The sequence below is a fragment of the Xanthocytophaga agilis genome (genome assembly GCF_030068605.1).
Classification (GTDB): Bacteria; Bacteroidota; Bacteroidia; order Cytophagales; family 172606-1; genus Xanthocytophaga; species Xanthocytophaga agilis.
In genome coordinates, this window is the sequence record NZ_JASJOU010000015.1 from 1 (window position 1) to 57,671 (window position 57,671).

At 38.4% G+C, this 57,671-nt stretch carries 36 protein-coding genes and 3 pseudogenes (1 of these 39 running past the window's edge); 11 read left to right on the forward strand and 28 right to left on the reverse strand.

Features of this window, described 5'->3' with window-relative positions:
* Positions 1-791: 791 nt before the first annotated feature.
* The gene (locus QNI22_RS31030) at positions 792-5,222 is read right to left on the reverse strand and encodes an nSTAND1 domain-containing NTPase (protein WP_314516971.1); all 4,431 of its coding nucleotides are present in this window, start codon (positions 5,220-5,222) and stop codon (positions 792-794) included.
* A 399-nt stretch (positions 5,223-5,621) separates the two neighbouring features.
* On the opposite strand from QNI22_RS31030, the gene QNI22_RS31035 reads away from it, so the two are divergent.
* A complete protein-coding gene (locus QNI22_RS31035) occupies positions 5,622-9,008 on the forward strand; it encodes a caspase family protein (RefSeq protein WP_314516973.1) in 3,387 nt (1,128 codons plus the stop codon).
* A 141-nt stretch (positions 9,009-9,149) separates the two neighbouring features.
* On the opposite strand, the gene QNI22_RS40360 is transcribed toward QNI22_RS31035, so the two are convergent.
* A complete protein-coding gene (locus QNI22_RS40360; protein ID WP_419836254.1) occupies positions 9,150-9,668 on the reverse strand; it encodes a WD40 repeat domain-containing protein in 519 nt (172 codons plus the stop codon).
* 25 nt (positions 9,669-9,693) lie between these two features.
* On the reverse strand, positions 9,694-9,951 hold the full coding sequence (locus tag QNI22_RS40365) for a WD40 repeat domain-containing protein (RefSeq protein WP_419836255.1): 258 nt from the start codon (positions 9,949-9,951) through the stop codon (positions 9,694-9,696).
* 213 nt (positions 9,952-10,164) lie between these two features.
* On the opposite strand from QNI22_RS40365, the gene QNI22_RS31040 reads away from it, so the two are divergent.
* Positions 10,165-10,746 carry an NUMOD4 domain-containing protein gene (locus tag QNI22_RS31040; protein ID WP_314516976.1) on the forward strand — a complete coding sequence of 194 codons (582 nt, stop codon included), beginning with the start codon at positions 10,165-10,167 and terminating at the stop codon, positions 10,744-10,746.
* Here QNI22_RS31040 and QNI22_RS31045 read toward each other — a convergent pair.
* Both QNI22_RS31045 and QNI22_RS31050 read right to left on the reverse strand, forming a co-directional pair.
* Positions 10,736-10,963, reverse strand: coding sequence for a hypothetical protein (locus QNI22_RS31045; RefSeq protein ID WP_314516978.1), 228 nt, complete (start codon positions 10,961-10,963; stop codon positions 10,736-10,738). The genes QNI22_RS31040 and QNI22_RS31045 overlap by 11 nt on opposite strands.
* An 89-nt stretch (positions 10,964-11,052) precedes the next feature.
* Positions 11,053-11,262, reverse strand: a complete 210-nt coding sequence (locus QNI22_RS31050) for a hypothetical protein (RefSeq protein WP_314516981.1) — start codon at positions 11,260-11,262, stop codon at positions 11,053-11,055.
* Positions 11,263-11,921: 659 nt separating this feature from the next.
* Here QNI22_RS31050 and QNI22_RS31055 point away from each other — a divergent pair.
* The 5 genes from QNI22_RS31055 (at position 11,922) to QNI22_RS31075 (ending at position 22,626) form a co-directional block, all read left to right on the forward strand.
* Complete coding sequence (locus QNI22_RS31055) at positions 11,922-13,328, forward strand: hypothetical protein (protein WP_314516982.1); 1,407 nt, start codon at positions 11,922-11,924, stop codon at positions 13,326-13,328.
* A gap of 2 nt (positions 13,329-13,330) precedes the next feature.
* Positions 13,331-15,769 (forward strand): hypothetical protein, encoded by a 2,439-nt coding sequence (locus QNI22_RS31060; RefSeq protein ID WP_314516985.1) that lies wholly within the window; start codon positions 13,331-13,333, stop codon positions 15,767-15,769.
* 531 nt (positions 15,770-16,300) lie between these two features.
* Positions 16,301-16,870: a gasdermin gene (locus QNI22_RS31065; RefSeq protein WP_314516986.1), complete on the forward strand. Its 570-nt coding sequence runs from the start codon at positions 16,301-16,303 to the stop codon at positions 16,868-16,870.
* Positions 16,871-17,133: 263 nt separating this feature from the next.
* Complete coding sequence (locus QNI22_RS31070) at positions 17,134-18,360, forward strand: caspase family protein (RefSeq protein WP_314516989.1); 1,227 nt, start codon at positions 17,134-17,136, stop codon at positions 18,358-18,360.
* 9 nt (positions 18,361-18,369) lie between these two features.
* Positions 18,370-22,626: an nSTAND1 domain-containing NTPase gene (locus QNI22_RS31075; protein ID WP_314516991.1), complete on the forward strand. Its 4,257-nt coding sequence runs from the start codon at positions 18,370-18,372 to the stop codon at positions 22,624-22,626.
* A gap of 895 nt (positions 22,627-23,521) precedes the next feature.
* On the opposite strand, the gene QNI22_RS31080 is transcribed toward QNI22_RS31075, so the two are convergent.
* Entirely contained in the window at positions 23,522-23,662 is a 141-nt protein-coding gene (locus tag QNI22_RS31080) for a hypothetical protein (RefSeq protein ID WP_314516993.1), read from the reverse strand.
* A gap of 460 nt (positions 23,663-24,122) precedes the next feature.
* Here QNI22_RS31080 and QNI22_RS31085 point away from each other — a divergent pair, with 460 nt between their 5' ends.
* The 4 genes and pseudogenes from QNI22_RS31085 (at position 24,123) to QNI22_RS31100 (ending at position 25,935) form a co-directional block, all read left to right on the forward strand.
* Positions 24,123-24,785, forward strand: coding sequence for a recombinase family protein (locus QNI22_RS31085; RefSeq protein ID WP_314516996.1), 663 nt, complete (start codon positions 24,123-24,125; stop codon positions 24,783-24,785).
* Positions 24,786-25,025: 240 nt separating this feature from the next.
* Positions 25,026-25,302: pseudogene (locus tag QNI22_RS40370) on the forward strand (transposase); the annotation flags it as partial.
* Positions 25,303-25,325: 23 nt separating this feature from the next.
* Positions 25,326-25,565: a hypothetical protein gene (locus QNI22_RS31095; RefSeq protein WP_314517001.1), complete on the forward strand. Its 240-nt coding sequence runs from the start codon at positions 25,326-25,328 to the stop codon at positions 25,563-25,565.
* A 226-nt stretch (positions 25,566-25,791) separates the two neighbouring features.
* Positions 25,792-25,935 (forward strand): hypothetical protein, encoded by a 144-nt coding sequence (locus QNI22_RS31100; protein WP_314517003.1) that lies wholly within the window; start codon positions 25,792-25,794, stop codon positions 25,933-25,935.
* A 126-nt stretch (positions 25,936-26,061) separates the two neighbouring features.
* On the opposite strand, the gene QNI22_RS31105 is transcribed toward QNI22_RS31100, so the two are convergent.
* From QNI22_RS31105 to QNI22_RS31215, 22 genes and pseudogenes are all read right to left on the reverse strand, one after another.
* Positions 26,062-27,207: an IS481 family transposase gene (locus tag QNI22_RS31105; RefSeq protein WP_314517004.1), complete on the reverse strand. Its 1,146-nt coding sequence runs from the start codon at positions 27,205-27,207 to the stop codon at positions 26,062-26,064.
* 218 nt (positions 27,208-27,425) lie between these two features.
* On the reverse strand, positions 27,426-28,100 hold the full coding sequence (locus QNI22_RS31110) for a hypothetical protein (protein ID WP_314517006.1): 675 nt from the start codon (positions 28,098-28,100) through the stop codon (positions 27,426-27,428).
* 11 nt (positions 28,101-28,111) lie between these two features.
* Positions 28,112-29,080, reverse strand: coding sequence for an RHS repeat-associated core domain-containing protein (locus tag QNI22_RS31115; RefSeq protein WP_314517008.1), 969 nt, complete (start codon positions 29,078-29,080; stop codon positions 28,112-28,114).
* A gap of 229 nt (positions 29,081-29,309) precedes the next feature.
* Positions 29,310-29,957, reverse strand: coding sequence for a hypothetical protein (locus tag QNI22_RS31120; protein ID WP_314517010.1), 648 nt, complete (start codon positions 29,955-29,957; stop codon positions 29,310-29,312).
* A gap of 100 nt (positions 29,958-30,057) precedes the next feature.
* Positions 30,058-31,023: an RHS repeat domain-containing protein gene (locus QNI22_RS31125; RefSeq protein ID WP_314517011.1), complete on the reverse strand. Its 966-nt coding sequence runs from the start codon at positions 31,021-31,023 to the stop codon at positions 30,058-30,060.
* 345 nt (positions 31,024-31,368) lie between these two features.
* Positions 31,369-31,833: a hypothetical protein gene (locus QNI22_RS31130; RefSeq protein ID WP_314517013.1), complete on the reverse strand. Its 465-nt coding sequence runs from the start codon at positions 31,831-31,833 to the stop codon at positions 31,369-31,371.
* Positions 31,830-32,750, reverse strand: a pseudogene (locus tag QNI22_RS31135) (RHS repeat-associated core domain-containing protein); the annotation flags it as partial. The pseudogene QNI22_RS31135 and the gene QNI22_RS31130, both read right to left, overlap by 4 nt.
* 197 nt (positions 32,751-32,947) lie before the next feature.
* On the reverse strand, positions 32,948-34,450 hold the full coding sequence (locus QNI22_RS31140) for a cell wall hydrolase (RefSeq protein WP_314517319.1): 1,503 nt from the start codon (positions 34,448-34,450) through the stop codon (positions 32,948-32,950).
* Positions 34,451-34,582: 132 nt separating this feature from the next.
* Positions 34,583-35,511: pseudogene (locus QNI22_RS40375) on the reverse strand (IS982 family transposase).
* Between the two features lie 224 nt (positions 35,512-35,735).
* Positions 35,736-36,257: a hypothetical protein gene (locus QNI22_RS31155; RefSeq protein ID WP_314517021.1), complete on the reverse strand. Its 522-nt coding sequence runs from the start codon at positions 36,255-36,257 to the stop codon at positions 35,736-35,738.
* An 11-nt stretch (positions 36,258-36,268) separates the two neighbouring features.
* On the reverse strand, positions 36,269-37,387 hold the full coding sequence (locus QNI22_RS31160) for an RHS repeat domain-containing protein (RefSeq protein WP_314517321.1): 1,119 nt from the start codon (positions 37,385-37,387) through the stop codon (positions 36,269-36,271).
* A 312-nt stretch (positions 37,388-37,699) separates the two neighbouring features.
* Positions 37,700-38,092 (reverse strand): energy transducer TonB, encoded by a 393-nt coding sequence (locus QNI22_RS31165; RefSeq protein ID WP_314517023.1) that lies wholly within the window; start codon positions 38,090-38,092, stop codon positions 37,700-37,702.
* Positions 38,082-39,074, reverse strand: coding sequence for an RHS repeat domain-containing protein (locus QNI22_RS31170; protein WP_314517026.1), 993 nt, complete (start codon positions 39,072-39,074; stop codon positions 38,082-38,084). The genes QNI22_RS31165 and QNI22_RS31170 overlap by 11 nt, the downstream gene beginning before the upstream one ends.
* 225 nt (positions 39,075-39,299) lie before the next feature.
* A complete protein-coding gene (locus QNI22_RS31175; protein ID WP_314517028.1) occupies positions 39,300-39,920 on the reverse strand; it encodes a hypothetical protein in 621 nt (206 codons plus the stop codon).
* A gap of 11 nt (positions 39,921-39,931) precedes the next feature.
* Complete coding sequence (locus QNI22_RS31180; protein ID WP_314517030.1) at positions 39,932-45,412, reverse strand: DUF6443 domain-containing protein; 5,481 nt, start codon at positions 45,410-45,412, stop codon at positions 39,932-39,934.
* 77 nt (positions 45,413-45,489) lie between these two features.
* A complete protein-coding gene (locus QNI22_RS31185; protein WP_314517032.1) occupies positions 45,490-47,244 on the reverse strand; it encodes a hypothetical protein in 1,755 nt (584 codons plus the stop codon).
* Between the two features lie 83 nt (positions 47,245-47,327).
* Positions 47,328-48,527: a DUF4097 family beta strand repeat-containing protein gene (locus tag QNI22_RS31190; RefSeq protein WP_314517033.1), complete on the reverse strand. Its 1,200-nt coding sequence runs from the start codon at positions 48,525-48,527 to the stop codon at positions 47,328-47,330.
* 147 nt (positions 48,528-48,674) lie between these two features.
* Positions 48,675-52,256 carry a hypothetical protein gene (locus QNI22_RS31195; protein WP_314517035.1) on the reverse strand — a complete coding sequence of 1,194 codons (3,582 nt, stop codon included), beginning with the start codon at positions 52,254-52,256 and terminating at the stop codon, positions 48,675-48,677.
* 842 nt (positions 52,257-53,098) lie between these two features.
* A complete protein-coding gene (locus tag QNI22_RS31200) occupies positions 53,099-53,731 on the reverse strand; it encodes a hypothetical protein (protein ID WP_314517037.1) in 633 nt (210 codons plus the stop codon).
* Positions 53,732-53,944: 213 nt separating this feature from the next.
* A complete protein-coding gene (locus tag QNI22_RS31205; RefSeq protein ID WP_314517040.1) occupies positions 53,945-54,655 on the reverse strand; it encodes a hypothetical protein in 711 nt (236 codons plus the stop codon).
* Positions 54,656-54,877: 222 nt separating this feature from the next.
* Positions 54,878-55,480 carry a hypothetical protein gene (locus QNI22_RS31210; protein ID WP_314517042.1) on the reverse strand — a complete coding sequence of 201 codons (603 nt, stop codon included), beginning with the start codon at positions 55,478-55,480 and terminating at the stop codon, positions 54,878-54,880.
* A gap of 9 nt (positions 55,481-55,489) precedes the next feature.
* Positions 55,490-57,671, reverse strand: the 3' end of a protein-coding gene (locus QNI22_RS31215) for a DUF6443 domain-containing protein (RefSeq protein ID WP_314517043.1). It continues 3,488 nt past the right edge of the window; only the last 2,182 of its 5,670 coding nucleotides appear in the window; the start codon falls outside the window, past its right edge — the gene reads right to left on this strand; it ends in the stop codon at positions 55,490-55,492.

Sequence of the window (57,671 nt, forward strand, 5' to 3'; positions counted from 1 at the left end):
TTTGCTCGAAAAGTTTATAAACAAATAGTAAAAGATGGCTTAAAAGAGAAAAGGAAGAATGAAAAGCGATTTGACTCCCGACTCCCTTTCGAGATCCTTTTTACTTCTTAGCCTGACGGCTATGTCATCTCTGAACCTGTAGCGTTGTACGTCGGCTTGCCCGGACGTGAAAAAATGAATATTACCCCATTGACAACTAATTGTATCAGATTTGTTGACCATTGTCTATTACTTTAGAGATGAACTCAAAGGAGCATATACACTCTGTCCATCATCTACTTAAATCCTTACCGGAATTACATCTTCTTTGCTGCCAATTTCTGTGCTACTAATTTCCATCAACTGGATCTGGCTCATGAACTCTACTACGACATCGCGGAGATGCACCCTTTGATCGACAGACCCAACAGAATGCCCAGGCATTTATAGGAATAATTGTAGAAAGTCGCATCTGTGATGCCCATGGTCTCATATAGACGTTAGACGTTCCGACAGACTTCTCTGACTGAGATTCCTGCTAGTCGCCCAGATGCTTGGCTTGAGTCAAGGTTAGAACCGATGTTACAGCATCTCTGCGATGTCGTAGTAGGTTGCAATCTACGCCTCGGGAAACTTACTTTTTCATGGCTATTTTTTTAGTTAATTGAAACTAGGTAAAATCACCGATCTTTTCTACTTCACTATGGTCCACTTCACTACGGTCCACTTTTACAGGGGCAGTCAAGTGTTCATTAGAAGTAAATCTGTATGAGGTAACTGGATTTGGAAGCCCCCGACGTGAGAAGTGTGATTTACTCCCTGCCGACACGAATACTGATATTATGAAATGCTTTTATGGCACCATTGGGGGTATATAGACTAAAGGCTTCGTAAGTATTATTTTCTTGGAATAGGATTTTGTCTTCATAAAAGAAGGTCGGCGATACAACTCTATCAAAGCTATATGTAAAAATGAGTTTCCCACTCCTTTCATGTAGTCCAATATTATATGTTGGTTTGCTTTGAAACATACCCGTATAAGGAGGTGCATAGAGGTACATGTTCAGTTCTCCTGAAAACAAGAAATTTCCGCCTGGAAGACTCGTGTTTTTTAGCAAAGTACCCGATGTCCAATGAGTACCTAATGTATCGAAGGCAATGTACTCACCTGCTGTGTTTATTTTGAAAACGCTAGATGATGAATATATCAATTGATCACCGAAGAAATTAACTGCCAGCCTTTTATCTGAAAGAGTCCATTGTTTTATGAAGTCTGTATTATATGACTCTACAGTACCATTTCTGAGGAGCACAATAAATCTATCTCCATGAGTTGAAACGATGTCGGAGATCTCTGACTGAAAATTTAACGAACACATTTTTTTTAGATCATGAGAAAATATTTGAATAGTAGAGTCATAGTAAAGAATAAATTTGCTTGTGTTTTTCAAAAATAAAATATGCTGTTGGATGCTTTTAGGTAAAAGATCCTGATGGGTAAGCACATTACATTTTGAATTTAACAGATAGATGCCTTTAAGTGTGGCTACAATAACTGAATCTTTGCCGGGAATTGCGGACACATTTAAAATTGAAGAATCCAGTGTAATCGAATTGATAAGCCCATTGGTTTCAAAGGTCTGGAAAAGATCGTAATCGTCGTTCCACGATGCAAAGCAGTTCCCCTTATTGATTGGAACAATCTGACTTTGACACTCTGAGCTGAAAAGGTGATTTCTATTTTTGAGATTAAACGTATAAAAAGATTTTTCCCGCGATGTCAATAGAAGCATCCCTGTTAATTCATCGATTGTAGCACCAGAGAAATTGTAGTCCTTTTCTAGCAGCAATTGGATGGCAAGATTGTCATCGAACAAATATCCCTTTCCGTCAACGTCCTCGATTAAAAATAAGGTTCTCCGTTCTGATTCTTTAACCGAAACCAAATTTTGACGCATTTCCTTTCTTCTAAGAAGGTCCAAGTTTTCGTCTAAAACTTCTATGCTATTCTTTTTTATCAAAATCATCATTTTTGTAGAATCGATGAATGCTCCGTCGAGGATGTCTGAACTCAATCCTATCTGCTTAGGACCTTTTTGCGTCAACGAAAAAAGAAACACACTATCTTTGAATGGTTTATAAAAAAAGGCTTTGCCATCTCTGGCATAGTGAAAAACCGGAAAATCATTTGCTATCGGCCCTTTGGTAAGATCAACCGGCCCATCTGGTGAGTTTTCTTCGGGCCGGAGTCGATGTTGCGAAGCGACACCTAACTTGTTATTGTAAATCACCAGAAACTCAGTGTCATAAAAATATAACTCATCTGTTTCATTATTATGATATACATTAAAACTTGAGATTGTGTCAATCGATAAGGTATCATGCTTTATGATTTGTCCGTGGATGTCGAGGCAGCTGATAATTATTGAGTTGTATTCCGCCGCGGAAGCATTTTCTGTTGTCACTATTAGAAATTGTGAAGAACTTGTCGAGTAATCAACGTAGTGTACACTGCGACTTCTGAGGATACTATTGAAACCCGCATCATTTTCCGAAAGGACGAGATTTTTATTTGCATCAAATATTTTCAATGGGCCCCGAAAGATGTAGTAGTAGAACCAGGATGTGTTTCCCACAAAGCCAGCATGCTGGATGATTCCCTCGGTTTTAAATTCTGTTTTAGTTAGATTTGCATCCCAGTAGACGAGCATTGAATCGGCAGTCGTAAGTAGGGCTCCAGTAGCGTTATCACGATAGATTCCTCTCGCTGTGCTACCCGACAGATAAAGAATATCCTGAGCAAAGGGTGAAATGAAGCAAGGGCTCAAGTTAAGTAACTTTACGATGTTATTCATCACCCCGGCTTGATTGGGATCTAATGAGTACGCTTCTTTTAGGATTAGAAGTTTTTCACTTGGTGAATTACCATCAATAGAAGAGTTCAAAAGCGCAGCCTGTGCAGTCAAGTTAGTCTTGTAGTTAATGAAGGCTACTGCTCCAAAACTGAGAAGTAGGACCATCGTTATTATACTTACGGCCAGTCGTTGAGTTCTAATTTGCTGAAAACTGCGAGCAAGGAATAATGACTCCTTTTTTGTAAGAAAGGTATCTTCGAAGCTTTTTGGAGATGGAACGCCTGCAAAAAATACATTTGTTAAAATTTTGTGGAACAGATCTGGTTTTCGTATAGTATTTAAATCATCTATTATGACTGAAAGATGCTGGCCCTTTTTCCATAGGGTATTTGTCTTTCTTTTTGAAGAAAAGTCCCAACTGCGTACATCTTCTGCTAAGCGCTTATAAGTTTCAACCTTTTCTTTGCTCTCTGCTATCCATTGAACTAAATGGCTCCACGAAGTGACTACATAGTCATGTGCTGGCTCGTAATAGATTCTTTCTTGAGTTTGCCTTAACACATTCGCATTCGTACTAATCAATCTTGAATCTAGAAGTTTCTCTAGTAATTCCTTCGCTCTTTTCCGCTTACTGTCACTTACAAAATCAAGATCAGAATCATATGCTTTTTTCTTTGAGACAACAGAATCAGTGATGGAAACCATTCTGATGAGTATGTTCTTCAATACTTCCTTGCTTTGCGAATCCAGTTTGGTGTCAAATCTTGCCATTATTTTTCCCAACGTTCCTGTGACCCCACCAAGATCAAGATATATTTGTTCTGGCAAAAGCCGTTCACCCGTATTTGCAACAGATTGAATGTACCATTCTTCTAATGCGTAGGACAGTAAGGGCAAACTGCTTTGTGATTGAAATGCTTCATCCACAATCCTGCTTATAAATTTATTGTCTGCGATATCGTTATTTTCGATAGATTTAATCTGGATGGCATATTGGGATGCTGGTTGAACAATTGCAGCTTCAATTTCATCTCGTTGGAATGGAGGAACAATGTATCGATCATATTTCTTAAAAACTTCGTTAAGGAGGTCTTCTATTTGTACCTCTAAGTCAATTCTAACACCAATCAGAAACTTAGCGGATGGGAATTCATTGATTATATGTTGAATGAGTTGAGTCCAAACCAACTGCTCTGAAGCATCACATACCTGGGTAATTTCTTCGAATTGATCGATGAAAAGAATTATTTTTCCAGCCCCTGTGATAGCCGAAAGTATTTCCTCCCTAATGTCTGGATTATCTTTTATCCTACCAGGGTGTGTGGAGACAAAACAGGAAAAGTCATTCATTACACGTGGTTTCAATCCGGCGTTAATCAATGAAGATTTTCCAATTCCGGAAGCACCGGTTACTACGATAACACGATTTGATGAGTTTTTGAGTTTAGTTACCAATATGTCGATAACTCGATCTCTTCCAAAAAACAGGTGGGCATCCGAGGACGAATATGCTGATAGTCCCCTGTAGGGATTGTCACCACTAAGATCAGGCAAAGATGCTAATGCACCAGGGCGCACAAAAATAAACTGCCCTTTTTTGTGTTGCTTTAGTTGAAAGTAGGATGGGGATTGAACATGCTCGACCCCATGCTTTTCGAGATACCGATTTAATTGTGTTTCTAAACAATGATACAGTCCAATAGTTGTTATGATTCCATCTGGAAAAATCACCTTGTCGTAAGGTGATTTTTCCAGAATACTGATCAATATTTCAGCAAATGGAGAGTTGTGCTCTTCGACATTGTCTCGATATCCTAATCGCAAGATTCGATCAATAGCTTTTTCGTTAGCAGAACAGGATGTTATGACTTGCCAGGAGACATCGTTTACATAGCGATCAAACTTCTGGCGATACAACTTCCTTACTATTTCTTCTCCAATGCCGCGGTACCTCTCAGCAGCCCATCTAACGGTCCCGGCAAAACAACAATCAAGGATGAGCAAAAAATGCCGACATGTCAGATGAGAAAACTGTTCCATAAGCCAGTCCATGTCGATAAAACTGTCGACAGTCCCTGCTGCGTCAACGGGCAATAGAAATCCCTTAGGCTGTTCCCCCTCGTGTGCTACTCCGTGCCCGGCAAAGTAGAACAGTACCCGTTCGTTTGTTGAAACGTCACGCCTCATTTCTTCAATCAGGGCCTCGAACTCAGTCTTGTTAACATCTATTCTTGTGACAATGTCTTCACGTAGGAACTCGTGTTTGGTCAAGGCTGCCGCGAGCTTTTTTATATCGTTTGCAGGTGTGTAAAGACGTGACTCAGTATAATTTTCGACGCCGACCAAATAGGCTTTGCTTTTTGAAAAATAATCTGCTAATTGAGACATGGTAACGCGATTCAGAATGCGTGTCGATTAATTACAAGTTAAAAAGAATGCTCCAGAAATACAGCTTCGAATTCTGTAATTATTCATTGCCGGTCTTCTACGATCCTGAGCCTAGTCCCATAGTGCTCACAATGCTAGTTGCCGGTAATAATAGCTACTAGTCAATGCTCAAGCTATCAAATGAAATTTATCGGTATTTGTATTGGGCTATTTGTTGATCGGAATAAAATGATAAAGCTGATTGTGGTGAATCTGATCAATATTGCTTAACTGAATTTTGGATATAGTTTCCCGCATAATTAACTTAAAGCAACTTCTGAACCTTTTCACTTATTGATCATAACCTTATTAAGAGCCCAGCATTGCTATTGAAGGCAACAATGGGTGGTGCCACAAAAAATGCCAACTCTCCACGCACTCCTTGTAGGTATCAATGGATACCCAGTCAAGCCACTTCAAGGCTGTATCAATGATGTTAATGCGGTAAAGAAATACCTGATCGACTCAACCACCGCTGTCGGCATTCCTTTAAAGCTGAAGATACTGACTGACAACGAAGAAGTCAAACCGACGCGTGATAATCTTATTAGTTCTTTTGCTTGCTTTAAAGACGCTGAAGATGATGACGTATGTCTGTTTTATTATAGTGGTCATGGATCGTTTTCGCCTGCGCCGCCAGAATTCTGGACAGAGACCGACGGCTTAAATGAATCACTGGTTTGCATTGATAGCCGGCAGTCTGGCGGACGTGATTTGATGGATAAAGAGCTTAGCGTGTTGATCTGGCAAGCTATGATTGGGAAACCGAATGTAACTTTTGTCGTTATTACCGACTGTTGCCATTCTGGAACTATCACAAAAAACATCTTTGATAGTGATGTTGTCGAAAGAATGGCTTCCCCCAATACTATTCCTCAGACTTTCAATGAATACTATGGATACGACCTTATCATTGAGGGGCAACATGCATTTGAAAAGTCAGTAGGCCAGAGTGGCAGGGAGCAATACAACGTTGCGCGTGGACGACATATTCATCTGGGAGCATCGAGAGACCACCAGACGTCAAAAGAACTAAAAATCGAGGGTGAGCAAAGAGGGGTATTTACTTACTCATTGATCAAAGAGCTGACACGATGTGAAGGCCGCATCAGTTATCGCGAATTGATTGATCTTGCAAGGATCTCTGTGAAGCACCTCGTTTCAGACCAAGACCCGACCTTAAATATAGATGGAGGGCTCTCGCAGCTAGATGAGAATAAGATATTCCTGACAGATAGTTTTCTCAAATCCGATGGCAAACGATTGGTATACCATTCAACGCAAGATAATCAATGGTATCTGAAAGGGGGGAAGTTTCATGGTATAAGAAAAGGCGACAAAATATTAATAGACGGAATTGGAGAAACAAAGGTCATTGCTGATCCAACACCTGACGAATCCTTGATTGAGGCGATCGAAGGGATGGTTACCGTGCAGCCGTATTCAGCAATAGTCAAGAGAGCTCAAGCCAGACCGATAAAGATTGGCTTACATTTCTCTATTCCCCAGAAAATAAAAGAATTATTACTGGATACTGAACGTATGATGCAACCGGACCAGTTTGCATTTACAGAGTTTGATGGACAATATATAGTGGGTTATAAAAATGGAACCATCGCTCTGTTCGCAAAGGGATCTGAAAAGCCTATATTTAAACCTTTATTATTGGATATAGATGCTCAGAGAATACAATTTATTGGACAAATTGAACGATTCTGCAAGTGGATCCACCTTCTCGAATTACAAAACACAACTACGGTTATCACAAATAACGATTATTTAATTAGTTTGTATTTATCCCCAACCAATAGCAGGAGCGCCGTTGACTTCATAGAACAACAAGATCTTGCTGCTATCACAGATTTGCATTATAAATTCATCAACCAGACATGGACGCAACCGTCGATTATGGTGAAGATAAAAAATATGTCTAATGTGACACTCTTCTTTTCACCCGTCTATTTGAGCATGAACTTCGGAATACAAGGTACGCTGCTCAATCAATTGGAGCTTAAGCCTGGAAAGGAAGCCTGGTTGACATGGAATAAAGGGATGAGACAGGTAGAGGTAATACCACTAATTATTGAGAAAAAGGAATATCTTGATTTAGGGTACAATTCTATTATAGAATACATTAAAATATTGATTAGTACATCTCCAATTAAGACAAGCGACATCGATCAGCCAGGAATTGAACTACCAAACCTTTTGACCAAGAATCTAAAGAGTAAAAGCACTGCTAAACGTGGAATTTCGTGCGAAGTTGTCGAGCTGGCTGACTCACAAGTAGAGTGGAAGACGGAAACTATCGGCCTTCGAATAACTAGACCTTTGGATATAGTTGAGATTGGACCGCACAAGGAAACCCAGATTGCGGGGATCGTTATCGAGGGTCACGAATTGGTAGCAAAAGTCAATCTGTCAAGTTCAAGTTTGACCTCCAAGGTGGCAGACTCGATCCTCCCTCCTCATCAGGCTAACCATAATTCAGCACTAGTGCCGATTGATTTGGCTGGCGGAACAACACGCACTGAGGTAGTGATGGATGTTATAGAACTGCAAGATGTGAAAAACATCGATTCCGTTTCTCCACAAAACCCATTAAAAATCAGGCTTTCAGAAGTCGAAAACTCCGACGAAAGCATCCTGCCCATTGGATACAATGCAGAGACCGGACTGTATTTTCCGCTAGGATACTTCCATGATGGTAAGGTAATCATTGAAACACTTTCATCTGAAACGCCTACTGACGCGACGATTACGAAAAAGAGTTTTCTTGGTTCGATCAAGATCTATTTTCAGAAGGTGATCGGTAAAAAGATCGGACTAAGGTTTAACTATCCGAGGTTAGCCATACCGACTGTGGTTGATGGTAACGTAGAATATAACAACGATGTTCCCACAATCGCAGCAAAGGTCAAAGAAGCAACATCAATTGCTGTATTTGTTCATGGAATAATCGGTGATACGGAAGGAATGGCCCAAAGCGCTGCAATGGTGTTTAGTGAATTTGGTTCGATCAACAAACAATTCGGACTTGTACTCACCTTTGACTATGAAAATCTTGACACATCCATAGAAGACAATGGCTCAATGCTTGGTGAGAAGCTTGCAGATGTGGGGTTGGCACCCGGACATGGTAAGGAGTTGATAATCATTGCGCACTCGATGGGAGGTTTGGTATCACGCTGGTTCATTGAACAAAAGAAGGGTAACAAAGTCGTGTCTAAATTATTCATGCTTGGCACACCTAACAATGGCAGCGCCTGGTCTGATGTTCGCGACATGGCAGAATCACTGATCACAATGGCGATCAATGGAGTCGCTTTTCTAAAGCCTTGGACATTGGCAATCTCTCTCTTTGGTAAGGCGGTTCGAGGAACACAGAACTCGTTAAAGCAAATGCATAGTGATTCTCCGTTCTATAAAGCATTGAATAATGGAACGGACCCAAAAATACCTTATATCGTAGTCGCAGGCAATACACAACTGATTAGTCCAAAAATTGATGATACCGCCACAAAACTAATGAAGCTATTTACAATAGTCCGTAAGCGGGGTGCATATCTGGCACTTGACACATTGATATTCAAGAATCCCAATGACATCGCAGTTACCGTCAGAAGCATCGAGCAGTTAGACTCTTCTACCTGGAAGAAGAAGCCTGAAATCTATTATGTTGCTTGTGATCACCTAAATTACTTCAATAATGAAGAAGCAATGAGAATCGTTCTCAGTAGTAAGTAAAGTAGTTTAGTTACTCTATATACTGTAGATTTTGGTATTTCTTATACATCCATGTAGAACGTGAAAACTCGCTTTCTTTTCCAACTCCATATTTTAATGGACTAGACCGAGTAATCTTCTACCTTTGTTTTAAATCCGTTGTTAGGGGGCAATTCGTGTTGAAGAAACTTCATCTAGGATTGCTTTAGGCGTATACAATACATGAATTGTTCCGTTTGCCGTACTGATGAGTATTCTTTTGCCGTCAGGGGAAAATACTACGCTATTGAATGCACCAGGGTACGTATAGTTAGCTAACAGTTCTCCTTGTGAGTTGCATAGTGTAACTATTTCAGCCCACGACGTGAGTAGTACATACTTCCCATCAAGAGAAAAAGCCACATTTCTAGTCGAGCCGGACTGGGCGAAAGTCAATAAAGAATCTCCCTTTAAATTACACAATTTACTCATTCCACTTCTGGTGGACTTAATCAACTGTTGCCCATCGGGAGAAAACACAGCGATATTGATTGCTTCTGCATGATTATAACTGCTTATGGAATCACCTTTTGAATTCCAGATGCGAACGGTACCGTTTATTGAAGTTGTAATAACCTGCCTCCCGTCAGATGTGAAGGTTGCGCCATGAATTTTAAAACCTGCATATTCGAGGCTGTCTATGGCGTCTCCTTTTAAATTCCATAATCTAACCGTCTTTCAAAATCCTTAGTATCAGATCGCCCGAGGGAGAAAACATTGTGTTAGTGACTTCTCGGACATGATCAAAACGTAACAGAGAATCTCCCTTCAAAGTCCATAACCGGGCCGAACCGTCGGCAGATGTAGTAAGTACCTGCTTGGTTGAAAATGCCACACAGTTAACAGCTCCCTGGTGCTTGAAGATGTGTAATACGTTCCCGTTAAGATCGAGCAGTCTGGCATTGCGATCAGCAGATGCTACCAGTAGTTGTTAACCACTAGGCGAGAATACAGCTTGTTTAATTTTTCCTAAGCCCTTGAAACTATACGAGAAATCTCCTTGTACACCATACAAAAGGGCCGTCCCTTCCTCTGACGCGGTCAGTACTTGTTGTCCGCAGGGAGAGGAGTTTGCGATTCTCATCTTCTAACTGACGAAGTCGTTGCATCTCATCGGAGCAGAGATACTCCAATCTGCATGCCACCGTATTGCAGATGCTTTAGTGCAGGCGGTTTCCGCTGGCTCCCGATCACAGGCCTGGATCAGGCAAAACCAACCATTTCTTCTGCCAGTGAGAAGCTTAAAATACTTCCGGCTCTGAATGAAAAACTATGGCAAAAGTTAGGCTGCCCTCCCCTATCGGATTCCATTGCCGCTTGCCTTAATTTATCTGAAAAGGATCTGGTTGGAGAACAATGGAAACCCATTCAGGACTATGAAACACTGTATGAAATTTCGAGTCTGGAACGAGTTCGTAAAAAAGCTGCATGGAATTCGGCTGCAGGAAGAAAGATCTGGCTTCCTACTCAGATTATGCATCTTAAATATGAACGAGGATCTTTGTCAGTAGGTGTGACTCAAAGTAAAACAAAGCGTTTTATTTCTATCACAAGGCTTGTCTATTCTCATTTTGTGGAAGCATTTGATATTACAGACAGACACATTTTGATACTAGGAGGCAATGATCCATTACAGTTTTCAGCCAGTCAACTTAGACGGGTTACAGCCAAGGAGCATAAACAGCAGGTGCATAAAAATCGAAAAAAACTCAAGCAATAGATGCCTTTTGACGATCTGCTTTCTTAGGCACTTCAACATCAGTTGGCGTCATTCCAAACCGGAACGTACCGGCATTAACTGCTGCTAAAATCCGGTTGACACTTTCTTGTGAATAGTCATCTTCCCGGTTCTGAAACAGGCTTTTGTTGGTTTTGATCTGAGACAAAGGCACGTTTACCACACCCGCAGGCATGGGAGCCTGTGTAGGGGCTGGCAAGGGATCATACTCAAGGGCAATGATCCGGATGCGCTACGCCTGAGCTAGGGCTTGAGCCTTGGCAATAGCCATTGTAGTAGCCATGCTGCTTAGCTTCGGCGTTTGGAAGATGTTTTTTTCCGGGGAGCCGCTTTCTTTTTTCGCTTCCGGGTAAACCCATCCATGGCACTGGAGGTGTGATGGGTGCGAGCGGATTTAAACCAGGTCATTTCTGTTTCGACCAGATCCCCTTTGGAGTTGAGGTAATACAGATGACCAGTTTTCTTTTTGATGCCGAGTTTGGCAATGACCTTTCCCATTTTGGGGACTGTTTAGTATGAATGGCCAAAACTATCAAGGGTCAAATGCACACTTTCAGAATGATGATACTAAATGAGTTATAATGGATTGTAAGGAGATTTATTATTCCTTATAGGCTACCTTATAACACAAAAATACCTCAAATGAGGTATTGACAAATCTGTAATCTACTTTGTATTTGCACCTTGATACAATCTACAAAAGTAGCCATTCAATCAGTGTATTTTGTAAAAAATAATTTAACCATTTTAAAACACAAGTGTCTGTTTATGAACTAGTTGAATAGTTTTTTTTCATCGCTTTGAAACACAGGTGTCATTTTGTCGCATTGTTTCAAGCGAGCCCAAAGGTTCACATATTTACGAGTTATGGGCAATGCTATTTAACGACAGCGCTAATTTGAAATGGACAAACTTACACCAAACAGACAACAACAGACTTGACCATTGGGCAAACATATAAATACAACCAGTCCAGACAACTTCGGCTGACTTGCCAATGCTACAGATCAGTGCTTGGTGTTTAATATTATTAACTATGCACAAAATATTATGAAATTTTTTGTCAGCCTGCAAACAGCACATTTGCAAGCGTACAGGTCAACCCAAAATCCAAGCTTGAAAAATAGCCGTTTATAAAACTCATAACATCAAAAGATATGAAATTCAAGTTTAACAGCAGAGGAAAAAACTTTGTAAAAAGGAACCTCATAAAAAAAGATGAAGGCAAACTAACTTACGTGCAGTTGTTCGGATTCCTTTTGATAACACTTGGTATCACCTACTTTGCATCATTTCTTTTACCAAGTGGAATCATTGACATTTTTCCTTTCCTCAAACTTGATGAACATCCTGAATCAACTGAAGTCCCAATTGCATTTTTCACAATAATGTTAGGGGTAGCATTTGCGTTTCCTGACATGTTGAAGGGGCAGACAAAGGATATAAGCACAATGCGAATAGTTGTGTTCATGTTTGCTAATGTAATTTGTATGTTAATTCTTAAAGTGGGTTGGGATAAACATTCACTTACTGAAATTGGATTAGATGGTTTTTGGATAGGAGTTATTGCGTTTTTGTTCGGAGCAAAAGCAACACAAGCATATTTTGAAAATGCAAAATCATTTTCTCCTAATTCAATAACAACGCCAGATATCAACGACAATGCTTTAACCAAAGCAGAAATATCACGACTTGCAGTAATTCAAAACAGAGATGTATTACTTGTAAAATACCCTAACATTGAAAGCGTGAGCGATACTTTAAAGAAAGGTGACAGCTGCGTTACTATCTATGTAAAGGACAATCAAACCGCAAGTATTCCAAAGGAAGTAGACGTAACTTTAAAAAGTGGTTCAGTTTTAAAAGTTCCAACAGAAATTGTTGCTGATACAGGCATAGCCAAACCCCATATTGGACAAGCCACAGATGAGTTAAGCGATTCAAACAGTCCAGACTATTTTGGCTCAATTTGTTGTATTGTTGAATCAACAACAAATAATAATTTTAAAGGTGTTGTAACCGCAGGTCATGTGTTTACTTATGGCGACTATTTCAATTACGGAGGAGTATTAGGACAAAATCAAAAAAGAGATGTTTTGTTAAATGGCAACCCCAAAGCAACGCTTTTCTTTCAACAAATGAAATTCAATCAGGATATTGCTATTGCTGAACTTGAAGATAAATCAAACCTTCTCAACAACTACATTTCATTTGGTAATGTTTTTTATAAAGTATCGGAGAATGACTTGAATTCAGCAACGCCAAACGCTACGATTGCATCAAGACAAAATAATAAGCGTGATGTTTTTATTTTGGACTTTAATGTTTCGTTTGAAATAAAGTATTTCAACTTACCACGATATATTAGAGATATTATTTTAATCGGAAGCACAAATGACAGAACCACATCACAAACAGTTTCAGTTGGTGGTGATTCAGGAAGCTGTGTTTACCACAAAGCAACTGGTAAACTAATCGGCTTGCTCCTAGGGGGTAACAACAAGTTTACTTTTGTTTTACCAATTCAAGAAACACTCAATTCTTTCAACTTTAGAACTGTGTAAAAATGAAAAAAATAATACTGGTTCCGCTTTTATTAATTTCTGCGTTTGCCTTTTCACAAGGTTCAAATGTGTCATTTAAAATGGTTAACAGTAGCCCATCTACAAGTGACCAACTCACAAATTTAACCACTCCTATTGAAATTAGTTTTACCACTGACTTCAATGGAAAAGAGTTATTGTTAAAAAACAAAGCCGACAATCAAAAAATAAATGAACATCAGGTTTTTGGAACCGGTGAGTTAAAATTTCATGCATCTGACCCATTTATTTATAAGTTAGAAGATAATCAAGGTAGGATTCAAACAAATCCTGGAGAAAATAATATTCCTTCAAATGAAATCGTGCTCACAATTGCAGGTAAAGATTTTATTCTGACAATTAAGCAAAATGATGCTAGTAGTTCCGGTAGTCCTGCAAAAGACGAAGGATATGTAGCAGGGTATATTTACTATGATGTGATGAAACTTCTTGACATAAAGACTATCCCTCAAACAAAGCAGAAAATTCTAACTGCATACGGGGTTACAAAAGATAACCTTAAAGATAATCCATATTTATATGATATTTTTGGAAAGGAATCAGAAAAAGAAAATTTACCTCAAGGGGGTGAAGTTGCATCCTTATTAGGCTCCCTTGGCAATACAGATGTCACATACTTCGCAGCAGGGTTGGCAAGGTTCCTGGCCGAAAGAACAAAAGAAGAATTAAACGAAGCTTTTTTCAGTAAAATGAAAGAACAGCTAAATGCTTATCCCGAATTAAAAACTGCATTCCCAAAGACAGCTTCTTTCTTAGATATTATTGAAACCTACTCTTACGCTTCTGTGATTCAGGTATTAAAGGAAGCATTTGAAACTGATGTTCACAATCTTCCTGAAAATTTATACAAAATTAAAAGGTTAACAGATAGCGATTGTGATAAAATTGCAATTTGCGGTAAGGATGAAGAATGCAGAAAATATACTGCATGTCAGATAAGGTTAAAAAAACTTGCAGATTTTTTTGTTACGCAAGATGGAAAATGGGTTGCATTAGGAATGTTCTCAGTTAAGGAAGGATTTCAGTCTACCAATCCAGCTGACCTTATGAATACAGTTGTTTCATCAACGGAATTTTCCGACTTAAAAACGAGCTCTGCCAATAAATATGAAGATTATAATATTGTATCCTCGATTGAACTTAGCAATTTTATTTCTCAAAGTTTAATCAGCAAAGAAGATAACCAAGTGTGGGTTTCATCAACGCAATTGAACTCTCTTTTTAACACAAAAGATGCATTCAAAGTTTATTTAGGATTATTACTTTCGTTTGAAATTAGAGAAAAAGACAAAAAAGTTATTGACTTCTATAAGCCAGACAACAGTAAAATTTCTTTTGGCAATATTTTAAAAGAAGTACACAAGAACTACCCAAAGTTTGAGCCGCAAGTTAGTAGCTTGATTAAAAACTCATATGCTGTTTACAACGCTGCAAATAATGCTGTAAAGAAAATGATTGCCGCCTCAGAAAAATCTGTAGACGTAGCCCCACAATCACTGTATGATTACTACAGAAGTTTTACTTCGTCATTGAAGCAAGTTGCATATAGCCCACTTTTCAGAGAAATAACTGGAAAAAATGTTGGTGCTGCATATGACAAAGTGGAACAATTCTTGAATCCATCTGTTGACATTGCTTATCACATCACTACAAAAAAATATTCCGCTGCGATTTATGATGCTTCGATTCTACTAGGTGCAATAAGCGAGCATAAATTTCCTGTGTTAGAAAAAGACGGAAATCAAGAAAAGGATACGAAAGGAAATCCAAAAGAAGAAAAATATGAAGGATTAATAAATGTTTCAAAATCTTTTGTGAAATATGGGACTTTAATTTCAACAGTTGCCAATGCACAATCATCTGACGAAGTGAAACAAGCATTGGATGCCTCTGTGTTACCAGTTGGAAGTTATTCTATAAAAAGGAAAACCAACTGGAGTATGAGTATCAACTCTTATGTAGGAGCATTTTGGAGTTATTCCAATACAGCAGTTTCCAAAGATTATTTGCCTTCTTTAGGCTTATCCGCTCCAATTGGATTCAACATTTCAAAGGGTTTTTCAAAAACTGGAAAGGGTGGAGGGCTGAGTTTAAATTTGCACATACTTGATATAGGTGCTTTGGTAAATTATTATTTACTAAAAGGAGACACCGCTTCTATTCCAAATGACTTCAAGGTACGGTTGTCAAACATTTTTTCTCCCGGATTCAATTTAAGTTACAATATTCCAAAGACACCACTTTCTCTAGCTTGGGGTGGACAATACATTCCAACTCTATACAAATACGAGCAAATTAATGGAGTGAATGAATTGACACCTACTAACGCTTGGCGTTGGCAATTATCATTGCTGATAGATATTCCAATGTATAATTTAAAGGTTTGGGATTTTAATAAATAACTACCTGTGTGCTTCCCTATAAAGTGAGCTGGTAGTTATTAGAGCCTAGATTTGCTTAGTAGAGGCTTTGGGATGAATGAATAATGAATTCCATACCATCGGTGTTTGGCAATAAAGAAATTAGACTGCTTCTAACTTATGTCCTACAAAAAGGTAAAGCTTTTCATAGAGCATAACATATCAGGTTTGTAAGAGAATTAGGAAGTTTTTACAGATAACATTTTTTCAGGCAAAATATCCTAATATTACTAGGTATATGCTAGATTAACAGAAGGGTATATCCTAAAGTGTATTAAGATAATTGTTTGTGAAAAATGCATAAAATTCCGGAATTTTATGCATTTTTTTGCTCATGAGTATATCATGATAATTAGTTATTTATTTTGATACAAAATACCTCAAATGAGGTATTGACATATACCCGCCAGTTGGCTACACTTAGCTATCAATATCTTTCTAGTCTATTGTCGTAATTTTAACCTAGAAAAACTTAATAACTATTAGATAGCTAACAACTTAAACGATTTAATTATGTTCTGTAATGACAAACTGGTTAACCTTTTAAAATCCAATGGCTACAACCTGGTTCGTTTACCTCGGGTAGATATTCACCTCTTACAACTCTTGATTAGGAACGGGAATAGTTTTAACCGCTTGGGGGACTTATCCACCGTGATGACCAGTGGTGGTTCCAAAGAACTTCCGCCCATCTTACCGGATAATCAAGTGGCCAGTATCAGTGAACAATCTTCCAGTGACCTGAAAATTGGACTGGATACGGAATACAAGCAAGCGAGTTTGATTTCCTTTGAGTTTTTGGATGTGATGGAAAACCGGATCGAGCTAACCAAACTCGATCAGTTTTTAACTGACGCCGACATTGATTCGTTTTCTACTTATGTTTCCGAATTGATGCTGGCCGATGACCTGTACATAATCACAGAAGTGATTAAGTCCAATAAGTTTACGGTAGAGACGAAAGGAAGTTCTTCTACCAAGGTGGACTTAAGTGTACCTGCCATTCAACAAGTGGTAGGGGCCAATGTGAAAGTGGAAGCAGATCAGGAAAAGAGTTCCAAGATCAGTTATGAGGGTAAGTAACTACTTGTATTTGGATTCAAGGCGGTGCGATTATACTACGATCAGGGAAAATACTCTGCTTTTAAACCTGCTCCTGATGAGTTTACAATGAAAGCAGTTGGCCCGAAGAATGTAGAAAGTCTGACTGTGGAGTCTCGTTTTTTAAATATTCCCTAATAAGGATTCTTACAGGTTGATTTTCACTTTTCCTGCCCTTTTTTATTGTTATTCTAAGTTCTTGCTATCCTAGCTGTTAGACTGTTACACATTCTCCTATATATTTTATGAATGCACATGCACTACTGATTGGTATTGCCAACTATGAATTTATCACTGAACTTCCTCAAACAGTTATTGATGATGTCAATGATATTTTTCAGGTATTGATTACACCTCAGCAAAGTGCTTACGCAACAGATAATGTAACATTGCTATTGAATGAGAATGCCACCAAACAAGGCATTGAACAGGCATTACAGACTCTGGTAAACAAAGTTGGGTCAGAGGATACTGTTCTTATTTACTATTCCGGTCATGGGGGAAGGCTGACCGGGCCAGTCATTCAGGGGGAGTATTTACTTTCGGTGGACAGCAACTATGACTCTGATGCAGACTTAGCCCGAACAGCTATCTCAGGAGCAGATTTCTCTTCTTATGTTCACTCGCTGAAAGCCCGACGGATTGTCATCGTGTTTGATTGCTGTCATGCGGCAGGGATTACCAAATCAGGTGTGCCCGCAAAAAAAGCACTTTCAAAAACTGGGCTTTCAGAATCGTATCTTCAACAGCTTCAGTCTGGTCGGGGACGGGTGATCATTGCCGCTTCGCGGGATACGGAAGTATCTCATATTATGCCTGGAGCCAGAAATAGTCTTTTTACACAGTATTTACTGGAAGGCTTGAATGGAGCTGTTATCTCAGCAGACGGATGGATTCGTATCTGTGATCTATTTCACTACCTGCAACCCAAAGTAACAGCAGCTCAGGCCGATCAGCATCCAGTTTTCAAAGCGGAGATTGAAGAGAATTTTCCCATTGCCATCGCTGTCAATGGAAAGACGACAAGTATGACCTTAACAATTGCTCCATCGGATGGATTCGAATATGATGTCTTTGTGAGTTATGATAAATCAGACAAAAGTTGGGTTAAAACTGTTCTGATTCCCGCATTGGAAAATCAACGATTGAAAATATGTGTGGATTATAAATCCTTCGGCTTGAGTAAGCCTATCATAACTGAGATGGAAAGAGCAGTTACACAGAGCCGATACACTTTGGCCATTCTCACTCCTTCATATTTGAAAAATGGATTTACAGAATTTGAAGGCCTGATGGCAACCTATTTGGGGCTAGAAGAAAGAAAGCGCCGTTTTCTGGCTATTCTAAAAGAGGATTGCAAGCCAGGTCTGAATATCAGAGCTCGCATGTGGCTGGACATGAGTGATGTAAGTGAGTTTGAAGACAACATTACCCGTCTGGTCTATGAGATCAAGCAACCTACCCACTTATAATCTCCACTGATGAAAGAACAAACTCCTTTAGCTTCTGTTCCAAAAGGACAATACAAGTATGATGCATTTGTCTATTATGCCAAACAAGACCAGGCTTGGGTAAAAGGCTATTTACTGGATGCTTTGAAAAACGCTCAGATAAGCTATTGTATTGAAGATGATTTGCCTAAAGGCATGCCGCAAATTGTGTTGATAGAAGAGGCGATCAAGGATAGCGAACGGGTAATACTGGTTCTTTCTAAAGCGTATCAAGCAGATTTTCACAATCAGTTTGTCAGTTTATTGACTCAAAGCTATGATCTACTGACGGAACAGTGGCGCATCATTCCTATTCATCTAGACCCCGTTTCTTTGCCTATTAGTCTTTCCATGCTTAAAGGGCTAGAAGCAAGTAAACATGAAGATTGGGAAGAAGTAGCACTACAAATTGTCCAAACATTTGAAAGGAAAATAGCCAATAAAATTCCAAATCTTGTCTGTCCTTATCCAGGAATGCGTCCTTTCAGTGAGAAGCAGTCCGCTTATTTTTTTGGAAGAGAAAACGAAATAAATGTCTTGTGTCATCGGCTTGAGCATCAGCATCGGCTTTTTATCATTGGCTCTTCAGGCTCAGGTAAATCTTCATTAATAGATGCGGGCTTACTACCCAAATTAAACTCAAAACGCCAAAAATGGGAAGTTAAGAAACTACGAATTGGAGAGAAAACAGCACAAGAATGGAAAATATCGATTGAAAACGCAATTGCAGAATACAGATTTTTAACAGCTACAACTAATCGAAGTCAAGATACAAAACTAGTTTTAGTGATCGATCAGTTTGAAGAGTTATTTAGTTTTCCCAAACAAGATCGCTCGGAACTACATAAATTTTTACAATCACAACCGAAGGAAATAACTCGTTTAGTTTTTGTCATGCGGGCGGATTACTACGCCGATTTGATGTATAGTGACTTCTGGCCCATTGACTCTTCAGAACGACTAGAGATAACACCACTGCGAGAAAGCAATCTTCGAATTGCTGTTGAAAGACCCTCTAAAAAAATAGGTGTTTATATTGATGCTGTATTAATAGAAAGATTGATTAATGACGCTGCTAACGAACCCGGTATATTGCCTTTAATACAAGAAACCATGCGATTATTGTGGGATAGAAGAGTAAGGCAATTAATTCCTCTTCATACCTATGAAAGCCTAGGTAGAAATAATCGCAGTGGTTTAGCCGAAGCGTTAGCAATCATAGCCGATTCAACTTATGCCAATCTTTCCCATAGCCAAAAACTCATTGCTCGTCGTATCTTTCTTCGCTTAGTTCAGTTTAATGAAGGCAGATCCCATACTCGAAGACAACAGAAAAAGCAAAGCCTGCAAAATACAATAGAGTCTATTGAAGATTTTAATAAGTGCATTGATCAACTATCAAATAATAGACTTTTGACATTGAGTGGTGATGACAAAAACGAAACAGTAGATCTTTCTCATGAAATATTAATAGTTGCCTGGCCAAAGTATCAACAATGGACTTTAGAAGCCAAAGAATCAGAACAAACCAGAAGAGGATTAGAAGATAAAGCAGATGAATGGTATCGCCGAAAAGAGCGAGGAGAAGAAGCGAGTTTGTTAGACGAAGTAGAACTAAAAGAAGCAGAGCGCTGGATTGCTAGCTCAGACGCAATGGAATTAGGGACTAGCCCAAAAATAATGGCTCTCATCAATGCAAGTAAACAGGCCGTAGATACGCTTAAAAGAGTCAAAAAAAACAGACGAAAAATCCTAACAATGATCGTATCTGTTGCTTTAATCGGATTATCAATACTAGCATTTATTGCAAATGATAATGCAAAAAAAGCTCAGCAACAATTAGCTACAACCTATTGGAGTATGGCTGATAAGGCAAGATCCGAAAATGAATTAATTAAGTATTCCTATTTGATAGGCTCTGCTCTAGAAAATAATCAAGATGATGGATATGCGAAATTTTTATTAACAGATATTCATTTAGCCCTCACTACTAACGTCATTTCGAGTCAGATTTTATCCGATAAATATATCGATAATGCTGTCTTCAGCCAAGATGGCAGCAAACTTCTTTTTTGGGATAGGGCAATGGATGGTGATCTATGGCTGTATGATATAGCCAGCAAGACTACCATTAAGGTATCCAATAAGATGATTCGTGATGCTGTCTTCAGCCAAGATGGCAGCAAACTTCTTTTTTGGGATAGGGCAATGGATGGTGATCTATGGCTGTATGATATAGCCAGCAAGACTACCATTAAGGTATCTGGTAAAGATATCTATACTGCCGTTTTCAGCCCGGACGGAAGTAAGATTGTTTTTAGTACGGGTATTGATGGTCTATGGCTGTATGATATAGCCAGCAAGGCTACCATCCAGATATCCAATAAGATGATTCGTGATGCTGTCTTCAGCCAAGATGGCAGCAAACTTCTTTTTTGGGCAGAGGGAATGAAAGGTGGTCTATGGCTGTATGATGTAGCCAGCAAGACTAACATCCAGATATCCGGTAAAAATAAGTTCAGGCCCTCTATCAGTAAAGACGGCAGCAAACTTCTTTTTTGGGCAGGAGCAGGAGTTGGTGGTATGTGGCTGTATGATATAGCCAGCAAGACTACCATTAAGGTATCCGATAAGGTGATTTATGATGCTGTTTTCAGCCCGGACGGGAGTAAGATTGCTTTTGCGGATAACGATGGTCTATGGCTGTATGATATAGCCAGCAAGACTACCATTAAGGTATCTGGTAAAGATATCTATACTGCCGTTTTCAGCCAAGACGGAAGTAAAATTGCTTTTTGGGCAGGCGATGGTGGTATGTGGCTGTATGATGTAGTACGTAAAAATACCATCCAGATATCCGGTAAAGATATCTATACTGCTGTTTTCAGCCCGGACGGAAGTAAGATTGTTTTTAGTGCGGGTATTGATGGTCTATGGCTGTATGATATAGCCAGCAAGGCTACTACCCTTTCCAATAAGGTGATTCATAATGCTGTTCTCACTAAAGACGGCAGCAAACTTCTTTTTTGGGCAGGAGCAGGAGTTGGTGGTATGTGGCTGTATGATGTAGTACGTGAAAATACCATCCAGGTGTCCGATAAGGCGATTTATGGCGCACTTTTCACTAAAGACGGAAGTAAAATTGCTTTTTGGGCAGGCGATGGTGGTATGTGGCTGTATGATGTAGTACGTAAAAATACCATCCAGATATCCGGTAAAGATATCTATACTGCTGTTTTCAGCCCGGACGGAAGTAAGATTGTTTTTAGTACGGGTATTGATGGTCTATGGCTGTATGATGTAGCCAGCAAGACTACCATTAAGGTATCTGGTAAAGATATCTATACTGCCGTTTTCAGCCCGGACGGAAACAAACTTCTTTTTCGGGATAACAAAGGTGTGTGGCTGTATGATGTAGTACGTGAAAATACCATCCAGGTGTCCGATAAGGTGATTGAGAAAGTTGTCTCCACTAAAGACGGAAGTAAGATTGCTTTTTGGGCAGAGGGAATGAAAGTTGGTATGTGGCTGTATGATATAGCCAGCAAGACTACCATTAAGGTATCCGATAAGGTGATTTATGATGCTGTTTTCAGCCCGGACGGGAGTAAGATTGCTTTTGCGGATAACGATGGTCTATGGCTGTATGATATAGCCAGCAAGACTACCATTAAGGTATCCGATAAAAATAAGTTCAGGTACTCTTTCAGCCAAGACGGAAGTAAGATTGTTTTTAGTACGGGTATTGATGGTCTATGGCTGTATGATGTAGCCAGCAAGACTACCATTAAGGTATCCGGTAAAGATATCTATACTGCCGTTTTCAGCCAAGACGGAAGTAAGATTGTTTTTAGTACGGGTATTGATGGTCTATGGCTGTATGATGTAACCAACAAAGCTACTAACCAGATCTCTGATAAGGCGATTTATGGCACATTTTTCACTAAAGATGGCAGCAAACTTCTTTGGTGGGGGGCAAATGACGGATTACAGTTATATGACATGAATGTCGATTTAGACTTACCTAGCGATTTGTTGTTGAAACAGATTGAAGTGTTTAGTGGAACGACTTTTAACCTTACTGATCAGGAGATTCATACCCTTTCTTTCAATGAATGGGATAAGAAGAAACAAGAATATGAGAAAATGGCAAAAGAACATTACAAAGCTTGTAAATATCCTAAAAGTAATGTTTGGCGGCAGAATCATTTACAAGAAGCAGAAATTGTGCGTTCTAACATACAATAAAAATACGCCTTGTCTTGGATATCTAACATCTTTTAAAACAATATATCTGTTCTTCTTTACGACTGCGATTAAATAAACGGCAAATTATATAGATTGTACTGCCTTGCTGATCGTTATCCAAGTTTTTCTGTGATCCAACCTTCTTCGCAAACAGTAATGTAAATGCTATTCTGTTATAAAACATCTACCTTTGTATCTGAATTTATTAATACTAACAATTTTCAGGCGTTTAATGGTCATTTCTTTATTTTTAAAGGCTTCTTAAAAGTTGTATGGAGAATTCGGTTGGAACAAAAAGCTGTTCTGCTCTCTGAATCGGCTTCTTCAATTTCAACTCCATTTATGTTAAATACAATATCGTTTAGGCTTAAACAAAGAAATCCTTAATCCATTAAATAACCATATTTAATATAGTTGTTAAGTAATTAATAAAAGCTTCTAAATGAGGTTAAAAACTTCATTCAAATTTAAAAAATGATTCAAAAAGCTATATGGTATAAGGGAACTGTTGTCATGTATCTAGGGAGTAAAGTTTAAAAGTGAACCATCAGTTTACTTTTGGCGATAAGTTATCTAAGTTACTTCTTAAACCAAATAGAAAATTGTAGGGAAACTTGTACAAGCTGACAAGTAATGCACAAATAAAAAGGCACTTATGAATTTATTTCATAAGTACCTGATTTTCAGGAGCCCCCTGCCGGGATCGAACCAGCGACCTACTGATTACAAGTCAGTTTCCCACTAAAGGTATGTTTTAAGTACTATACAATCCAGCTCCTAAATGATTAAAGTCAAAGCATTTCATCAAATAAATGTAAGCAATACTGAGCGCCATCCAGAAAATAGATTCCAACTACATATTCTATTTACTTTGTCAACCTTGTTTAACACTTAATCAATCACCAGGCTTGTGTTTGTGACGTTTGAGAGGAGGATAATCATCCTTTTTTTCCGGAGTAACCCGCCTTCTTTTATCTAAAGATCCATCCTCTTTTTTAGGCTTTGGACCAGGTTTAATTCCCTGATATATTTTCATATTACTTAAGTTTAAAATGAGTTAAAGAACAGAACATGAAACTTATCTTCGAAATTTCTTATACAATCAATGTACATTTTTTTCTAAACAAGATCAACAGAAAGACTTCTGAATTTCATACAACTATTAAAAAGAAACCAGATTCTCCACAAACTAGACCTTTTACAGCTACCATTAGCTCTGTTCCACCCAGTTGTCCACTTTGAAATGAACTAATTTTTCATCTGTTACAAATCACAAACGACCGTTTATGATTTGTAACACTCCATATTTTCACCTACTTTTGCCTGCCAGTATGGCAGACTTTGGGTAAACGATCTGAGTAAGTACGTAAAAAATTAAAACTGTAGGAAAAAGATAAAATCACAAGGTTGCTTTACCAGATTTTGTAACTAAGCACTATCATTAAGCTAGATCATAACGTTAGGCTCCAAGACTATACTACTAAGACTATACTACTATGCTATTTTCCAAAACCTATGTTGCCTATTACCGGGTCTCCACCCAAAAGCAGGGACAATCGGGCCTAGGACTGGAAGCCCAGAAAAGAACGGTTGAAAAATTCTGTGAAGGTGGGCAGATCCTGGCTGAATATACCGATATCGAAAGTGGCAAGAATAACAACCGACCCGAACTTTTGAAAGCCATCGCCTATGCCAAAAGCAAAGATGCCTTGCTGGTGATCGCCAAACTCGATCGCCTTTCACGGAACGTGTATTTTATTTCTTCACTATTAGAATCCAGAGTGTATTTTAAAGCCTGTGATCTGCCGGAAGCGGATCACTTTACAGTTCATCTGTTTGCGGCTCTGGCAGAGAAGGAACGAAAGATGATTTCGGAAAGAACCAAAGCTGCACTGCAGAGTAAAAAAGAAAAGGGATTCAAATTAGGTACTCCTGCTAACCTGAATGATCAAGCCAGAAAGAAAGCCATTGAGACTATTCAGAAAAATGCTCAGCTTAATGAACATAATATTAAAGCAAAAGCAATGGCTCTGCTCCTAAAAAAAGAAGCGTTATCTCTGAGGCAGATTGCGGCTCGCTTGAATGAACTGGGGTATGTAACCCGTTATGGAAAACCGTTTCAGGCTACTAGTGTAAAACGGCTTGTTGATAAAGCTTAATTTGAAAAACAATTTAAATTCTCTTTTTTTAAATTTGTTTGAAAACAGGGAGCCGCCAGTATTATATCTAGCGATCAGGTGCAACTCAACCTCTTTGATGAGATAGCCCGAAGCAAGCAGGAAAAACTAATGCAGGCAGTGGATAAAGTTAACAATAAGATGGGTATGTAGGCATCCCTATAAAGTGAGCCAGTGAAAAATAAAGAAAAATGATTTTTTTCACTTTAAATCACTGGGCACATGAAAAAAATGCGTTTTACAGAATCACAGATTATTTCTATTCTCAAACAACAGGAAAAAGGTCAAACAGTTGCTCAAATAGCCAGAGAATATGGTACCTATGAGCCGTATATGGTTCACTAAGCCACTTTCCATAATTGCAAAACCTGTCAAGCCAACGGCATGAAGAAGTATGGAGGCATGGAAGCTGGAGCATCTTTGCTCCAATGATTTAAAACGAGTCAAAGAATTAGAGGAAGAAAATCGTAGATTGAAAAAGATGTTTGCTGACCAATCGTATCTGATTAGCAAGTATTGAGAATGAAATACTTAAAGAGATCAACTCAATCCCATGCGGTAGCCATTAAAAGTGGTATCTGGACCAGAGATGGTCCACCTGTCCAACGGCGCAAGTTGGCTCATTGGTTGGTCAAAGAGAAAAAGCTTAGTCAACGTAAAGCAGCTCATATGGCAGGTATTTCCAGGCGGATGCTATTGTATCAATCTAAAAAAGATCCACAAGGCCAGTTGCAAATTCAGATTCTGAGTATTGTTGACTGACATCCCTATTGGGGCTTTTGGAAAATATATCATTGTTTATCCAAAAAACAGAAATCAAATCAGAAAGTAAATCATAAGTGGGTTTGGCGTTTGTATTGCCAATTACAACTGAATTTACCCAGAAAGCAAAAGAAACGTCTACCAGAACGAATCCAGCAGCCATTAATCCAATTGAAAAAGAGGAATCAAATTTGGACTATTGACCGTATCTGGTCAATAAGACTTTATGAGTGACGCCCTTACAGACGGTCGTAGCTTTCGCACTTTGAATATTGATCTGATACGTGTGCAACATCGGCTTGATGAATATAACAGAGAATGCCTAGCCATTGAAGCCGATACTGCGCACGTAGCTGGTGTAGATTTTTAGGGTTTAATAAAAAGATAATTTAACATATAGATTGAGTGACCTATCACTGTTACTATTTATCTATAAAAAAATTGTATAAATTGTAGTAGTCAGGATTTAATCGGACAGAGAGCAAAAAATACCCTGTCAGCTGAGCTCAGTGACAGTACCTTGGGCGTCTAACTCAGAAGGCTTTTTTTTCTGCCAATCCTCCTGTGGGTTGGTGAAGGAGGAATTGGCAGAAAAAATGGAATCACGATAATACTCAATTAACTTCTCTTTTGCTAGTGGCACGCTCTCCAAAAACGTTTGCATGGGTGTTCTGCCAAAACAATATTTGCCCGAATGGGTGCGCTTAATATTATACTCATTGATCCACACATCCAGATCGGTTTGCAGTTCTTCGATTGTCCGGTAAACCTTCTTGCGAAACGCAACAGAATAGAACTCCTCTTTTACCGTTTTATGAAAACGCTCACAGATGCCATTAGTCTGCGGACTGTATGCTTTGGTCTTGGAATGATCAATGTCCTCAATGGCCAGATACAGTTGATACTCGTGATGCTCCCTGGCTCCACAATATTCGCTACCCCGGTCAGTCAGTACTCTGAGTAATCGCAAGCCATGCTGCTCATAAAACGGAACTACCCGATCATTCAGTAAATCGGCCGCTACCAAAGCATTTTTGCGATCATACAGCTTGGTGAAGGCAACTTTGCTGTAGGTATCGATAAAGGTCTGCTGATAAATATGGCCCACACCTTTGATGTTGCCTACATAATAAGTGTCCTGGGCTCCCAGATAACAGGGATGATGGGTTTCAATCTCACCGTGGGCCTGCTTTTCGAGCTTGGCTTTTTCCAATGCGGCCAACTGGGCTTCGGTTAGAACAACACCTTCCTGGGCGGATTTGACTTCCAGGGCTTTTAGCCGCTTACTCATTGTTTCCAGATTGTGTCTGAGCCAGATGCTTCGTACTCCTCCTGGTGAGATGAGAATGCCTTGTTTTTTCAATTCATTGCTGGCCCGCAGTTGGCCAAAGGCAGGTTGATCAATGGCCAGTTGGGTGACAGCCTGTTCAATGTGAGCTTCAACTCGATTCTTCAGGATAGGTTTTCTGCGGCTGATCTCTTGCAAGGCAACCGCGCCGCCTTTTTCGTAGAGTTCTTTGAAGCGATAAAAGCTGTCCCGGCTGTAGCCCATCACTTTACAGGCTTTGGAGACATTACCTAAAAGGGAGGCCAGTTCAAGCACTCCCACCTTGTTTTTGATGATCTTTTCTTGAGTTGTCATCGGCTTAATCGTTTGTAGAAGTTACTATTTTTTTTCAGTAACTGTCCGATTAAGTCTTGACTAGTTCATATAAATATATCTAATTGAAGTAAATTGGGATGTTCTAACCCTATTTTGTAGAATATCTTTTATCCTTTCAAAAATTTATTCTAATACATGGAAAGACTACCAATTTCTTATTAGAACTTTTAACTACATTTTTTTGGCCAGCTTAAAATTTATCTGCGAGTAAAGATCCGAGTTTTCAGAATTGCAATTTTCCACTTATAAGATGATCCTTGTAATGGATATTGTTTCTTTTTAAGAATTTTGGACAATCCTTCTTTTCGAAATTTATCAATCCATTCTGAATATAGTTTATCTATCTCGTTCATTTTCTCCTCTGTTCGATCATATCTCATAGTGTATGATTCGAATCGAACAATCCTTAACGTATCATCTACGCCAAAGTGCCTTCCAGAACGATTATAGATTGCATCCAAATCATAAATTCCATATTTATCTGCACTATCATTTGAGACTAAATAGCCTACAAATCCACGATGCCATTTTGATTTGATTAATTGGGAGTCATTGTTAGTTATAATAAGCCAAATCCAAAAATATGCTTTCAGTTTTAGGGAGGTGTAAGGCTCAGAAATGGGAGGATAGGATTTTTCTTGCCGTGACAAGCTATCTATATCTTCACTTGTATACCATGCATCGGTTTGAGGTTTATAGAACTTTTGAGCAAAAACCATAAGTTGATCTATAGTTGCTTCTCTACCATATCTTATTAACAACGACTTTATTGAGTCTGATTCTAAAGCGGCTCTAATTATGTTTTCATCACTTTGAGCAATAACACTCAAAGTGATGAAATTCACAAACAACAAACTAAATATCTTTTTCATTTAATCACCAGTTATTTTTTGTCTGATTTTTCAAATTGTTCATTGGAGACTTCTTTTATTCCTGAAGCTTTTGTTCCTGTCTTGCTAGCTTGGTAAGACCCATTATTTTCTTTAACAACCATATGAGGGCTTTCCTTTCGAAGTACAGAATATTTCTTATCCATATAATTCGCCTTTGTATGTGGTTTAGTAAGACCAGGATCCTTCGCGGTACCACCTTTGGAATTAACTGTATTACTGTCCATATATTTTTCAAAATGTACACTTTGACCCGCTTTATTTTTGTATGCTCCTACATCTCCAGCTTTGGGTTCCTTACCAGATGATAAAGTTCTATAATCATCATCATTTTGAATAGTTTCATCAAAGTCTAATGTTGACATATTTAACTCCTCACCTCCAACTACATTACCTGTACAGTCACGAGAGCAATCGCCTGTTCTTTCTAAAGAAACCGGGGCACTTATTTCATTACTACCATTATATCTCTTAACTTCATAAAGTTTTGCATTTCCTCCTTCTGTAGCTCTATACGCCTCTATTTCAGTGCCTTTATCTGTAAGGATTTTACCTTTGTCACCATAAAAAACTTCATAAGCAGTGTATGATCCTTTTGAATCAGTCCCTTCTCTAGTCCTCCCAGTTGGAACAAGGGTATTTTTCTCTGTAACCGTAAATATAATTTTACCATTTGGATCAGTGACAGTATTTCCATCAGAGTCTATAAACTTTAAAGGATTATTGAGCACAAAACTATAGGGCGAATACTCGGAATATTTACTGGCAACAGGGTCTATCACATGCCATCTACCCAGTTGCGCGTCATACATTCTAGCCCCATAATCTGACCAGTTTAATCCAGATTCCTCCTGCTTTTCTTTTCCATTATACTGAAATTTATGGTTAGGATTACCCTGTAACTCAATACTGACCAGATTCAATCTCCAGAGATTCCCGATGGAAAGCGGGATAAAACCCATGATTCTCTTGAACAATCAGATCTTTTGTGTAGTTAACAGCAACAGCTTAAAAAGAGAAACCCCTGAATTATTTTCATAAATCCAGGGGTTTAGTTATTTGGTGAGGTCCCGAGCAGACCTTGTTATATTGTGTAAATATCTGACTTACAGGTATTAGTCTTAATCTTAAAACCTAATATCTATAAATGCATTTCACAATGTAAAGTAAGCAATTTTTCCTCCTACGAGCTTAACCGTTTGGCTTGTCCAACCAACAATCATATGTTCGTTCTCCATCGTTGTAATTAAAGAAAATAATACCTAATTGCTTATTAGCATATATTTCATGTATAGAAGGAGAGTGACTTGTTATGTGATCAGGAACTTTATTAGAAAATATCTTAAAAAGATGTCCTTTAATATTCTTTTCAGGTCTTTGAACTTTTATCAATCCACTAAAGCCAGTAGGATTATTGCTATTCCAAGTGATAGTATCCAGATTTGTAAAAATCAAAAAATTTGAATCTTTCAGACTATCTGGAAAATAAAAAGGTTTTTTCATTTGCTTTGTAAATACTTTTTCTGCTAAAGCAGCATAGCCTTCTACTCTATACAGAAGTGTGTCTCCCTTCCAACCTACATAGTCGAAGTAACTATTATTTGTTTTATCATCCAACATTCTGAATCTATAATATGTTCTTCCATTTATGGATGTATCTGTATTTGATAGAAAAATATAACTGTTTTTTTCCAAATTGATTGAATCTTTATATAGTGAATCTGTACAACTACATTTGTAAGTGGAAAGTGTATCCATTAAATGGAAAAAGCCACGAGAAACAGAATCTATAGGCAAATTCAAATACACTAATGGATCTGAATTTGCCTTTAATTGCACATGTTCCGATGAATGTTTTTTACTTACACAACAACTAATAAAAAAGAGAAGAAGAAATCTACTAAGTTTAATTAGTCTTGTATCAAGAACCAGTTCGAATTTAGAATCCAGTCCCTTGACCAGTCTTAGTATTATCTGCCTTGTTTTGCTGAGGTAATTTTTCATTAAATTGTGCCGGTAAAGATTGTTGGAGATTTTCGAGGAATCTTAGATTTTTAAGCTGTAATATCATTGATTCTGCGGGAGTACCTGCAGCTGCTTTCTGATCAATACCTGCTTTTTCAACTCCCAAAACAGCATGATCATCAGCTGCAGATCCACCACCCAAATCAATATGTGCTTTTATTTCATGCCATAAGGTAAATGCTTTATCATAAATAGAATATTTAGCCCATTGCCCTTTATTTTCTAAATAATCTTGATTTATAGAAACAAACGAAATCTTATTAAGAGGGTTCTTAACTTTTATTCCAGATAGTGTGATATGGTCCATTGAACCCTGATTTGGCTTGTTCAAGACTGCCCATGAAAGATCTATCACACCTTTTTTATCTATCATTTTAAATGGTTTGATGGCACCATAGTAAATTGTAGACCCAGAACTATTTATCCTATCATTAAATGGTTGGACAGTAATATAAATATCACTTGTTTTACTCGCTTCATAATGCTCCATTAATTTCTTACCATCTTCTGTTTTCATTAGTTTCTCTCGCATTCGTTCTAAAATTTCAAGATGTTTTTCAGAAATTAACTTAATCTGACCATTTATCACTACATAAACGCTATCTCCTTGGATATCAACCGTTGACATAGGATTATTAAGTGTATATTGATATGGAGATAGCAAGTTGTATTTCTCTGTAAACTTATCTATGGAATGCCACCTGCCAAGCTGTGAGTCATAATTCCTGTAACCATAATCTATCCAATTCAGACCGAATTCTTCCTGTTTCTCTTTTCCATTATATTGAAACTTATGATTGGGACTACCTTGTTTCTCAATACCCACTAAATTTAAACCCCATGGATCATAATGATTTTCCTGAACAATAGGAGACTGCACATGGGTAATCTGTAAGTTATCAAACCAAACCTGCGTATCTGACTCGTTAGCAACGAATATATGCACATAAATCGGTTACAGGTTTAGTTGAACAGCCTCTTAAAAGATATAAAGCCCATACCTATTACAGTAAGGGCTTTACTTTAAATGATGTTATTGGCTCTTGTTATTTCTCAACACAGATAGAATGCATAATACAATGGGCTACTTGTCTTTTTTCTTTCTCCTTTCATACTCTTGTAGAATCAACGATTTTTCACTTTTCCAGTAGTAGTTTAAATTATTCATTGGCGTGCTATTCTTCGATCTTAGATCATCCAATTTTTGTGTTTGCAAAAGATTAATCTAAGACTTATAGGCCTTACTAAGTTCATTCTCTGAATTATTCCACCTTTTAACCAAGGCGAAGTTACTTTTACTTTTATCTCTCACTAAATCATACAAAATCAGAGAGTCTCTTCTGTCTATAAGAAGTCCCAGGTATTTATCTTTTACTCGCTGTGTTTGCTTTGTAACTATAAGCCATATCCAATAAAATGCCTGCATTCGCATAGAAGTATAATGAGTGGATACCATCAACTCTACTAAAACCGAATCTACATCTTGCAAATCATACCAAGCATCCTTTTGGGGATTGAATTCATACTCCGCATAATGCATAAGTTTGCGTATGGCTTCTGTCTCACCATATTTACTGACAAGCATATGAATGGAATCCTTCTCCAACAAGTTGCGGATTTCTCCTTTCGTTTGTCCCCAGCCAACTTGACTCAAGAAACTTAATAGTATAATAAAAATAAAAAGTTTCATTTTTTTACTGCTGCTTGAACTGCTTTCTTAATTTTTTCAAATGCTTCGTTGGAGACCTGTGTTATACCTGAAGCTGTTTTCCCATTACGGGTAGCAGTGTAAGATCCATTATTTTCTCTTACAACTGTGTGTGGACTCCTTTTGCGAACAACAGAATATTTATTATCCATAAACTTTGATTTTGAGTGAGGAGGTGTCAGGCCAGGATCTGGTTCCCATCCACCTTTTGAATTGACTTCAGTTGGACTTTTATATACTTCAAAATGCTCTTGTTGCCCTTGCTCATTAGTATATACTCCAACATCACCTGTTTGGGGAGTTTCTTTACCAGAAAGTGTAGTATAATTATCATCCTGAGCTATTTTAGCATAATCCTCAGTAGCCATATTCACGACAGCTCCTCCAAATGCATTACCAGTACAATCACGTGAGCAATCTTTGATTGCCTGACCCTTTTGCTCACTACCGTCATACTTTATTTTAGTTTCACTTCTAACTTCATTTGATGTAGCTCTGAAAGCTTTCAACTCAGTGCCCTTATCTGTTAATATCTTTCCTTCAACACCATAATAATACACTTTTGTTACATTACCTTCTCTATCTTCACGCGCATATTGAAGATGCCATCCTTCTTCACTTGTAGCAGTGAAAACAACATTTCCTTTCGGATCAGTAACAGTATTACCATCTGGATCGATAAACTTTAAAGGATTATTGAGCACAAAACTATAGGGCGAATACTCGGAATATTTACTGGCAACAGGGTCTATCACATGCCATTTACCCAGTTGAGGATCATATTGCCTTGCTCCATAATCCATCCAGTTCAGACCGAACTCTTCGTGCTTCTCTTTTCCATTGTACTGAAACTTATCATTAGGATTACCCTTAGTTTCAATACCTGCCAGATTCAATCCCCACGGATCATAATGATTCTCTTTCTTGTATTATTATTGATTCTATGTGATAGCATCCATGATGCTAGTAGTTATAAGTTTATCGATCCTAGTCTATCAACAGCACAAACACAACCAATTAAACATAAATAAAAATGAAAGATCCTTGCCAATACTAATTGACAAGGAATCTATGTAATCTTTTATGGATTATTTTATTATCTAATTTTAGAATGAGATAACTGGAACTTACCTTTAATCAATTTATATGTTTTTTTATATTTCTTTTTTGGATATTCTTCTTGTAAAAGAAGTTGAATTGCCTTGTTTTGAACTTCAATACTAACCTCTCGCTTAAATGATGTGGTAGGCTTGCAGAAGGTCTCTGTATCCCCATGAAAGTCTAGCATAAGCTGGCTATGGAATGCTTTTGTAAAGCCATTTTTTGTATAAGCAAACACTGTTATCCAAGTGTCATCGGAGCAAATATCTGAGTATTTGTGAGTTGAACTTATAATTTTTTCATTACCGAACTCTTTCACTTGCAAATCACTTATTGCAGCCAATTCTTCACTATAAACTAGATTTCCATTATTAACATAAATTGCAATACTACTTTTTCCACCCATCAAATTAGCAAATAATACATAATTAGATTTACTACCACTGATATATACCACATCTTCCATAACAAGTATATCTTTAGAAGCATGGTTCTCCAAAATCTTTTTATGAGATATAGTATTACTTATCTGGTAGTAACTACCCTGTTTCCAATAGATATATGAAAAAAGAGTATCCAATCGAATTGTTCTTCGGTCTGGTTTTTGGAAAGACATTTGTTGAGCTTGTGTTCCAAAACTGGAACACAACAGATATAAGAAGATAAGCAAACACCGATTCATACCCAATTTGAATTTATAGAATTTAAAACTATTGGAATTAACACCTTGTACCTTGACCTCACTTAATATAGAGAAGTTCCAGTTTGGTGCTTTACCACCTGCCATTGATTTTGGGCTATAGTATAAAAGAGCCCCCTCTGTTTTTGTACCTGTTCCATAGTAAGTTTTGATTGCTGCCTGAATGGATTGTGTATAAGCTGTCTTTTCTTCTGGCGTCTGTTTGGTAGTATTGTTGGGATCATAATATCTCCAATTCTCTGACCGACTAGGATCTGCTGCAGAGAATTGATAAGTTTGCCCTCCTTTCTTATTTGTAGCAGATTGTTCAGTAACATCTTTGTAGGTATCAGGAAATTTATCACTCTCTACTCGATTTTTTATTACATCACCAACGGCTTCCTTACTAGTTTGGTTTTCACCACCTGCTTCAGCATATATCATTCTGGATAAAACCCCAATATCACTGTCTTGTGTTACTTCCGTTAAAGGGCCACTGTTAGGACGAACACATGAGTTAGAAGAACTATTCAAATAATTGGTGACATCTATATCAGACCGTGCTTCTTCTTGGGTTAGTTGACTATTATCTGTTGTTTCTCTTATATACACCCGGTTATCATCACGACCATCATTTCCTATATGTTCTCCATTTACGTTATAGATATCTCCAGGAATCATCCCGTCTGGATCAATAAACCGAACAGGATTGTCAAAGGCATAATTATACGGTGAATGTCTTCGCATTTTCTCAGCCAATGGATCAATCACATGCCATCTGCCTAATTGCGCATCATAGAACCTGGCTCTATAATCGATTCAGTTCAGCCCAAAGTCATCCTGTTTCTCTTTCCCATTGTACTAAAACTTATCATTAGGATTGCCCTGTGTTTCGATTCCGGCCAGATTTAATCCCCAAGGATAATAACTTAACGTGAATTCCGGATTAGTTTAAGCAGCCATTGCGTATGGGTGTTGTGTGTTTGCAACAAAAATACAAGGTTCATGATCTAATGATTGATAGGCAATCAAAGAAGCCATCATACTGATGAAGGCATTTTCTACCTTCCGATGATGGGTATGTTCTACATTACAAATAGAGATTAACAACTCATTGACAGACTCGATTAAAGCTCTCTTTTTCAGATAGAGCTGATGATCCAACAATGAGATAGCCTTTGGTATGGATTTATTCTTTGGTTTGACCAGTAGTTGTAATCCTTGACTGTAAAAATAGTCAAATAAACGGGTGTGATAGCCTTTGTCCCCTACACAAAAGCCTTCTAGGCCCTTTAACAATTTTTGCAGCAGTTGCCCATTGTTATCAACCACATTACCCGTAGTAAAGCTATAATTGACAATCTGTCCATAGGCATTAATGACCAAATGTAACTTAAATCCAGTGAATCGTATCTGATTCACTAACCAGCCTAACGAGGATTTCCCTTTCGAGCTGTATGGGCAAAGACTTTATGAGAATGTTCACGTTTAATGTGACAAACAGGCATTCTCTTTGAATCAATAAAGTACAAACCACTTCGGCTAGCTTTCAGACAGGTGTGTAACGACCACACATACAATAACGGATAAACACGCTCAATCAAGGCGACAAAACGGGAATAGGAAGGCGCCTTAGGAAAATAAGAACGATACGGTGATAAAATCTGATGGCGATAAAAATACTCAAAACATTTATACCCAGATAGATGATAAGCAACCAAAATGGTACAGATTTCCGATTGAGTCAAAGCCGGAGTGCGAGTAGTCTTACGCATTTTACCTACCTGATGGTTGTTTTGATAGGATTGGAAAGCAATAGCTAAATCATCCACCTCAATAAAGAGTTCGATTAGTTTATTTTCACTAATTTGGGCTTGCATAAAGGATTGAGTTAGGTTTTACATCTGGACAATGCAAAACTAGCTATCTTTCAATCCTTTAGCTTTTCCCTAATCCAGAACTCACGTTAACTTAAACTTTTTTTGTACGAACTAGATCAATTTGCTTATGTAAAAATTAGTAACATTTGTAAATATAAAAAGTATCTTCCTCGAAAATGAAAGATACTTTTTAGGATTCTGATCAATAGTATAATTTTAAAAACTTAATCAATGAGGATATTATTATCCACAAGTTCATTTCTGTATTGCAGTATACTTTTATACAAAGTGTGCTTACTAAGGTGGTCTAGATATTGTATATTCTTTTTCTTATTGCTAGAAAAAAACAAAATATGATTTGGATCTACAGTCCAAAAGAAGAAGGAATGAGGCTCACCATGAGTATATTTTATCGCATAAAGACTTTTACCTTTATACTTTGACGTTATGCTATAAGCATACAAACCTTCACGTGAGTTATTATCCTTTACAACAGGAAATACATTTAAATCAAATCTCTCGCGATTTTTATTTAGTTTTCCTATTTTAGGTACTTTTCTGGCAATAAATAGCAAATCCTGACTCGTAATAGAAATACTATCTTTCTTAGTCATAAAATGAACAAATACTAGACACTTATTTTTTTTATTGTAAATGCCTAATCCGTTTTCTTCAAATATAGGTTGGTGCATCTTACAACTGCAAAATAGTGCTCCAACAAGTACAAAAACTAATAACTTATTCATCTTCTTTCAATCTATTTATTTTTATATTGCTTATAAGCTTCTGCAACAGCCTTTCTACCTGTTGTTTCTCCTGCTTGCATTGCGCTATCACTATCACGACTCACTTTATTGGTATTTGAATAATTAAGTCTACCTTTAATATTTGAGTATTCATAGATCAAGGTATGGGTCGAACGTAACTCTTTATTATTTTTATCAGCAGTACTAGCTTCATCATAGGTAGCGCTTTCATCTGCAGTAAGTCCACTAGCAGCACCTTGATCAAGACTAGATTCCTTTTTACCAACATTGTTATTGATCTCACTTACAAATTTCTGAACCTGTTTGGGTCCTATTTTAACTTCTTTTCCTTCTGAATCCAATATTTCAAAACTTGGAATATCCTTCGCTGTGATAGAACCTAGACTTTCAGCACCGTTTGCATAAATATCAATAATTGCATTATCATTATCAGCTATACTGAGTCCATTTACTTCATTGAACTTTCCTTGGTCTGTTTTGAAAGCCCCACGTTCTTCATGTAAATTAATATAATAATTCATTGCAGATGAACTCATATCAATAATTGCGTTCTTTCCAATATCTGAATGAGAATATGTATTATTTAGTAATTGAATAAACTTAGCGTCAGAAGTCCCACTTATGGATTTTATTTGACCATTTTCATAATTAATTAAGACTTTGTTTCCTTGCGGGTCATAAATATCGTTCCCGTCCGGATCTATAAAGCGCATTGGATTATTAGCACAATAAACATAAGTTGTTACAGAAGCATATTTATCTGCTTTTGAATCGTTTACATGCCATCTGCCCAACTGAGGATCATATTGCCTTGCCCCATAATCCATCCAATTCAGTCCAAACTCCTCCTGTTTCTCCTTTCCATTATATTGAAACTCATGATTAGGATTACCTTTAGTTTCAATACCGGCCAGATTCAATCCCCACGGATCATAATGATTCTCCTGGACAATAGGTGACTCTGTATATGTAATAGAAAGTTCATCAAACCAGGTATTAACGTTGGATTCACTAGCAACAAAGATTCTTACATACCCGGATTGTTGTATAACCTGTTCGCTAATCTGTAAAAACTGGAACGCATTAGATCCACTTGACAGATACGCAATTCGCTTGGTAAGTAATTCAGAAGGATACGTTTGCTACGTACTTATTTAGTAGCTTAGATCAAGTTAGAAATTTGATACAAGAATGATGCAGGATTATAATTGTTATCACCTACTTGAACCGTTAAAGAGCTTATCTTCTGCAAATTTAGACAGCAGGTCATAACATTGAGATGGAAAACTTCTAAAAGGCTTAGAAAATCATATCGGTTTACATACTTTACTATTTCATCTAAGATTGAGGAGAATCATTTTCCTCAGTCTTAGATGAAATTCTTATTTCGATGAAAAATCTTGTAACAAAATTTACTTGATTTATCCAATAATTTTAAATGAGATATTTATCATTACTTTAGTTTTAACACTCCTGCCATTTAATTGGCCAGGTCTCCAAAGAGGCATCGTTTTAACGACTCGGATTGCTTCTTGGTCACATTTATCACACAGACCTTTTTCTATTGTAATATTAGAGATAGTACCATCGTAATTCACTACAAATGATAGATAAACCTTTCCTGAAACATCAGAATCAACCACCCATTTGATATTTCGACTTATATGTTGTCTCATCCCTTCTTCACCACCAGGAAAAGAAGGCAAAGAATCGACTTCATTTGTAGCATATATCTTATTATCATTAATAGATTTGTTCTGTCCAATACAACATAAAATGAAAAAACAAGATATAACTACAATACTATTGATCATGAAAATTTTTCTCAGCTTCATTAGTTCTATTTTTAATTTGATTACCTAACTCTTTATTTCCTTCAATAAACCCCTCCCCATTAGGCCCTGGAATACCTTTATGTCCATTGGGTTTTCCGAGAGAGTACATATATGCATGCCCATAAAGTTCATGTCCTATTAGCTTTGCTTTATCTACATCCTTTAGAGTCTCATTAATAATAACTTGAACCTCATTATTTGGAGAGTTATCTTGGTCTTTTGCAGTGCCAGGTATTAAAGTCTGTCCTAAAAATCCTTCAGGCTCTTTCATTTCTTTTTTTGTCAAAAAGTCAATATAGTCAACTGGCGCCATGTTTCGCGTTATTATTTTTCCATCAGCGTCTTTGGTACTAAATTTATTTGCAACACTAACATTATAAACCTTTTTATCATTAACAAGTTGTTTTAAGGCATCTACATTACCACTTTTTCCTGTATTCTTATATTGACTCAGTTTAGCTTTATCAATCATCCCTGTTTTTTTATCTACAACAACAAAATCTCTAGCTTCTTTAGGTAATGTACTTTTTATAGCTTCTAAAGCTTTCTGATCTTTTGGTCTTACATCCTTTGCTTCCATTCCATCTGGATCAATAAAGCGAATTGGATTATCGAAGGCATAATTGTAAGGGGAATGTCTACGCATCTTCTCGGACATCTGATCAATCGTATGCCATCTGCCCAACTGAGGATCATATTGCCTTGCTCCATAATCCATCCAGTTCAGGCCAAACTCTTCCTGCTTTTCCTTTCCATTGTACTGAAATTTATCATTCGGATTACCTTTTGTTTCAATTCCTGCCAGATTCAATCCCCAAGGATCATAATGATTTTCCTGAACGATCAGATCCCGTGAATAACTAATCTTGATATCATCAAACCAAACGGGTCTTTCACTTTCATTGGCGACCAGAATCTGTACATAGCCGTCTTCTGTGGCTACACGAGATAAATGAATCAATTATTTTTCAGTCAGTAATGCCAGAAAACAAAAAGCCTGCTTATTAAAGCAGGCTCTCTATTGCATCAAAAAACAGTTAAGATTGAACAAATGAAAGCTGAAACTTAAAACGCATAACAAAGTAAAAAATAACATCCAGATAGATAACTCCATTTCTGATTTAGTTTCCAACTAAGTTAAGTAAGTTTTATGTTCCGATTTCTAGAAATCCATCAAACATATTCATTAACTTTTATCTTTAAGCCGGGCTATTCGAACTGGATCCACTATAGATCCTTCTACTATAGGATCAACCTTGTCTAATAAAGCTAATTTATCATATGCTTCCAAAAATTTATCAATAGACTTAATATTATCGAAAAGGCCATAAGAATTAAGTGGATTTTTCTCTAACATGCTGTATTGCCTGTTTTCAAATAAAGCATGTCTTATTAATGACCATCCACCCAACTGCAAGATATCATATCCCAACCATTCAATTTGTGATGAAGGTATCTGACACTCTCCCTTTATAGAGTTTAATGTTGGAGAAGAAATAGCAATTATTTCATTTTTTAGTTTTATATCCTCGTTTAAGTTTATAAAAAGATTTGCTTCTGTTATTTTTTTTAAGATACCAATAAATGTACCATCATTAACTGAATTTTCTATCTCTCGATATTTTTGATCTAAAAACTTATTTAGTAGGTTTTTATGAAAATATACTTCTATATCAAACCAATACAAACGGTCTATACCATAATAATAGATTTGATTGATAGGTGGTAGATGATAGCCGCTCATATATCCCTCGGCATAATTGTATGACGGTTTTCTTACCATTAGGTAGCCTGTAATTGTTTCCATAAGATTTATTATTAGGGTGTTATTTGAACGTGGCCACCTTTGACTGCACCAGGCAAATGAATGTGAGGGCCTTTTACCCAGTGATTTCCAACAGATACCATATCTGATGCAGTGGCACGAAAACCGGGATATCCAATTTCTTCCGCAAGTTCAATAACGGCTCTTGTATCGCCAGGAGACAAAGCTCTAGTTCCTTTTAATGTAGCTTCATAAACAAGATCTTTCAATGCTTCCTGATCTGGAGTCATTCTTTTGCTCAAACTAGCTCCAGCCGTATATGTAATCGGCCCGCCATGTCGTCCTAAAGCTCCTTTAAGTATATTATAAACACCTTTTGGACCAATGATTGTTAAAATCTCAAAGAATACATAGTCTTCATTAACATTACCAATTGCAGATGGATGTGCAGGTAAACGATGATCAGTTGTCCAATTTGATGCCCAGTATCTTTTAAACCCCTCCATTCTCCCTTCCCGAATCACTCTATCAGGATATCCCATAAAGAATCTAGCGCCAGCTTTATATTCAGCTTTTGCTTTATCCTCATAAATCTTTTGTACTTCTCGTAGCTTGGCATCATTATTTTCGTCATTAATAGCATCATCTGCAGAGGTCGGAGTAACGGATACTTCTGGCAACTGAACGACATCTTCATTAGTATTGAAATTGTTCCAATTATTAGGCAAGTCATTTAAATGAATAGTAGTATCCAATCCACTCGGATCACTATAAAGCATAGGGTTATTCACTACCCAGGAATAAGGAGATTGATCCTCTTTATCAATTGGATCAATTTGCCACAATCTGCCTAGCTGTGGATCTTGCACACGAAAATCAGCCATATTCCAGTTTAATCCAAAGGATTCCTCTTTTTCAATACCATTGTACTGAAGTTTATGATTCGGATTACCCTGTGTTTCAATGCCGACCAGATTCAATCCCCACGGGTCATAATGATTCTCTTGAACAATCAGATCTTTTGTGTAACTAACCTTGATATCATCAAACCAAACAGGGCTCTGCGATTCATTAGCTACCAGAATCTGAACATAGCCATCTTCTTGCGCAACATAGGATAAATGCAACTCTTCCCAGCCTTCTTCTGCCACTTCAGTAACCTGACGAATCCTGGCTGATGTTAACTGATAGTTTTTATCATAAATCAGCATTTTTAAATACCCTACCGGTTCTGCTCCTGCCTGTGGCATCGCAAAATTATGGCTAAGCCCTATCTGCAAGTTAGTAAAAATATTCTTATTGGTTTCACTACCTGCTACAGGTGTTGAGTTAGCTGTATTGCCTAGTGAAGCAAACAAGCCTACCGGAGTACCTGCAGAACCATTCGACGCATAATTGGCAAACACCTCGGCCTCGATTTTATCTCCTTTCTTTACATACAGCGTTTTCCATGGTCCTAATGCCGGAGCAGTTGTAGGAGATGAAGCAGAGGAATAAAGTTTGGCAGATTTAACTCCAGTACGGGGATTTTCTCCATTACGAGTCGTAGTTAGATTCTCAAACTGGCTTTCTTCATACTCCTTGCGAGAATCTTCCATAGTGGCATAAAAAGGAGCAACTCGTGCTGCTTCCCGAAAAGCTACTCTCAGATTACCTAAATGATCCTTGTAATGGTATTCATAGGCAAACTCTGTCGTACCTGCCAGTTCAGGAGGTAATGCTCTTCCTTCTGCTGTGGGCACAAACTGTAGCTTTCTGTTTTCATACACCATCCCCCCTATGTAATCGGTTTTGCTGCCGGTACTGGTCGTCTTTTTGTATTTGACACCTGCTGCTGTATAGAAATAGGAAATTGTATTTCCATTTTGGAACTGAATGTAGGTAGGCAGGTTTAACTGGTTATAGAGAATGCTTTGAATGCCTTTGTTGTCATCAAAGAACATGTTTCCTGCTTCATCATAATTATATTCGATGGAAGCATCGCCAGCAGTTCCATCTTTAAAATCTCCAGCCAGTCCCACACTCTTATACTGGCCTTCATCTTTTACATTAAACAGACGATTGCCATCATAAGAGTAGGATAGTTTATCTACTTCTCCCCATCCGGTAGCACTACTGGATGTTCCGGCTATCATTCCCAGCCGGGTAAGCTTGTCAATATTGCCGTTTTTGTCATAAGAGACTAGCGGCATATCATAGTGTTCTCCACTTTTCGTAGAAACATAGCTAGCTGAAGTAATACGGTTCATTGCATCATAGAAGTAATTGTAACTTCGTTCGATGCCATCGGCTCGGGAAATCCATTTCTGGGAAGAGATATTACCATTGAACTGCGCTTCACCATTCGCTAAGGGTGTATTATAGGAAAGTGCTAAGGCAAACTTATCATCACTATCCCCTCCTGTCAGTGTACCCCCATTGATAGAGGTCATCCAGCCCCGAATATTATATTTGTAGTCTACTGTCTGTAAGGCATTTCCTTCTGAAGAAGTACTGCTATAGGCAGGGGAATATTGACCAAGTTTTTTCTTAATCATCTCTCCCAGTGCATTATAGGTACTAGCAGCTAACTTTTCCTCTACCCCTGTACCTATTTTCTGATAGGAAGCGATAATTCTACCTGCATGATCATACTGAGTACGGGTACGGATGGTCAGCGTTTGTCGGCTCTGATCCAGTGCATCCGGATTCTGATGACGGGTAAGGGTTTCAAGTACTTTGCCAGAGAAATCATAGCGGATTGAACTAATATCTATGCCACCCTGATGATTTTCTGCAAGTGTCTGAATCACCCGGCTATAACTATCATAATAGTTTACACTCACCAAACCTTTTACAGTTTGCCCAACAGAAGTTTCCAAAAGACTTGTATACGTACCCGTGGCTTTTCCAAGTAGTTGATTATCTGCACTCTGATCAAAATTAGAAGGAATCACTTGTGTGTTATAGGCTAGTGCACTTTCTACAGGTAAGAAACTGTAATCATCATAAAAATGGATAGTTTGTGGGATAAAACCTGTATTGGGAAACGCCTCATGACTATAACCAGTTTTGCTCTCAGCTATTTCAGAAGCGGTAATAGTTTCTGTGTTACGTGTTTCCCAGACTTGAGCCTGACTATTAACTTGATTCTGTAAATCCTGACGAGTTGTACCTACAGGAGCAATCCAGGTTCCTGTCATCACCACTCTGCCCAAAGCATCATATTTGGTAAAATTCCACTGATTGGTAATCCGATCCTGTACAAAAGAATTAGGTTTGTATCCAAGGGCAGAACCTTGCAGGGCACTTTGAGTCAATACTACTTCATCCCGCCTATTATAAACCATCTGGGAAAGTCCACCTCCAGGCACTCGTTTGCGGATCATCCGGTGGCGCTCGTCATAGTCATAGGCAAACAGCCAGGTTTTGGTGAACTCAGCATTAAAATCAAAGCTGTAATTTACAGAAGCAAGTGCATCCGTGGCTTTGGGCGGAATTACATAGCGCAGTAAACCAAAATCATCATAAATATAATAGGTGGTCGCCCAGCCCGAAGTTTGCGACTCGGTTAAACTAGCTAATGAGGCAGGGGTTGCACTACTTTGTACCCGTTTACATACAACCTGACCTTTTTTGTCTGTATATTCTATTACTTTTTTGCCATGCTCATCCGTAGTTTCACTTACTAACAGTTGCCCTTCGTTTTGTCCATTACTGTTTGCAAAGGAATAATATCCATTACTGCCGCTTTGACTGAAAGCAGTGCCACTAGCCGGATCATAGCTCCACAATCGCACTTCGTTTTCCAGATTGGTGCGTTGCACCATCCGTACAATTTTATTATCGGTATGATTCAGATCTGTTCTGTTTTTGATCTGCCAATCAGTTCCTACTGCTCCCTGAGCCAGCACCCGGTTCAAAGGAGAGCTTTCATAGACAGTTTCAGCAAAAGCGGCCCCTTCTCCTTTGAGCTGATCATAAAAGGGTTGTTGACTGGACAGTGCATTACCCTGAAAATGCAACTGTGGATTGGCACTATTGCCTGCTGCCGTATAAGGCAGGTATTTTTTCACTTCCCGTCCAAACGGATCATATTCTGCAAAAGAGACAATATCGTTTCGTTTTCCATCGATCTCAGGAGCCCCCTGCACCACCACCGATTGTAAAGATCTACCCAATCCATCCAGATAGGATATCTTTTGAGAGAGATCTTTAGCTGACAGATTTTTAATCGTATTCTCATCTTGTTGCCCTGCTTTGAAAACAGTATTTTCCACCACAAAGTTACGATCGGTTTCGGCTGGCAATCCTACAGCGGGTAAAGCTCCCTTCACAGTAATCGTGACTGTTTCGACAATCTTGCTATTAGTATTATCATTGGCTAGTGATACTTTATACCGGTAAGTGCCTTCGGTTAGCTCACACAAACGATAACTGCCATCAGCTTCTCTCTCAGGCAAGGCAGGACTATTTCCATCAACTGTCCAGACTACAGCTGAAGAAGTAGCCTGCAAACTGACTGTGGAGGAAACTCTGGCGGCTCCATTGAAAAGAGTCCCTGCCGCACCATTGGTCACCAGATTGGGAACCTGAGCACTCAGATCGGAATTGTCCATCGACCAATACCCTACCAGATTAGCACTGGCAGGATCTGTTTTCTGCTGATAAGCAGACTTGATATCTGTTTCACTTCTTTCCACACTCCATACTTTGACTTCATCTATCTGTCCGGCAAAATACTGAGACGTACCTTGTCTGCCTCCTATGCGAAAATCATTCTGGGTGGTAGCTGCATCCCCAATCACCCCTGTTCCTGTATAGGTATTGGCAAGGGTTCCATTCAGATAGGTTTTTATCACTCCATTCTGATAACTGACTGCCACATGCGACCAGGTGTTTAAGGGAGCCACTACACCTGTGTTTATCCAGCCCCAACCCGGAGTGGTGTTGGCAAAGGCACATTGAATGGTTCCATTGGGAAAACGGGCCAACAGATATTCGCCTTCTTTAGAAAGAATAACTCCTCCAGCGGTTGCATGACTGCCTGCTCCTGTAGGATAAATCCAGGCTTCAAAGCTAGCAGTAGTAGTAAACTTGAGAGCAGCGATAGTGCCTACCTGTACAAAGTCATTGACTCCATCAAGCAACAAGGCATTTCCGGCATTGGAGCTAGCTGTGGCAGAAAGCGAGGCACACTCTCCTACTGAAATGACCTGATTGGCCACTGTGGTAATAATTGCATTTTCAGATGCAGGTACTTCCCCACTGACAGGAGCGACAATCTGCATATCCAGATCCAAGCCTGCTGGGATCACTACTCCAGCAGTGCCTGCACCGGGATAAAGGGTAATTTTCTCACTGGCACGGGCAGGAGACTGATACGAGTTCAGGTTCAATTCCTTGGGCACACTCTGGGCATAGGTAGCCCATCCGCCCCCCAATACCCCACTCCAGCATAAGACCAGCACAAGTATACCTATCGGGAGTCTACCTAGCTGGTAATACTTTCGAAAAAAGAGTGTTTGTTTCGTAATTTGTATAGAAGATAACATAAAATAACAATAGTGAGTCAATAAGGTGGTAAGGATAAGAATCAGACAGGCTGTCTATCAAAAGATCTATCTGAGACCTACTGACTTTTTACAGTTTGATCTTGGACCTGAGTAGCCATCTGAATAGTTCCTGAAGAAGCCCGGTTACGGATCAGTACCTTGTCATTGAACACATTGCCTCCAATACTGATATTGTCTCCGGCTGTTGTCTTAATCAAGGTTACGGGTTTTAAAAACTTAGCTCCATCCAGATACAGATGCGGAGCCGTTACCGTTAATTCACTCTCACTGACAAAGCCAGTACCCAGATGCAACTGTGTATTACTACCAAAGGTGAGCTGACGGGCTGTAGTCCCTTTAAAGATAATTTTTTGCAAATTCAATCCATTATAGACTCCCCCATCCTGCAACACCACTCCTTCTCCAAAAGTGGTAATAGCGCCACTATTGCCAAAGGTAAACAGGCTTCCAGCCAGGGTCAGTTTCTTAAGAAAGACATCGGCTGTATTACTATAGGAAATACCAAAAGTGCCATTGGTCGGATTAATAATAGTGACTTCATCATAGAAAATACTCCGCTGATTAACCCCAGACCAGCCTCCAATCCAGGTGCCTCCTCCATTGATGATCACCGGTCCATAGAAGGTATTGAGAATCACCCCATCTGAGCCTGTAGTAACCGGATTGGGAATAGGTGTGGGGACACTGGAGGGTGGGGTCCAGGAAGTGCTCCAATCAGGCACTTTGGCCGTGCCAGGCGCTCCTCCGACTACCCAGGTAGTTTTTTGCAGAATGGCTCTGCGATAAAAAGTACAGCCTTTATAGGCAAGCTGATAAGCCCATGCCCGTACATCTCCATAAAATACACAATTTTCCAGTGACAGGGCGCCTCCTCCATTGACAGTGGTTCCTGTTGGCAGCGGCAGCTCGAGTGCGATAGGTTGCTGGGTCAGACTGCTAAAGTTGGATAGGGTCAGCGTGTATTGATCCCCGACTTGCCCGATCTGAAGTGTTCGGTTCGTCGTTAGCGTGCCGCTCAGTCTGATCTCCCCACGGATCGGATTCAAAAGCAGATTGCCATTGTACTGACTGGTGTTGATGACCAGCCCATAACTGACCCCCGGTTTGTTTACCGTCAGGGTCAACGGTCCGTTAAAGGTATCGGCATAGTAGCGGGCCAGTGTCCAGCGTAGTCCTCCTGTCAGTGACAAAGACACCGAATCCTGATAAATATTGTTGCCATTAGCCGATTCATCATACCCTCCGGTTCTGGTCATAGAAACCGGCTTTTGAAAGGTTGTATTCTGGATATTGCTAATGACCAGACTGGCAACTGTCAATCGTGCATTGATCACAGGATAGGTAGTAGCGCTGCCAAAAGAAGTACTCCCTCCCAGCACCCGTAGATTACCATTGCTGATTGTACCAGCAGTAATAGCGGTTGTGCCATTGCAGGTTAGGGTAAAGCTGCCCAGATTCAGGCTAACGCCACTCCCACTGAGAGTAAAGTTATTGGTCGTAGTATTAGCTGCCAGAACAGGATAACGGGCCACACTCACAGTGGAGATAGTGATATCATCCGTTGAGGCAGGCACAGCCGCTGGTGTCCAGTTGGCGGCTGTATTCCAGTCAGTACTCACAGAGCCATTCCAGGTATAGGAAGTAGCCTGAGTGGTGAAAGATGACAGAAGGCTACCTATAAATAGGATATAGAAGTATAGGCAATGGACAGGGCATTGCGTTTGGCTTTTCTGCTCAGATTTTTGTTCTGTTTGCCGGCTTGTATCTGACATAGCAACTGACCAGACAGCAGAAAGAATAGGAATATACATAGTAGGTGTATTTTCAGTAAAATATCGTGATGTAAATTTGATTGGAGGCTATAATTGGTTGGAGCCAAGTATACTTCAACTCATCAGCTCTTTTTCAGATAGATCTTTCCATTGGTGGCTTTCACATAAATGGAAATCGTACCTGTGCCTATCTTATTCCAGTGACTTTCCTTGGCTAGTAACTGCCCATTGGCTCCTTGTTGGATTTCTTCCTGTGCTGTACCTACTTCCCACTCACTGACTAAAGAAGTATTTTCGGTACTAGTTTGAATCAGATGGATCTGCAGTGAACCCTCAAAATCGGAAGGTAAGGTTAGGGTAATATCTCCCTGATCAGAAACCAAAATCAAATTTTGCTCACTGACGGCTTGTGAAAGTGTATAGGTGATATTCCCTTTCCCGGTAACCACGCTCACAGAACTGCCTAAAGCAGAACCAAGGGTAATATTACCCTCCTTAACTGCCAGATCTACATTCTTTTGTGCCTTGTCAATCTGCACGTTACCTTTATCAATAGCAAAGGAAGCATTCACAGGCAGAGAACTGATTTGCAGATCGCCTGAGAGAATTTGCTGACGAAAATCAGAACCTTTCTGTGAGAGAAAAGCAGAAGAATACTGATAGGTTACTTTACCATTCTGGCTACTAGCCTGAAGCATCCCACTGACGTCTGAAAGCAGAATATCACCTTTTTGGGTAAAGAGCCTTCCTTCTAAGGTAGCATTGGAAACAGTGCAGTTACCCTCTTGCAAAGTAGCATATAGATATCCCTGTAATTGAGAAGCACTTAGGTTACCCTGCCCGATCTGCAGATCAACAGTGGCATTGAGTCCTGAAAGCGAAACCTCTCCCTTTTCGATCTGTGAATTAAGTTGATAACTATCGGGTAAGGCTAGTTGCAGTTTCTGATGAATGGCATCACTTTCTTTGGAAAACACATGCAACCCATCCATGCTTTCTAACCGGTATAAGAGTGTATCCAGCTTTTTATCGGAAGTGGTATTAATGACAAATACAGATGTAGTTTGATCCTGACCTAGAGTATTAGCTTGTGTAGCAGTCAGATTAGCTGACTGAGAAGCCAAACGCATGGCTACTTTGGTTTGGGAACTGCCTACTACCTGTAATCCGCCTTGTGTACGCAGAATGACTTCCACTTTTTTAGCAGATTGCCCCACAGAGGAAAGTGTATCGGAAGGCCAAGCTGCTTCAGTAAATCCATACGTTCTGGCAGATAAACATACTGGCCAGAGATAAAGTAAAAGATAAAATAAATATTTCATGATTAGTTGCAAATGCAGAATAGATACAGATTGAACAATTTGAGAAAGTATACTCCTTACGTCCACTTACAGAATGGATGTAAAGCCAGGAGAGAAAAATTTTTTCTCTATAGAAAGGCTTAGTTCAAGAAGCTTACTCCAAAAGGTTTACTCGAGTGCAGGTTGTCCCTGATAATGATAGCGATACTGCTTGACAATGTAACCTTTCTGATCTCGGATCACACGCAACCGTTGCAGCGAATCATACTCATAGGTGAGTGTTTTGCCATCTACTCCACCGACTGTCTTTACTCCTATCAGTGGCAAATACGTATAGGTGCTTACCATCGCTTTGGGAATGGTTCGAAGCTTGGCTAAATCGTCCAGGTAATCATCTATTGTAGGACTCTGGGCAATGGCATCCACCACACTTTGTCCGCCTATCGCATCAAGCACCTGCTGATAGGTAGCATTTTTAATCTCAGCTACCGGATACTGATGGCCATAGCCCCACAGATAAATCAAAGGAATATCAGAGGGTTTGCTTAGCTGACGGATATTGGCAAATGAATCATAACTATAACTGATACGGCTCTGATAGCGGTTGTCAATAGCAAAGCCTGTGGCAGTAGTGTTGCCAAACGGTAATTGTCCCACTGCCCGATTGGAGAACTTAAAGTTAGCCAACGCAACTGGTGATGCCGTTTCGAGTAAAAAGGTCTGATCTTTGCAAATTGAGCAGGCGGTCTGATAGGTAGTGATCTGTCCGGAAAGAATGCTGGTGGTATTGTCTGCATTGACCTGATAGCTTACAGTTTCAATGGGCAAGGCATGCAGGAAACTAGTTTTCATCGCATCAATGAAAGGAGTACCTGCTGGATAATCTTCCGGATAGGTAGTAATGCTAACTAGTATTTTGCCATCACTGCCAGTTGTTTCACTGCGGGTAGGCAAATAGTGTGACGGGTTATCAGAATAGCTGTTTGTTAAAGCTACTATGTCTTTTACATTTCCCTGGCTATCATAAACATAACTGGTTTCTTTCTTTGTTGTCTGATACTGCCAACGGGAATTGGTTGTAAACGTTTTCCAGGTTCCAATCATTTTGTATGAAGTGACTGATTTAACCACAGAAGACAGATAGAAAGATTCCATTCGTTGTAGTATACGTAGAATACCATTGCGGTTTTCGAATACTGTCTTCTGCTGCAAAAAACCATTCATGTTATTATCATCTCTGTTTGGCAGATCCGGAAAAAAGATTATTCGGTTATTAGCACTAGGAGTCCGAATCGGATCGGATTCATTTTTGTACTCATAAATTTCGCTGCCCAGCTCTCCATTTGCACCTATACTCATTGTTACCTTACTATACCCAATTGTACTTCCCTGAGCAGTAGAACTTAAAGGATATGTAGTGGAAGAGTAAAACTGATAGCCTCGATAAATAACATTCAATTCATCTGTATAATCTACTGGAAAGCAGTACTTCACTACATTGGACATAAGCAAACCTGTACTTTTCGCTTCTGGTCCATTGTTGCCATAGACAGTTGTTGTATAGGAATAATTTCGAATAATAGCTTTACTAACGTCAGAGTCAGCCTGGTCACTTGTCCGTTTGATACGTAGTCCGCCTCCTATACGTGTAGCACTTTTATCAAAATCCAGATAGGTTATCACAGCCTGCAATGACAAAAGGTAAGCATCTGTAGTACTGGAAACTGAGCCATTGGAATAAAAATCTCTAACAACTATTTTATACTTTCCTGCTGGAATCTGAATTGTATACCCATTTGTGGAGTAGTTGATTTTATTACAATAATATTGCCATGAAGCATCTGTATTTCCAGGAGGCGTAGGTCCGCAATCTTTTGTCAGATTACCAATTCCAATAGTAGAGCCACTTGTTCCTTCCACAGGGACTAGAAATACCGGACGTTCACTTGTATTATAAAAGGAAATAGGAGCTTGGGAACTACCTGTCAATGTCATTTTGGCAAAGGTAGGCTTGGCAATTTCGATCACAGCAGATTCTCCATTAGTTTGTGTAAGGGTAGTTAGGTGCCAGCTATCATCATCGTCATCCATATAGGTTTGTTCATAACTGTTGGGTTCATAATCAAAATTGGTTAATCCTCCTGTGGGATAGACAACTCTGGTCAGAATACCTGCTTTCAGGTATGGATAATCCTTTTGTCCACTAGTTTGGTCCACTACTCCCTGATCAGGTCTGCGAATAGCAAAATTCTCTCTCCCATTTCGGGAAGGATTTAACAGCACATAATTCTGACTTGTAGGTGCCTGATAACGCATAACAGGCATTTGTGTAAGCGCTTTATTGTAGTTATCCCAAGGACCATTATAATATCCCCAGTGATCCTTATCAAAGCTATTTTTAGAAGGAAGTGGCATACGTTCATCATACATAAACTGATGTTTTTTCTCGTTGCTTTCTAGTAATGAAACCAACTTCAATCGGAGAAACTCTTGACTCTTCCCTTCATTAAAATAGCCGTATCCAAAGTCAAAAAGCTTTGTAAAACCTGAAGGATTACTTATTTTTATTTGTTTTAAACGCTGAGGTATTTTAGGTGTAAAATACTGACCACCAGAAAGAGTGAAAGGAGCCACATATGCGATATCAGCACGATCCTCAGTAATAAATTCAACTTTACTATCTCCAAAGGTTATCTGTTTCAATAATCGTTCTTTGGTTATCAACTGGGAGCTATAAGTTGTTGTGCCGTCTCCACTGGTTATAAATGAACCGGAGTTTCGTTCTGTACGCATCAATGGAGCAAGGGATGCATAATCGCTTTCCATATCATAAGTAAGATCAATACTGGCTCCGGATATAGACGTAATTTTATCCAGTTGCCAGCTTCCCACCTGCTTGGAATCTTTATTGGGGTATACATAATCATGATAATAATCTTCCAATGCTACTAGAGTCCGGTTATTGGAGATACAGTCAGCATCAGCACCTGTTGGTCCTGCATAGCCTGATTCGCTTCGCCGGGTAAAGGTGAATTCTTTCGTTTCAAAGTGATATTTCATTCCATCTGCTGTAATGATTTCCCAGTAACCAGGTAAGTTGGTAGGAACTGTAGGCGTTGAGTTGGAATAATAGGTAATCGATATTTTCTGAGCATCCAACGGAATCCCCTTGATCGTTATTTTCTGACCTGCTGGGGGAGAAGTAATCTTGTCCAGAATAAATTTTCCACTCTGCCCGCCTATGTTGTAATAAAATATATCAGGTGTATAATCCAGCACATTCTGGTTATGATATCCATATCCCTCTGCAATTGGTAATGTTTCCTGATAAGCAGCTAAAACTTCACTGGTGACATAAGGATAACCAATCCGGAAATTATCATCCATAATATCATCGAACCCTCGAATAGTCCGTGTAATGGTTCCACCAGCCATCAACGCCCAATTTAGACCTACTAAGCTCGCTTCCTGGTCTACTTTTACGCCTTGTCCATGATAGGATAAAGATATGGGAAGAGTAATATCCCGATACTGAATCGTATAGATGGGAATAGTCACATTGGGTAAACCAGTGTAAAGAGAAACAGGTACATTACCAAATATGCCCAGTGAAGCTGCATTAGGTGAGGGAGGTACAACCTTTGGCTGCCAATCTTGAGCTTGGACTAAAATTGTCGTTAATAAGGCAAAAACAAGCAATCCCCATTTCCTGTGACGGATTAGTGGAGATAAGAGTAAAATCTTAATCATAGTAAGTGGTAGAACTATACAGGTAACAAATTAAAATAAACAGGCAGAAAGTTTATGAATGAGTCAGCAAGGCAAAGCTATGTATATCAAGCACTTAACCATGGCAAAATCTTTCTTTCAATAGGTTATTAAGAATTGAATTTATCTAATGTAAAGCACATGTAAACATAAGCTTGATATCTCTCTGGAAGGTTTAATTACAGAAAATAAAAAAGGTAAACATAGATTTTATCAAAAAAGAAGAAAATATTTTCTCCCTGATAAAATCCTATTTTTAAGTTAATAAACAACCCTTAACCTATGAAATATCTATATTTCATTTTATTAAAAAAATAACCATTCATTTCTGTTCCAATAGAATGCGGATAGTAAAAACAGATAACCAATCAAACTTATAGCACATTAGTAAAATTGTCTTTTTCTAAAAAAACATAGTAAACATTAACCAATTAAGCAAAAAAAATACATAAAATATCTATTTTCTCGATGAAATAACAGATAGTAACATTTCATATATCCTAACACTTTAATCAGACTCATTAACCTCAAAATCATCTTGTTTATCTCTGTCATCCTATTGGAACTCATGATTGGAATTATCCTTTATGTCAACTTCCTCCAGATTCAATCTCCCTGTTTCATTCATGGTAATTCTCCCAAGCTATCAAGCCTTCTTGATAATTGATCCTGATTTAACGGCAACAAACTTGTTATCTGTACCCAGAGAGACCTTCTGTAATCAGATATGGGTTAAGTTAAGTCAATCTAAAGCCCAACAAAAATCCCTCAGCCTTTATGACTGAGGGATTAATAAATGTTATTGTAAATTTCAACACGTTGAATTAATAATCTTCAATATTTCCTCTTTTTACATACGCATTTTTCAATGAATCTACACCCAGTTCTATTGTAAAATGCTTGCCATTTGTAGAATCAGAAGAGTCGTAATTATAATAGCGGTTAAATCTCAACATATCTATATTAAAATGCCTTACTATTGCAGCTTTTCTTCTCCTATAGGTTGTACAATAGGGTAAATAAAATGTTCTGCATGTATTTGGTTTTATCTCAAATCTTGTTTCTCGTTTTTGGATAGGGCTACTAAAAGGTTCAAGGAATTCCATAGCATCAAATTTTGACGTACCTCTCTCATGAACCATAGAGATATGATATAAAAATAAGCTATCATGTGTCCAAATAAAAAAAGGACGGGTACTATCATTTCGAATGGTAAATAAGGCATACTTATCAAATTTAGCTCTCAGATAGGGGTAGTTGATTAGTAGCGTATCTCCTATTGTCTCTCTGAACCGATCTAAAAGATCACCCATCTTACTGTTCGGTACATTTTCAAGAGAAACAGAAAAACCTCCTCCTAGAGACATAAACTTAGGTTTTTGTTCTTGGTTAGGTTTACAACATACCATATAAAGGCATGTTATAACAAAAACGTATAGTATTAATGGTTTAAGCATTTTGTATTATTTAAACACATTACAAGTCCCTCCATCCTAATCCACTTATTATAAACAAATTGGCAATATATAGCTAAAAGTATTAACTATATTAGAGTCAATCTAATGTCTATCTATTTTAATAGCAACGCTATTTTGACAGCAACAAAATACCCCATGCCTTAATGTGGCATAGGAGTATGAGTGCTATGTAAGAGCTAACTATAGTATCCATTATTTTTTTATATATAATCTTACTCCGTCAATAGTGGCATTTTTTAACGAATCTATCAAAAGTGTTACGTTAAAAGATTGCCAGTCTGCTGAGTCAGAATGCGAAAATGTATAGTATCGACGAAAAGCTATCATATCTAAGTCTATTTTAGTTTCTCCACCTACCCTTTTATAGGTTGTGCAGTAAGGCAGATAAAACGTTTTGCTTGTTTTTGGCTTTATTTCACATAAAGATGCTTTTTTTTTAACTGGTGTAGTAAAGGGTTCCATAATTTCTAAACTTGCTGTCCTGGAAGTATTTCGTTCATGAACTAGAGATACATCATAGAGAAACAAACTATCATGACTCCAAATAAAAAGGGAGTGAGTACTATCATTTCGAATGGTAAATAAAGCATACTTATTAAAGTAAGATCTCAGAAAAGGATAGCCCATTTGTAGTGTGTCTTCCATTTTATCTCTAAGTTTTTCCAATAATACATTCATACTATTATTAGAAATATTTTCTAGAGAGACAGAAAATCCTGCTCCAGTAGAAATGAAGGAAGGCTTTTTCTCACTATCAGATTGACAACTTAGCGAGAAAAACAATATCACTATTAAAAACTTAGATATGATAAATAGCTTATTCATAAGTATTATATTAATTTTTACGAAATCTAAAATAACGTAGAACTCTTTCTCTTTGTATTTCATCAATCTTTTCTCCATATCCCATCGTGTTCATACCTGTCCGTTTATTGGGTGTTCCTCCTAATTACCCTAATTCATTTCATCCTTCAACACCTATTACATTTGTATAATTATATAATTCAGATTTTGAACTTAAGTATTCTCTAAATAGAAAAACCTCTGTTTGAATAAACAGAGGTTTTTCTATTTAGAGAATACTTTTTTAGTTTTAACTACAAACTTATGATCAAAGACATCATCCTAATGCTGATCCACATGTTCAATGGTATAGCATTTTTTAAGGCTCGCATTTCCAACAGAATCTATATTAAGAATCATTTCTAATACATTTGGCCTTTTTGTTTCTGTAGTCATTGATTGAAATGAATAATCTAAAAATAAAGTAATATTCTTGATAGGAATGCTGGGATTTCTATGTTTACTAAAAAGGTGAGTATAAGGCAAATAAAACATCCTAGTCATACCAGGCTTCACTTCATGTATACTTGGTCTCTTGGAAGGGGTGAAAAAAGATTCCATAAACTCAAAAGGTTTTGTATTGGAATCAGCAGGATGTAGATCAAATTTATCATAAAATAGTATCAACGAGTCTGCATCGACAAAGAAAGAAATAGTACTATCATTCCGAATATACATTAAGGCATATTTATCAAATCTGCTACTTTCATGCTCATATACATCCTGATTAAGTCGAGTTTTAATGCTCTCAAATCTGTTGTCAGGAATATTTTCCAAAGCTATAGAGATATGGCCACGAGTAGAAAGAAACTGATGTATCTGCTCTTTGTTTGAGTTGCAACTCAAACAAAGAGCAGATACAATAATCATGAATATTTTTTGCATAGTATTTGTCTATTGATAATTATTGTTTCTAAAATAGTAAAGTACTCTTTCTTTTTGCTTTTGATCAATTCTCTCTAAAGAATCTAATTTGTTGCCCTTTGGTTTTTTGTCAGGTTGATGGCTTAATTTTTTACCATCAGTATTTAAATTGTCATATGTATTTAAATGATAAAGACTTTCCAAGTAATAATGATAACTTTTATTATGAGTAGGATCATATTCACCAATATACACAAAATTAATAGGTTCAGTAGCAGCTTCAGCACGATTTCGGAATGAATGCCAAGCTTCATGGGCAACTATATACGCTGTATAATACCAGTTATCCAAATTAGTATTTCCCGGCATTCTTTGAAATTTAACCCATGACTCCCCAAATTCTTGATAGGGATCAGTACGCAGAATTAAAGGATCATCTCCTTTATAACCACGTAAATAACCATATTTATTTTGAAACCACTCAGGAGCTAATGCCCAAGAAATCGTAAGGTTTGAACCAAAACGAGGTAGGTTGGTATGACCATCGTCTGAATCTCCTTTATTTTCGTTTTGGACTTCGATAGCTGCTTCATTTTTGGCTAATCGGCTTCCCATTTTTGCATCTGCTTCCTCTGGAGATAAATAGATAAATTCAACGTTTAGATCATTCTTAGCAAATATCTCAGCTGCCAACAAACTTATTGCTATTAAAATATCTTTTCCATACAGCACTTTCCCATCTTCACCTACCTGACTATAAAGATACACTTTGGCAACAGGTGGTTTAGAAGAGAAACGAACACGATTTCCTTTTGCATAATTTCTAAACCCTCTTTCCGCAAGATCTGCCTCTAATGCTGCCAGATCTCCTTCTTGTAACTGTGCTACCCAGTCATTATATTCGTCATCACTCATCATTCCTGTCGGATCGGTAAACATAACCGGATTGTTATAGGTATACTGATATGGATTTATGGTAGGTATCTTCTCTGCCAACAGATCGATGGTATGAAAACGGCCCAGTTGTGCATCATACATTCTAGCCCCCAGATCAAGCCAATTCAACCCAAATTCATCTTCTTTTTCCTTGCCTGAAAACTGAAACTCATGATTGGGACTCCCTTGCGTTTCAATACCGGCCAGATTTAATCCCCATGGATCATAATGATTCTCCTGTACAATCAAATCTCTTGAGTAACTGATTTTCATATCATCAAACCAGACAGGTTTTACACTTTCATTGGCAATCAGAATCTGTACATAACCATCCTGCTCTGCCACATAGGATAAATGCAATTCCTCCCAACCTTGTTCTGCCACCTCACTAAGCTGGCGAAGTTTACTCATCTTCAGTACATAGTTTTTATCATAAACCAGAATCTGAAGATAGCCTACTGGAACAGTATTTCCTCTTGGTGTAAGAAGACCATTGGCAGCAATACCTATCTGCAAATTAGAGAAAATATTCTTGTTGGTTTCACTACCTGCCTGTCGAGTTGCCCCAGCATTTCCAATATAGAGACTCAATGGGTTCTGCGTTCCATTATCCCCAGCTGGTTCATAATAGGCAAACGCTTCGGCATCAATCTTGTCTCCTTTTTTTACATAGAGCGTTTTCCATGGTCCCAGGCCATGAGAAGCAGAAGTCGAATACAACTTAGCCGAGTAGTTCCCGGTTCGGGTGTGAGGCGTTAAATCGTTTGTATTTCGAGTCGTACTCAGATTCTCAAACTGGCTTTCTTCATACAGAGCCCTTTCTATTTCCATAGTGGCATAAAAAGGAGCTATCCTTGGAGCTTCACGAAATGCCAGTCGCAAATTACCCTGATGATCTTTGTAATGATACTCATACGCAAATTCTGCTGTTCCTGCCAGTTCTGGAGGTAAAGCCCGGCCTTCTCCGGTAGGTACAAACTGAAGTCGGTTTTTCTCATAAATCAACCCACCCATATAATCGGTCACCTGTCCATCACTGGTTAGCTTCTGGCATTTGATGCCTACTGCATCATACACATACCGAATCCAGCGCCCTGCGGTTAAGAGAATATATACAGGCTGGTTGAGATGATTATAGATAATACTCTCTATTCCCTTATTGCGATCACGGGTCAGGTTTCCGGATTGATCATATTCATATTCGAAGTCCAGCGTCACGCCATCCTTAAAGTCACCAGCCAATCCCAGATTAGCCTGAGCCGCTCCATCCCTTACT

Bases quoted from the DNA above. Each gene is read 5' to 3' on its own strand.
- QNI22_RS31210 (WP_314517042.1), bottom strand. From the start codon at position 55,480: ATGCAAAAAATATTCATGATTATTGTATCTGCTCTTTGTTTGAGTTGC.
- QNI22_RS31035 (WP_314516973.1), top strand. From the start codon at position 5,622: ATGCCAACTCTCCACGCACTCCTTGTAGGTATCAATGGATACCCAGTC.
- QNI22_RS31050 (WP_314516981.1), bottom strand. From the start codon at position 11,262: ATGGGAAAGGTCATTGCCAAACTCGGCATCAAAAAGAAAACTGGTCAT.
- QNI22_RS31060 (WP_314516985.1), top strand. From the start codon at position 13,331: ATGAAAAAAATAATACTGGTTCCGCTTTTATTAATTTCTGCGTTTGCC.
- QNI22_RS31070 (WP_314516989.1), top strand. From the start codon at position 17,134: ATGAATGCACATGCACTACTGATTGGTATTGCCAACTATGAATTTATC.
- QNI22_RS31095 (WP_314517001.1), top strand. From the start codon at position 25,326: ATGAAATACTTAAAGAGATCAACTCAATCCCATGCGGTAGCCATTAAA.
- QNI22_RS31100 (WP_314517003.1), top strand. From the start codon at position 25,792: ATGAGTGACGCCCTTACAGACGGTCGTAGCTTTCGCACTTTGAATATT.
- QNI22_RS31190 (WP_314517033.1), bottom strand. From the start codon at position 48,527: ATGAAATATTTATTTTATCTTTTACTTTATCTCTGGCCAGTATGTTTA.
- QNI22_RS31205 (WP_314517040.1), bottom strand. From the start codon at position 54,655: ATGGAGAAAAGATTGATGAAATACAAAGAGAAAGAGTTCTACGTTATT.
- QNI22_RS31175 (WP_314517028.1), bottom strand. From the start codon at position 39,920: ATGGAAACAATTACAGGCTACCTAATGGTAAGAAAACCGTCATACAAT.
- QNI22_RS31055 (WP_314516982.1), top strand. From the start codon at position 11,922: ATGAAATTCAAGTTTAACAGCAGAGGAAAAAACTTTGTAAAAAGGAAC.
- QNI22_RS31030 (WP_314516971.1), bottom strand. From the start codon at position 5,222: ATGTCTCAATTAGCAGATTATTTTTCAAAAAGCAAAGCCTATTTGGTC.
- QNI22_RS31080 (WP_314516993.1), bottom strand. From the start codon at position 23,662: ATGAAAATATATCAGGGAATTAAACCTGGTCCAAAGCCTAAAAAAGAG.
- QNI22_RS31165 (WP_314517023.1), bottom strand. From the start codon at position 38,092: ATGATCAATAGTATTGTAGTTATATCTTGTTTTTTCATTTTATGTTGT.
- QNI22_RS31130 (WP_314517013.1), bottom strand. From the start codon at position 31,833: ATGAAACTTTTTATTTTTATTATACTATTAAGTTTCTTGAGTCAAGTT.
- QNI22_RS31085 (WP_314516996.1), top strand. From the start codon at position 24,123: ATGCTATTTTCCAAAACCTATGTTGCCTATTACCGGGTCTCCACCCAA.
- QNI22_RS31200 (WP_314517037.1), bottom strand. From the start codon at position 53,731: ATGCTTAAACCATTAATACTATACGTTTTTGTTATAACATGCCTTTAT.
- QNI22_RS31155 (WP_314517021.1), bottom strand. From the start codon at position 36,257: ATGAATAAGTTATTAGTTTTTGTACTTGTTGGAGCACTATTTTGCAGT.
- QNI22_RS31065 (WP_314516986.1), top strand. From the start codon at position 16,301: ATGTTCTGTAATGACAAACTGGTTAACCTTTTAAAATCCAATGGCTAC.
- QNI22_RS31105 (WP_314517004.1), bottom strand. From the start codon at position 27,207: ATGACAACTCAAGAAAAGATCATCAAAAACAAGGTGGGAGTGCTTGAA.
- QNI22_RS31195 (WP_314517035.1), bottom strand. From the start codon at position 52,256: ATGATTAAGATTTTACTCTTATCTCCACTAATCCGTCACAGGAAATGG.
- QNI22_RS31110 (WP_314517006.1), bottom strand. From the start codon at position 28,100: ATGAAAAAGATATTTAGTTTGTTGTTTGTGAATTTCATCACTTTGAGT.
- QNI22_RS31075 (WP_314516991.1), top strand. From the start codon at position 18,370: ATGAAAGAACAAACTCCTTTAGCTTCTGTTCCAAAAGGACAATACAAG.
- QNI22_RS31180 (WP_314517030.1), bottom strand. From the start codon at position 45,412: ATGTTATCTTCTATACAAATTACGAAACAAACACTCTTTTTTCGAAAG.
- QNI22_RS31115 (WP_314517008.1), bottom strand. From the start codon at position 29,080: ATGGGTTTTATCCCGCTTTCCATCGGGAATCTCTGGAGATTGAATCTG.
- QNI22_RS31185 (WP_314517032.1), bottom strand. From the start codon at position 47,244: ATGTATATTCCTATTCTTTCTGCTGTCTGGTCAGTTGCTATGTCAGAT.
- QNI22_RS31040 (WP_314516976.1), top strand. From the start codon at position 10,165: ATGCCACCGTATTGCAGATGCTTTAGTGCAGGCGGTTTCCGCTGGCTC.